This is a genomic window from Achromobacter animicus (assembly GCF_040775605.1).
Taxonomy (GTDB): Bacteria; Pseudomonadota; Gammaproteobacteria; order Burkholderiales; family Burkholderiaceae_B; genus Achromobacter; species Achromobacter animicus.
Genome location: NZ_JAYGJK010000001.1, coordinates 1871800 through 1928730 on the forward strand (window position 1 = coordinate 1871800; position 56931 = coordinate 1928730).

Consider the following 56931-nt stretch of genomic DNA (forward strand, 5'->3'; position numbering starts at 1 on the left):
CGGTCGACACGACCGATTTGTGCAGCGTGTCCGACAACTGACGGAACGTAAGGCGGCGGTAGATGAACTTGCCCACGAAGACGGCGTACATCACGGCCACGACCGACGCTTCGGTCGGCGTGAAGACGCCGCCGTAGATGCCGCCCAGGATGATGACGGGCATCAGCAGCGCCAGCCAGGCACGCTTGAACGCGGGCCACAGCGGCAGCCGGCCTTCGCCGTCGCGCTTGCCCAGGTTGTTGCGCTTGGCGTACAGCCAGACGTAGAACATCAGCGCGATGCCGATCAGGATGCCGGGCATGACGCCGGCGATGAAGAGTTCGCCCGTGGAGGTGTCGGTGGACACGGCAAACAGGATCATCGGGATGGACGGCGGGATGATGACCCCGAGTTCCGCCGCGCTGGCCTGCAATGACGCCGCAAAGGGGGCCGGATAGCCGTGCCGGATCATGGCGGGAATCAGGATGGCGCCCACCGCGAAGGTCGTGGCCACGCTGGAGCCGGCAACCGCCGCGAAGATCATGCAGGTCAGCACGCAGGTGCAGGCCAGGCCGCCCTGGATGCCGCCGACCACGCTCTTGGCGAATTCCACCATGCGTTCGGAGATGCCGCCGGCTTCCATCAGGTTGCCGGCCAGGATGAAGAAGGGGATGGCCACGAGCGGGTACTTGTCCAGCGCGGCAAACAACTGCTGCGCGACGACCAGCCAGGGCAGGCCCGAGGCGCCGACCCCCGCCAGGCTGGCCAGCCCGATCGACACGGCGACCGGCACGGACAGCCCGAAGAAAATCAGCATCGAGACAATCATTAATTGGGACATGGCGATTTTTGCTGCTCAGGTTCGATAGGGGGGCGGCTCAGCCTTGCGCGTCGTTGCGCACGGGCACGTCGTCTTCTTCGCCGGCGCACCAGCGGGCCAGCACGGCGATGGCCGCCAGCGTGGCGCCCACGGGGATGGCCAGATAAATCCAGGAAATCGAGATGTCCAGGCTCGGCACGTTCTGGAAACGCACGCGATAGGTCATGTTGCCGCCGATCCAGGCCAGAAAGCCGAGAAAGCCCGCGCAGATCAGGCCGATGATGGCCTCGAGCACGCGGCGGCGCGTGCCGCCCAGCAGATTGCGCAGCAGCTCGACGCTGATCATGGCGCCGTGGCGGAAGGCCAGGGCCACGCCCAGCAGCACGGTCCAGATCAGGAGGGCGCGGGTAAGGACTTCGCTCCAGTCGGCGGGCGAGTGCAGCACGAACCGGGCGATGACCTGGTAGAACGCGGCGGCCGCGGCGGCCACCAGCAAAAGTTGGGCGAGGGCCGAGACCAGCTTGAACAGGCCGCGGTCGAAGGCGCAGAGCAAACGCATGGTGAATTCCGTTGGCGATGGACGCGGAAAAGTGGGGCGGGCGCGCGGCGCAGGCCGGTCCCGCCGCCAGGCAAACGGCCCCGCGATGGGGGCCGTGCCGGCTTACTTGGTGTCGCGGATCGAGTCGATCAGCTTCTTGTCGAACTTCTTGTAGTACTCGGGGTAGGCGGGTTCCACGGCGGCGGCAAAGGCGGCGCGGTCCACTTCGGACACCTGCATGCCTTCCTTCTTGAGCTGCTCGACGCCCGTCTTTTCAATGTTGTCGACATAGGCGCGCATGGCCTGGGCCGATTCCTTGCCGGCCTTGTCGAAGTTGGCCTTGTCGGCGGCCGACAGGCCTTCATAGACGTTGGCGGACATCAGCACCAGGGCCGGGCCGTACACGTGCCCGGTCAGCGACAGATACTTCTGCATCTGCGACAGCTTGGCCGACGTGATCACGGACAGCGGATTTTCCTGGCCGTCGATGGTGCCCTGCTGCAGCGCGGTGGCCACTTCGGGCCAGGCCATCGGCGTGGGCAGGATGCCGATCTGGCGGAAGGCCGTGATGTGGATCGGGTTTTCGGTGGTGCGGATCTTCAGGCCCTTGGCGTCCGCCGGGGTCTTGACCGGGCGCACGTTGTTGGTCAGGTGGCGAAAGCCCTGTTCGCCCCACGCCAGCGCCACGATGCCGCGGCTGGGGAACTTGGCCAGCATGTCCTGGCCGATCTTGCTGTCCAGCACCGCGCGGGCGTGCGGCAGGTCGCGCAGCAGGAACGGGATGTCGAAAACGCCGGTCTCGGGAACAAAATTCAGGGTTGCACCGGTCGAAACGATCGCGAGATCGATGGTGCCGATCTGCAGGCCTTCGATCACTTCACGTTCGCCGCCCAGCGCGCTGTTGGCAAACTGCTGGACCTTGAACTTGCCGTTGGTCGAGCCTTCGATGGATTTGGCCATCGCGTCGGCGCCGGCGCCGTAGTGCGACGACGTCGACAGGGCGTAGGCCATCTTCAGGGTGGTCTGCGCTGCCGCGGGCAGCGAGGTGGCGGCCGCGCAGGCGGCCAGAATCGTGGCCGCAAGCCAGGTTTTACGCATTGTCTTCTCCGGAATTGGTTATCTTTATGGGCGGCTTTGCCTCCCGCCCCGGGATGATATCGGGATTCGGACGCCCTACAGGCGCTTAGTTAACATGGACGAATGATGGATTTCCCTGATATGTCACAGGCCAGGCGCCCTGGTTTCTGGTCAACCTTGCGCCTGGGCGCCCGGATGATGATGCGCGATGCGCGCGCCGGCGAGCTCCGTTTGCTGGTCCTGGCGCTGGTCGTGGCGGTGGCCGCCGTCACCAGCGTGGGCTTTCTGGCCGACCGCGTCGGCCGCGCGCTGGAACGCGACGCCGGCCAGATGCTGGGCGCCGATCTGGTGCTGGATGCCGACGAACCCGTACCCGCCGCCTTCAAGGATCAGGCGCGCGAGCGCGGCCTGACCGTTTCCGGCACGTGGCAGTTTCCCTCCATGGTGGGCGCCGGGGACGGCGCGCAGCTCGCGGCGTTGAAAGCGGTGGAGCCCGGCTATCCGCTGCGCGGGGCCTTGCGGGTGGCGGAGGCGCCGTTCGCGCCCGATGCGCCCACGCGCGACATCCCGCCCGAAGGCGCGGTGTGGGTAGACGCGCAGTTGCTGGCGCTCTTGAACCTGAAGGTGGGCGATACGCTGAACGTGGGCGACGCCCACATGCGCATCGACCGCGTCATCACCTATGAGCCGGACAAGGGCATGCAGTTCGTCAACGTCGCCCCGCGCGTGCTGCTGCGCGCCAGCGACCTGCCGGCCACGGGCCTCATCGCGCCGGGCAGCCGCATCGGCTATGCCATGCTGGTCGCCGGCCAGCCCGACGCCGTGGCTGGATATTCCGCCTGGCTGAACCAGAATCTGAAGCGCGGCCAGAAGATTGCCACCCTGGAATCGGGCCGCCCGGAAGTGCGCCGCACGCTGGACCGCGCGCAGCGTTTTCTGTCGCTGGTCGCGCTGCTGGCCGTGCTGATCTCGGCCGTGGCCGTGGCGCTGGCGGCGGGGCGTTACATGACGCGGCATCGTGATGGCATCGCGGTCATGCGCTGCCTGGGCGCCGTGCAGTCGCAGGTCGCGCGCATGCTGACGCTGGAATTCACACTGGTTGGGCTGTTCTCGTCCGCCGCCGGCTGCCTGCTGGGGTTTGGTGTGCATCAGGTGCTCGTCATGCTGCTGGGCTCGCTGATCGACACGACCTTGCCGGCCCCGTCTGCCATTCCGGCGTTGCAAGGCCTTCTGACCGGATTGCTGCTGCTTCTGGGGTTCGCACTGCCCGCGCTGGCGCAGTTGCGCCACGTGCCGCCCGCCCGCGTCCTGCGGCGTGATGCGGACACGATCAGCGCGCGCAGCGCGTTCGGCTACGTGCTGGGCGCGGCGGGTTTTGCGCTGCTGATCTGGTGGTTCGCGGGCGATGCCAAGCTGGGCGGCGTGGTGGCCGGGGGCTTTCTGGGCGCCTTTGGCGTGTTCGCGCTGGTCGCCTGGCTGTGCATCCTGGGCCTGGCGCGCGTGCGCCGGCTGGCTGCCGGCCTGCCCGCGTTGCGCTTTGCGCTGGCGGGCGTGGTGCGCCGCCGGGCCGCCACGATCACCCAGGTCTGCGCACTGGCGGTCGGCTTGATGGCGCTGCTGCTGTTGACGATGACGCGCACCGATCTTATCCAGGGCTGGCAACGCACCATGCCGCCGGACGCGCCCAACCGCTTCCTGATCAACGTGCAGCCGGACCAGCGCCAGGCCGTGACCGACGCGCTGACGCGCGAAGGCCTGGGCCGCATCACGCTGTCGCCGATGGTCCGCGGGCGGCTGATTGCCGTCAATGGCAAGCCGGTGGGACCGGACGATTATGAAGAGCCGCGCGCCAAGCGCCTGGTGGACCGCGAATTCAACCTGTCCTATGGCGACGAGATGCCGTCGTCCAATCGTATCGAGCAGGGCCGCTGGCTGACGCCGGGTTCCGCGGAGGTCTCGCTGGAGGCCGGGCTGGCGCAGTCGCTGCGCATCGGGCTGGGCGACAAGATGACGTTCGACGTGGCCGGCCAGCAGGTCGAGGTGGCGGTGTCGAGCATCCGCCGGGTGGATTGGGATACGATGCGCGTCAATTTTTTCGCCATCCTGACCCCCGCCGCACTGGCCGACATGCCCCAGAGCTGGATCACGTCCTTCTACCTGCCGCCCGAAAAGGCGGCGGTGTTGCCCGCCCTGGTGCGGGAATTTCCGAACCTGACGGTGTTCGACGTGGGCGCCATCCTGCAGCAGTTGCAGTCCGTGCTGAATGAAGTGGGCCGCGCCGTGCAGCTGCTGTTCCTGTTTACGCTTGCCGCCGGCGTGCTGGTGCTGTCCGCGGCGCTGACCGCCACGCGCGACGAGCGCATGCGCGAGGCGGCGGTGCTGCGCGCGCTGGGCGCCACGCGCCGTCAGCTTGCCCGTTCGCAGCGCATCGAGCTGTGGGCCGTGGGCGGGTTGGCAGGCCTTCTTGCGGCGGCCGGCGCGACCGCGATCGCTTGGGCTTTATCAACCCAGGTGTTCGACTTCACCATTACCCTCAGCCTCTGGCCGTGGCTGGCCGGCATCGGCACCGGCATGCTGGGCGCCTGGGCGGGCGGCGCGCTTGCCCTGCGCGGCGTCCTGCGTACGCCGCCGCTCGTCACCCTTCGAGAAACCTGATGACGTCCCGCGTCCACACCATTACAGAACCCGTGGAAAACTCCCGCACCATGTTTGACCTTCTTGGCGGCGAAGCCGGCGTGCGCGCCCTCGTCGACCGCTTCTATGACCTGATGGACATGGAGTCCGACCTCAAGGAACTGCGCGCCGCCCACGGCCCCAGCCTGGACGAGGCGCGCGACAAGCTCTTCTGGTTCCTCTGCGGCTATTTCGGCGGTCCGGACCACTACATCGAACGCTTCGGCCATCCCCGCCTGCGGGCGCGTCATCTGCCGTTCTCCATCGGCGAGGTCGAGCGCGACCAATGGGTGACCTGTATCGGCCGCGCAATGGAAGACGAGGGCATCGAGCCCGTCCTGGTCGAGCGTCTGCTCGAATCGTTCTACGGCGTGGCCGACTGGATGCGCAACCGTGAAGGCTGACGATCAATCCGGCGCGCGGCGCACCACCTGGGATGGCCCGCTGGCCGGCGCCATGCTCAGCGATGCCCGGCGCCTCGCCGACGCAGGCCCCGAAGTCTTCAACCCCGGTCACTATGGCGACCGGGCGCGGCCGGTGGACGCCGGCGGACGCCAGGCCGCGTGGTTCGTGGAGGGGCAGGGCTGGCAGGGTGTGCTGCGGCGCTACCGCCGCGGCGGCATGATCGCCCGCATCAGCCGCGACGCGTATCTGTGGAACGGCGAGTCGCGCACGCGCAGCTTTCGCGAATACCGGCTGCTGGCCGCCCTGCGCGCGCAAGGGCTGCCGGTGCCGGCGCCGCTGGCGGCCGCCTACTGGCGCCAGGGCCCCATCTACCGCGCCGCCATCGTGGTCGAGCGCATTCCCGGCGTGCGGCCCCTGGCGCAGGCGCTTTCCGAGCCCCTGTGGCAGCCGGTGGCCGATGCCATCGTGCGCATGCACCGGGCGGGCGTCTGGCATGCCGATCTGAACGCGTTCAACATCCTTATCGGCAACGATGGCCGGGTCTGGCTCATCGACTTTGACCGCGGCACGCAGGGCGGGCTGTCGGAGCGGCAGCGCCAGGCCAATCTCGACCGCCTGCGCCGGTCGCTGCGCAAGGTGGCCGGCGAGGCCGGCGACCGGTTCTGGATGCGCCTGCGCGACAGTTACTGGACGGCCTGGGGCATCGGAATCCAGCCCTGACCGCTGGCCCGCCCGCCGCGGCCCGCCAAGGCAGCAATTGCGCCAATTACCCCCCAAAGTTGGGCAGGTCATCGCAAAATGGCTTTATCATTTCGCCTTTTGGTACTCCTGTCATAAACGGCATAGAGCAAGGGGGCTGGACATAATGGAACTGAAGGCGGGAATGCGCTGGGCGCTCGGCGCGGTGCTGGTCGCGGCGGCCACGTCGGCTGCGATGGCGCAGAACAAGGTCGTCAACGTCTACAACTGGGCCGAATACACGGCCCCGGACACGATCCCGGGTTTTGAAAAGGAAACCGGCATCAAGGTCCGCTATGACGTCTACGACAGCAACGACGCATTGCAGGCCAAGCTGCTGGCCGGCAAGTCGGGTTACGACGTCGTTGTCCCGTCCACCCATTACGCCTCGCGCCAGATCGAAGCCGGCCTGTTCCAGAAGCTGGACAAATCCAAGATCCCCAACTGGAAGTACCTGGATCCCGAAGTCATGGCGCTGGTCGCCACGGTCGATCCCGGCAACGAACACGCCATCCCGTGGGGCTACGGCACCAATGGCCTGGGCTACAACGTCACCAAGGTCAAGCAGATCATGGGCGACGACGTGGACCTGGCCAGCTGGGACATGATCTTCAAGCCCGAGAACGCCGCCAAGCTGAAGGAATGCGGCATTTCCATGCTGGACGAAGCCGCGCAGGTGTTCCCGGCCGTGCTCAAGTACCTGGGCAAGGACCCCAACAGCACCAACAGCGCCGACTACCAGGCCGCGATGGAAGTGCTGAAGAAGATCCGTCCGTACATCCGCCAGTTCAGCTCGTCGGGCTACATCGACGAACTGGCCGTGGGCGACCTGTGCATGGTCTACGGTTTCTCCGGCGACGTCATGATTGCCCGCAAGCGCGCGCAGGACGCCAAGAAGCCTTATGAAGTGAACTACTTCATCCCGAAGGGCGGCGCGCCGGCGTGGTTCGACCTGATGGTCATCCCCAAGGATGCGCCGCATCCCGAAGAGGCCCACGCGTTCATCAACTACATCGAAACGCCGAAGGTCCACGCAGCCATCACCAACACCATGTTCTACCCGAACGCCAACAAGGAAGCGCGGCAGTTCGTGAACAAGGATGTGGCTGAAAATCCCATGATCTACCCGCCCGCCGAGGTCTCCAAGACCCTGTACGTGATCAAGGCGTTGCCCTTGAACATTTCACGGCTGCAGAACAAGTTGTGGTCCGAGCTGAAGTTGGGAAATTAGTCATCATGAACGATAGCCGTTACTCGGCGCAGCAGGCGGACCCGGACGAGTTCGTCCGGGTCTCCGATGTGGTAAAGATCTTTGGCGATGTGGTGGCCGTGCGTTCGGTCAACCTGTCCGTCAAGCGAAACGAAATCTTCGCGCTGCTGGGCAGCTCGGGCAGCGGCAAGTCCACCTTGCTGCGCATGCTGGCGGGCTTCGAGGAAGTGACTTCGGGCCAGATCCTGCTGGACGGCGAGGACATCACCAGCGTGCCGCCGTACCGCCGGCCCGTGAACATGATGTTCCAGTCGTACGCGCTGTTCCCGCACATGACGGTCGAGGCCAACGTGGCCTTCGGCCTGAAGCAGGAAGGCGTGGACCGCGCGGAAATCCATGACCGCGTGTTCGAGGCCCTGGACCTGGTGCAGATGGCGGGCTATTCGCGCCGCAAGCCCAACCAGCTTTCGGGCGGGCAGCAGCAGCGCGTGGCGCTGGCGCGCAGCCTGGTCAAGCGTCCCAAGCTGCTTTTGCTTGACGAACCCATGTCGGCGCTGGACAAGCAGATCCGCCAGAAGACGCAGATCGAACTCGTGAAGATCCTGGAACAGGTCGGCGTGACCTGCATCATGGTCACCCACGACCAGGAAGAAGCCATGACCATGGCGCACCGCCTGGCCGTCATGACCGAAGGCCAGATCGTCCAGTGCGGCACGCCGCAGGACGTGTATGCCTTCCCGAACTCGCGCTTTGTCGCCAGCTTCATCGGGTCGACCAACATGTTCACCGGCACCATCGTCGTCGACGAGCCCGATCATGTGGCCATTGAATGCGACGAACTGACCCGTCCGCTCTTCGTGAACCACGGGGTCAGCGAACCCCTGGGCATGGAAGTGCACGTCTCCATCCGGCCCGAGCGCCTGCTGGTCTCGCGTGAACAACCGGACGGCGAATACAACTGGGCCCACGGCATGGTCAGCCACATGGCCTGGATGGGCAGCTACGCCCTCTATCAGATCCGCCTGGACTCCGGCAAGACGGTCGAGGCCAGCGTGCCCAGCCGCCTGTTGGCCCAGATGGACGCGCCGGGCATCGACGAAGAAATCTTCGTGAGCTGGGACGCCGACAGCGCGACGGTGCTTGCGTCATGATCCGCTTTTCGCCCCGCGAGTGGCTCCCGTCGGGCAGGGCCCTGGCGGTGGTGCCGCCGTTCGCCTGGCTGGTGCTGTTTCTGCTGCTGCCGTTCCTCCTGGTGCTGAAGATCAGTTTTGCCGAAATGAAGTTCGGCATTCCGCCGTACACGTCGCTGGCGCAGTTTCAGGACGAGGCGATCCAGTTCAGCCTGCACCTGCGCGGCTACATCCTGCTGTTCACGGAAAACCAGTATTTCCGCACGTACCTCAGCTCGGTGAAGATCGCCGGCATCACCACGCTCGTCTGCGTGCTGATGGGTTACCCCATTGCGTACTACATCGCCCGGTCGTCGGCGCGCGTGCGCAACCTGCTGCTGCTGGCGGTGATCCTGCCGTTCTGGACGTCGCTGCTTTTGCGCGTGTATGCCTGGGTGGGCATCCTGCGTAACGACGGCCTGCTGAACAACCTGCTGCAGGGCCTGGGCCTGATCTCCAGTCCGCTCGAGATCTACCGCACCGACCTGGCCGTGTACATCGGCATGGTCTATGCCTACCTGCCGTTCTTCATCCTGCCGCTGTACGCGACGCTGGTGAAGATGGACCTGCGCCTGCTCGAAGCCGCCTATGACCTGGGCGCCCGGCCGTGGCAGGCGTTCTGGCAGATCACGGTGCCGATGTCGCGCCAGGGCGTGATCGCGGGCGCGATGCTCGTGTTCATTCCGGCAGTCGGTGAATACGTGATCCCCGAAATGCTGGGCGGCGCGAACACGCTGATGATAGGCCGCGTGATGTGGAATGAATTCTTCAACAACGCCGACTGGCCGATGGCGTCGGCCGTGACGTGCGTGATGGTGTTGCTGCTGCTCGTGCCGTTGGTGTACTTCCAGTACAGCCAGGTCAAGCAGCAGGGCGGAGACCGCAAATGAACGGTCCGAACAAGACGCTGCGCGCCGTGGTGCTGGGGCTGGGCTACTTCTTTCTGTACGTGCCCATCCTCAGCCTGATGGTGTTTTCGTTCAACGAGTCGCCCTCGGTCACGTCGTGGACCGGGTTTTCGTTCCGCTGGTATCACTCGCTGGTCAATGACGACGCGCTGTTGCGCGCCGCCTGGCTGTCCTTCCGCATTGCCGTGCTGACGGCCACCGCGGCCGTCGTCATCGGCACCTGGGCGGGTTACGTCCTGGGGCGCATGGGCCGGTTCCGCGGCTTTGCGCTGTACGTCGGCATGCTGAGCGCGCCGCTGGTGATTCCCGAAGTGGTGCTGGGCATCTCGCTGCTGCTGATGTTCGTCGAGGTGCGCGGTGCGCTGGGCTGGCCCGAGCAGAACGGCATGTTCACGATCTGGGTGGGGCACGTGACGCTGTGCATGGCGTTCGTGGCCGTCGTCATCCAGACCCGCATCCGCGACCTGGACCGCTCGCTGGAAGAAGCCGCGCTGGACCTGGGCGCCACGCCGATCACCGTGTTCTTCAAGATCACGCTGCCGCTGATTGCGCCCGCGCTGGCGTCGGCCTGGCTGCTGTCCTTCACGCTGTCGCTGGACGACGTCGTCATCGCGTCGTTCCTGTCCGGCCCCGGCTCCAGCACGCTGCCCATGGAGGTCTTCTCCCGGGTGCGGCTGGGCCTCAAGCCCGAGATCAACGCGCTGGCCACCCTGTTCATCCTGGCGGTGGGCACGTGCGTGATCCTCGCCAACCGCATGCAATGGCGCAAGGAGTCCGAATCCAAATGACGCAAACCACCCTGTATGGCCTGACCAAGTGCAGCACCTGCGTAAAGGCGCGTGACTGGCTGACCGAGCATGGCGTTGACCACGCCTTCGTCGATTACCGCGACGAGCCGGTGCCGGCCGCGACGCTCAAATCCTGGTCCGAGCAGGTCGGCGGTTGGGAAAAGCTGGTCAACCGCGCCTCCATGACGTGGCGCAACCTGCCCGAGGACCGCAAGACCGCCCATACCGACGCCCAGTGGACCAAGCTGATCGCCGAGTACCCGGCCCTGGTGCGCCGTCCGGTCACCGTCACGCCGGATGGCGAGGTGAGTGTTGGTTTCAGTGAAAAGCGCTACGGCGAACGTTTCGCCTGAGGCCCGCGGCGGGGCCGGACAGGCCTTGCCGGACGCCTTCTTTGACCGCGACGCGGCTCAGCTGGCGCGCGAGTTGCCCGGCAAGGTGATCCGCCACCGGGTCGGCGGCCTGTGGCTGTCGGCCCGCATCATCGAAACCGAGGCCTACTACCTGGAAGAGCGGGGCAGCCATGCCTCGCTGGGGTACACCCACAAGCGCCGCGCCCTGTTCATGGACGGCGGCACCATCTACATGTACTACGCCCGCGGGGGCGATTCGCTGAACTTCAGCGCGGGCGGCCCGGGCAATGCGGTGCTGATCAAATCGGCTTATCCGTGGACCGATGCGCTGTCCGGCCCCGAGTCGCTTGAACGGATGCGCGAACTGAACCCCGATGCGCAAGGCCGGCCCCGGGCGCTGGGCGCGCTTTGCGCCGGCCAGACACTGCTGTGCCGGTCGCTGGGATTAAAAGTGCCTGAATGGGACGCCCGCCGTTTCGATCCCGACGCCTTGTACGTGGAAGACGTGGGCGAGTCGCCGCCGTATCTCATCTGCACCACGCGGCTGGGCATTCCGGCGGGGCGCGACGAACACCTGAGCTACCGGTTCGTGGACCCGGCCTACGCCGCGTTCTGCACGCGTAACCCGCTGCGGCGCGGGCAGCGCGCGGGACAGGATTACGTGTGGGTGGACCGGCAGGGCATCGTGCTGCCCGAGGCGCCGGCCGGCGGCTAGACGCCGGCTTCGCGCATGCGCCGGGCCAGCGATTCGCGCAGTTCGGCGTACTTGCGCTGCAGGCGGCGGCGGTTCAGGCGCTTGCTCCATGCATACAACGGGATCAGCGGCAGCACGCCGAAGCCGTCGATCAGGTACAGCCCCTTCTTTCCGTCGGCGTTCAGGCCCACGGCGATGTTGCTGGTCGACATGTCGTGCACCACGACGTGCGCATCGGCCAGGTCATCGAAGAACGCATCGAGCTGCGCTTTCAGCGCATCGTCGAGCAGGCCTTTCATGGCCAGATCGGTCACGGTCGGCGCCATGTTGCCGGCTTCGTCGGTGATCTTTTCGACCACCAGCCCCAGGCCCAGCGAGGTCTGCGCCACCCCGACGATGCGCGCCATGGGCACCTGCCACACGCCGGACGGGCGCGTCGTGGTGGTGACGTATTCCGAGATCTCGTTCAAGTACACGCGGTAGGCGCTTTCGCGCTGATATTGCTTGTACCAGCGCTTGAACGGCCGTGCTTCCAGGTAGATCGCCCGCGCGCGCATGTCCATGACCTTGACGAGCAGGGCGGGCGAGTGCGGGTGCTGGAAAATGTGCCGGTCTCCGCCCGTGGCAAGCGGCGTTGCCGAATCCAGGTTCAGCGGTCCGAACACGGACTGGAATGAGACGGCAGGCGTGCAGGCGGAGCGGTCGGCGGAGTTCAAAGAAGCGAGGGTATCCATGCAGATGGCCGCCAGTTTAATCCTCTTGCTCCCGCCGCGCCTTCACGCTGGCGGAGCAGGCTGGAAAGGGGGGCGGAATGGGACCTACAATTCGCGCTTTGGAGACGCCTTTCTTGAACGATATTCTGCTTTGGGTCGCCGCCGGCGGCGCCGTGCTGGCCTTCGTGGCCGCCGTGCTGGCCTGGCTGCGCCCGTCCGCCACCGATCCCCGACTGGACGCCCTCCTGGAAGGACTGGAGCGCACCGAGCGCGCGCTGCGCGCCGACATCGCCGAAGGCCAGCGCGGCCTGCGCAGCGAGTTTTCCGAATCCACACGCGCGCTGCGGCAGGAACTGGCGCAGTCGCACGGGGATCTGCGTGCCGGCCTGTCGCGCGATGCGCAGGCCGCCCGGGCCGAATCCGCCGAATCGCTGTCGCGCTTTGCCGCCGGCTTCTCGGAACAATTGCAGGGCCTCATCCAGATCAACGAACGGCGCCTGATGGAAGTGCGCGCCACGGTGGATCAGCGCCTGCAATCGCTGCAGTCGGACAACAGCGCCAAGCTCGACGAAATGCGCCGCACCGTGGACGAGAAGCTGCATGCCACGCTGGAGCAGCGGCTGGGCGAGTCCTTCAAGCTGGTGTCCGACCGCCTGGAAGCCGTGCACAAGGGGCTGGGTGAAATGCAGGCGCTGGCCGCCGGGGTGGGCGACCTGAAGCGCGTGCTGACCAACGTGAAGTCCCGCGGCACGTGGGGCGAAGTGCAACTGGCGCGCCTGATCGAAGACAACATGACGCCCGATCAGTACGCCAGCAACGTCAAGCCGGTGCCGGGCAGCGACGCGGCCGTGGAATTTGCCATCCGGCTGCCGGGGCGTGGCGACGGCGGCGATCCGGTCTGGCTGCCGATCGACGCCAAGTTCCCCAAGGAAGAATACGAGCGCCTGATGGACGCGCAGGAAGCGGCCGACGCCGAGGGCGTCAAGGTGGCCGGGGCCGCACTGGGCCGCGCGGTCGAGGTCCAGGCGCGGCTGATTGCCGGCAAGTACATCGCGCCGCCCCACACGACCGACTTCGCCATCATGTTCCTGCCCACGGAAAGCCTGTATGCCGAGGTGCTGCGCCGCCCCGGCCTGCTGGACAAGCTGCACGACCTGCGCGTCAACGTGGCGGGCCCGAGCAATCTGGCCGCGCTGCTGAACAGCCTGCAGATGGGATTTCGCACGCTGGCGATCGAACAGCGTTCCTCCGAGGTGTGGCAGGTGCTGCGGGCCGTCAAGACCGAATTCGGCAAGTTCGGCGAATCGCTGGCCAGCGTCAAGAAGACGCTGGACACCGCCAGCAACAAGATCGGCCAGACCGAGGTGCGCACCCGCGCCATGCTGCGCAACCTGAAGGGCGTTGAAGCGCTGCCGGAAGCCGATGCGCTGCGCCTGCTGGGCGGGGCGTCGGCGGACGCAGCCGATCCCGAGGACGACGACGCCGAGGAACCCCGCGCGCCGTCGGCCGGCGCCGTCTGAACAGGCAAGCTGGGGCGCGCCCGTCGCCGCGCGCGCTTGTTGGCCGCCTTGACTGCCGATATCCTCATGCATGCGGCACTTCGCCGTCGATACCTGGAGCATCGTCAGCATGAGCATCGCCGAACGCCATGATTCCTCTTCTCTCGACGCGACGGCGCTGGGCGCCGACATCGCCCAAGGCGCCACCACCGCGCTGACTGCCATGCAGCAGGCGGTCGAGCGCGTCGCAGCGCGCAATCCGTCCATCAATGCCGCCTGCGGCGTGCAGGCCGAAGCCGGGCTGCGGCTGGCCCAGTCCCTGGACGAAGAACTGGCGTCGCTGACGTCCGAGCAGCGCCTCGCGCTGCTGCGCGACCGGCCGTTCCTCGGCGTGCCGACGCTGCTCAAGGACCTCGCCACGGCGGCCATCGGCCTGCCCAGCGCAATGGGGTCCGTGCTGTATGGCCAGGTCACGTGGAACCTCGATGCCGACATCGTCAAACGTTACCGGCGCGCCGGGCTGATTCCGTTCGGCCGCACCACCAGCGCCGAGCTGGGCCTGAGCCCCACGACGGAGTCGCCCGTCTATGGCCCCGCCACGCAGAATCCCTGGAAAAAGGGCCACAGCGCGGGCGGCTCCAGCGGCGGCGCCGGCGCGGCGCTCGCCAGCGGCATGGTGCGCATCGCGCATGGCAGCGATGGCGGCGGATCGATCCGCATCCCCGCGTCGTGCTGCGGCGTGCTGGGCCTGAAGCCCTCGCGCGGCCTCATGCCGCTCGGTCCGCTTAAAGGTGAAGGCTGGGGCGGCCTGGCCACCGAACACATGATGACCCTGTCCGTGCGCGACTGCGCGGCGGCGCTGGACATCAGCGCGGGCGCCGACGTGGGTGCGCCCTATGCCGCGCCCGTCCCGCCCGCGGCGTCCTATCGCGGGGTGGTGGCCCGGGTTGCCGCCGATCCGAGCGCGGCGCCGCGCCGGCGCATTGCCTTTATCAACACCACCTACGAAGGCGAGGCCATTCATCCGGATGTTGCCGCGACGCTGGACGAGGCGGCCCGGTTCTTTGCCTCGCTGGGGCATGAATTGGTGCAGGAGGCGCCGCCCGTCGGCTCCGAGGAAGTCCTGTCGCCGATGCTGCCGCTGATCGCCAGCGCGGCCGCCAACGCCATCGACAGCTTCGTGGCCGCGCGCGGCAGGCGCCTGGCCGCTGACGAACTGCAGCCCACCACGCTCGGCGCGCGTGAATATGCCCGCGCGATCTCCGGTGCGCAGTATGTGGCCTGCGTCGACACCTGCCACGAGATCACCCGCCGCATCGGGCGTTTCCTGCATCGGGATGGCGCCCAGGGCTATGACCTGTTCCTGAGTCCGGTGCTGGCGTTGCCGCCCGCGCCCATCGGCCGCTACGCCATGGACAACGCCGATTATCTGGCCTACCGTCTGGGCAAGAAGGGCGTCATCGGCTATTCGCCCTTCGCGCCGTTGGCGAACCTGACCGGCATGCCCGCCATCTCGATTCCGTTTGGCATGTCCGCGGACGGGCTGCCCATCGGCATCCAGGTGATGGGACCGCTGGGCGCCGAGGCGCAGCTGCTGGAACTGGCGGCGCAGGTCGAAGCGCTGCGGCCCTGGCCCTTGACCGCGCCCATGGCCGGGTAGCGGCTGCGGGCAACCCGCGCCGCCGCGGCCGTTCGAACCAGGGAGACTCCATGTCATCGTTCGCGACGCATACCGTGTTCAACCAGGTGCCGCCCCTGGAAGACTATTCCCTGTACGACACCGATCCGGCGCTGCGCGAGGCCGTGCGCCGCGAGGGCGCCGAAGCGTGGGCGGGCGACCTCGCCGCGCATGGCGCCTGGCTGGGCCGCGCGCAGACGCTGGCCGCGGGCGCCGAGGCCAACCGCTGTCCGCCACGCCTGGTCAGTTACGACCGCGCCGGCCATCGGGTGGACCGCATCGACTTTCACCCCGCCTGGAACGTGCTGATGAGCGGCATCATGGCGCGCGGCCTGCATAGCCGCGCGTGGATGCAGCCCGCGCCGGGCGCGCAGGTGGCGCGCGCCGCCGCCTACTTGATGCAAGGCCAGGTCGAGGCCGGCACGCTCTGTCCCACCACCATGACTTTTGCCGCTGTTCCGCTCTTGCAACGCGAGCCTGCCGGCGTCGTGGACTTTGCGGGCCAGTGGCTGCCTGCGCTCTACGCGCGGGATTTCGATGGCAGCGATGCGCCGCTCACCGCCAAGCGCAGCGCGCTGATCGGCATGGGCATGACCGAAAAGCAGGGCGGCTCCGACCTGCGCGCCGTTACCACCCGTGCCTCGCCGCTGGGCGCGCCGGGGCGCGGCAGCGCCTATCAGCTGGTCGGACACAAATGGTTCTTTTCGGTGCCGCAGGCCGACGCCCATCTGGTGCTGGCGCAGACCGATGAGGGGCTGAGCTGCTTTTTCGTTCCCCGCTGGATACCGGATGGCCCGCGCAATGCCGTGCGCGTGCGGCGTTTGAAGGACAAACTGGGCAACTGGAGCAACGCCAGTTCGGAAGTCGAATTCGAAGACGCCTGGGGCGTGATGGTCGGCGAACCCGGCCGCGGCCTGACCGTGCTGCTGGAAATGGCGGGCACCACGCGGCTCGATTGCGTGCTGGGCAGCGCGGCGCTGCTGCGCCAGGCGCTGGCGCAATCGGCGCATCATGCGCAGCATCGTCAGGCCTTTGGCAAACCGCTGATCGAACAGCCGCTGATGCGCAACGTGCTGGCCGACCTGGCGCTCGAAAGCGAAGCGGCCATGGTGCTGGCACTGCGTCTGGCGCGGGCTGTTGACGAACGCAGCGACGCGGCCGCGCGCGCGCTGGTGCGTGTCGGCACGCCGGCCGCCAAGCTGGGGGTCTGCAAGCGCGCGGTCGCCGCTGTGGCCGAGTGCATGGAGGTCTGGGGGGGCAACGGCTACGTCGAAGAAGGGCCGATGCCGCGCCTGTACCGGGAAACGCCCGTCAATTCCATCTGGGAAGGTTCGGGCAACGTCATGGCGCTGGACGTGCTGCGGGCGCTGCAGCGCGAGCCTGACGCGCTGCCGGCGCTGGACGCGGAATTCGCCCGCGCCGCCGGCCAGCACCGGGAGTTTGACGCGGCGCTGGCGCGTTGGCGCGCGCTGCTGGCCGATGGTGAGCAGGCGCCATTCCAGGCGCGTCGCATCGCCGCCGGCCTGGCGCGCCTGTGGCAGGCCGCCTTGCTCATCGAGCACGCGCCCGGCGCGGTGGCGCAGGCCTTCGTCGGCAGCCGCCTGCAGGAAGCGTCGGGCATCTTTGGCGAATTGGCCCCCGGCGTCGACACGCAGGCCATCCTGTCGCGCGCCTGGCCCGCCATCGCCGCGTGCTAAATTTCCCGGCTCAAGCAACTTTTCCGCACTTCTACCGCCATGCTCTCCCAGCAAGAACTCAAGCAGCAAGCCGCCGACGCGGCCCTGGAATTCGTCGAACAGGTCGCCGGCCCTGACGTCATCATCGGCGTGGGCACCGGTTCCACCGCCGACCTGTTCATCGATGGCCTGGCGCGATTCAAGGGCCGCATCGGCGGAACGGTCGCCAGCTCCGAGCGCAGCGCGGCGCGCCTGGCCGGCCACGGCCTGAAGGTGCTGGATCTGAACGACGTGTCCACGATGCCCATCTACGTGGACGGCGCCGACGAGATCAACGCCGATCTGCACATGATCAAGGGCGGCGGCGGCGCGCTCACGCGCGAGAAGATTGTGGCCTCGGTAGCCGAGCGCTTCATCTGCATCGCCGACGAATCCAAGCTGGTCCAGACGATGGGCAAGTTCCCGCTGCCGCTCGAAGTCATCCCCATGGCGCGAGAATCCGTGGCCCGCGCACTGACCGCGCTGGGCGGCCAGCCCCGCCTGCGCGAGGGCTTCGTCACCGACAACGGCAACATCATCCTGGACGTGTCGGGTCTTTCCATCACTGACGCGCCCGCGTTCGAGGCCATCGTCAACAACCTGCCGGGCGTCGTGACCTGCGGCCTGTTCGCGCTGTCCGGCGCCGACGTGGCGCTGCTGGCCACCCAGAACGGCATCCGCCGCCTGGACCGCCGCGCCTGAGTCCGGTTGTGATGCGGGTCCGCCGCTCCGTCTTGCGGGGCGCGAGGCCCGCATTCATAATCCTGTCACACTTGGGTCATAACCTTGCGGGTTGTGCAGGCCCATCTCGTAACCTCTCTACTTTCGGGGCAATGCAATGAGATCAACCACGCAGGGAGCCCGGATGACGGAGCATACAAACAAGCAGTTCGACGCCGATCTGGAAAGCGTCCGTTCGCAGTTCTTGCAAATGGGCGGCGTGGTGGAAGCCATGATCCAGGAAGCGATCGACGCGCTGGCCAGCGGCGACATGTCGCTGGTTGAAAAGGTTCGCGAGCGGGAAAAGGAAGTCAACCGCCACGAAGTCGAGATCGACGAAAGCATCAGCCGCATCCTGGCCCGGCACCAGCCCACCGCCATCGATCTGCGCATGCTGATGGCCGTGTCCAAGATGCTGACCGACATGGAACGTTCCGGCGACGAAGCCGAAAAGGTCGCCACCGTCGCCCGTCGCGTCCACGAAGGCGAACTGCGCCACATTCCGGTGATCGAACTGCGCCACATGGCCGCCAACGTGCGCAACATGCTGCACCAGGCGCTGGACGCGTTTGCCCGCCTCGACCCCATCCAGGCCGCCGCCGTCGTGCGCAGCGACAAGGAAGTCGACAAGGAATGGAAGGGCGCGCTGCGTCATCTGATCACGTACATGATCGAAGATCCGCGCACGATCTCACGCGCCATCGACATGATCTTCATCGCCCGCGCGCTTGAGCGCATCGGCGATCATGCCAAGAACATGTCCGAACGCGTGATCTACATGGTCAAGGGCGCCGACGTGCGCCACACCGGCGTGAAGAACACCGAGCGCCTGGCGCGCGGTGAAGAAGAAACCGAGGACACCTCGGAGCAGTAAACAGAAAGACCGGCTGCCGCTTCACAGCGGCAGCGCCGCTCCCTGGCACAGCCGGGGATCCGGCACCCCCGGCTTGCCCGCGTCGATGCGGCCCGCCAGCCGGCGTCCAAAGGCCGGCATCGCCGGCGCACCCACTTCCAGGTCGTACCAGCCCTCGCAGCCGGCGTATTTAAGCTCGACCGCGCCGCCCGCGGGCACGTGGGCCATCGCGCGCCAGCCATCGTTCATGCGCGACTCCACCCTGACCGGCTGCGGCATGTCGCCGTGGTTCACGAGCCGCAGGCGCAGGCCCGAGGTCACGGGCACCAACTGCGCTTCAAGCGTGCCCGCATCCTGCGCATCGCCGCGGAACGCCCGGTGAAAGCCATCCGGTCCCAACAGCCAGAGATCGTACGCGCCACCCGCGGCCAGCCTCCATCCGTCATCCAGACGCGCGCCCGCGCCCACCGTGTAGCGCCGGGGCGGATGCGCCAGCGCAAGGCGGTCGTAGACATGCAGCACGGCGCCCGCGCCGCCCGGGTTGCGCAGCGTCAGGCGGTAATGCTGGCCGTCGGCCGTGATCTTGCCCACGGCTTCCAGCACATAGGGCAGAGGACATGCGTGGCGGTGGCTGTCGGGGTGATGCGAACATCTGTCGCCGGCAAAATCGAAGGCCGTCGTCAGGTCGCCCGCCACTGCGCGGCGCCAGGGGCTGATGTTGGGTTCGGCCACGCCAAAGCGCGTTTCCAGGAATCGGATGACCGACGTGTGGTCGAACACCTGCGAATTGACCCAGCCGCCGCGGCTCCAGGGCGAGACCACCAGCATCGGCACGCGCGGGCCCAGGCCGAAGGCGCGTCCGTACAACCCGGCCGGATCGTCGGCCGTGGACGCGCTGGGACCACGGCGCGCGTCGTGGTATTCGCCGTCCAGTTCCACGGTGGACAGGCCGCCCGACTCGCCGTCCGGGTGGCGCGCCGGCGGGGCGGGCGGGGGCACGTGGTCGAAGAAGCAATCGTTTTCGTCGTAGGTGACGAACAGGACGCAACGGCTCCATGTGTCGGGATGCGCCGTCAGAATGTCCAGCACGCGCTCGGTGTAGGCGCCGCCCTGGCGAGGGGACGAGACCTCGGGATGTTCCGAATCCGCCGTGGGCGCAATGATCCACGACACGGCCGGCAGCGTGCCGTCCGCGACATCGCGCGCCAGATCGTCCAGCGTGCGCGTGGCCAGCGCGCGGTCGCGCAGCGGGGTGTTGCCCATGTTGCCCGCATGCTGTCGTCGGTACTGCTGAAAGCCCGCGAGCGGATTGTCGTTGTAGTTGTCCGCCATGTCCTGGTAGATGCACCAGGTCACGTCGGCGTCCTGCAGACGCTCGGGGTATGTGGTCCAGGAATAGCCTTCACCCGCCGGACCCAGCCGGTCGTAGGTGTTGACCAGCGCGGGGCCGCCGGCCGCGCCCTGCGGGTCGTTGGTGCCGGTCCACAGGAACAGCCGGTTGGGGTTGGTGCCGGCCTGGACCGAGCAGTGATAGGCATCGCACAACGTGAAGGCATTGGCCAGCGCGGTCTGAAACGGCACGTCGGCGCTGCGGTAGGCGCCCATGCCCAGCCGGCTCTTGGCGGACAGCCACTGATCCATGCGGCCGTCGTTCCAGGCGCGCTGCGAATCGTTCCAGGTGTGCGGCGTGATGTAGCCGACCGGCTTGTCGCTGGCGACCTCTGTCTGCAAATCGTAGGGGCGGCAATGCGCGTTGCCATCGGTCTGCGTCAGCACCGTGCCCGCGCGCGTGGGCACGGGATGCGGATCGGCGAATCCGCGCACGCCGGGCAGCGTGCCGAAGTAATGGTCGAAGGACCGGTTCTCCTGCATCAGGATCACGACATGCCGCACATCCTGCAGCGTGCCGGTCTTGCGGTCGGGTTCGATCGCCAACGCGCGCGCAATGACAGGGGACGGGTCCGGGTGGAGGGGCGGGCGCGATTCTTCTTTCATGACAGCTTTAATACGGTCTGCAACCTTGAATCTTAAGGCCTTCGCCTGCACGCTGGCGGCGCGTATCGGCGCGCCGCAAAAACAAAGCCCCTCGCGTGCGAGGGGCTTTGCCGTGCCGCATGCCCGAAGGCGCGGCGGGGGCGGATCAGGCCGAGGGCGGAACGTAGCCGTCGGCTTCGACGCTGCCGTCTTCGAACAGGAAACGCTCCATCTGCTGCTGCAGGTATTTGCGTGCGCGGGCGTCGGCCAGGTTCAGGCGGTTTTCGTTCACCAGGCGGGTCTGCACGCCTTTCCAGTCTTCCCAGGCTTCCTTCGAAATGCTCTGCCAGATGCGGGTGCCGACTTCGCCGGGGTAGGGCGGGTAGTCCAGCCCTTCGGCTTCACGTTTCAGTTTCACACAGTTGACGATACGGGCCATGGTTCGCTGCCGGAAAAATGAATAACGCCACATTTTAGCGGGCTTGGCGTGCGTCGGGCGCCAAGCCCCTCTTGCTTACCGCGGAATCGCGCCGCAGGCCGGTGTCAGAGCTTCTTGATGAACACCAGGCTGTTGCGGGAGCGGTTGTAGTTGTTCTGCTTTTCGCGGGGCAGGTCGGTGATGCCGCCCTGCACGAAACCGCGCTTCATGAACCAGTGCGAGGTACGCGTGGTCAGCACGAACAGCCGTTTGGCGCCCAGCGCGCGGGCGCGCGATTCCATGTGGCGCAGCAGGATCTCGCCTTCGCCGGAGCCTTGCCACTCGGGATGCACGATCAGGCAGGCCATTTCGGCCATCTGCTCGTCGTGGAAGTCATGCAGCGCCGCGCAGCCGTAGATGACGCCGTCGTGCTCCAGCACAGTGAAGTTTTCGACGTCGCGCTCGACCACGCTGCGCGGACGCGGCACCAGCGTGCCGTCGGCTTCCAGCGGCTCGATGAGGCTGAGGATGGCGCCCACGTCGTCGATGGTGGCGGGGCGCAGGTCATCCAGCGTGTCCTCGACCACCATGGTGCCCACGCCGTCGTGGGTGAAGATCTCGAGCAGCACGCTGCCGTCCAGCTCGAACGGCAGCAGGTGGGCGCGGGCCACGCCGCGCTTGACCGCGAGCGAGGCGTACTGCAGGAAGGAATGGGTCTCTTCGTCCAGCTCGCCGCCCGCCAGCAGCGCGTCAGCATCCACGCGCGCCAGTTCGGTGTCCAGCGTGCCATCGTCGTTCAGCACGCCCTGCGAGCTGGACAGGAAGATCAGCTTTTCGGCGCGCAGGCCCACGGCCACGCTGGTGGCCAGGTCTTCCATCGCCAGATTGAAGGCGTCGCCGGTGGGCGAGAACCCCAGCGGCGACAGCAGCACGACCGACGAGCCTTTCTCGATGGCGAACTTCAGCGCCTCGATGTCGATCTTGCGCACCTGGCCGGTGTGCTTGTAATCCACACCATCCAGCACGCCCGTGGGACGCGCGGTGACGAAATTGCCGGAGATCACGCGGATGTGCGCGTGCGACATGGGCGTGTTGGGCAGCCCCTGGCTGAAAGCGGCTTCGATGTCCAGGCGGATCTCGCCGGCGGCTTCCTTGGCGCACTCCAGCGCGGCGGCGTCGGTAGGGGACAGGCCCCGGTCAAACTGCTGCGTGTAGCCCTTCAGGCGCAGTTGCTCGTTGACCTGGGGCCGCGAGCCGTGCACCAGCACCAGCCGGATGCCCAGCGAGGACAGCAGGGACAGATCCTGGACCAGGGCGTTCAACGCGCCCGCCTGCACGAGTTCCCCGCCAAACGCCACCACGAAGGTCTTGCCTCGGAACGCGTGCACGTAGGGGGCCACGTCTCGGAACCATCGCACAAACTGCGCGGCGGCGAATTCAGGGGCTTCAAGGGCGGAGACGGTGTCTGGTTCCAGGTCGGGCATGGTGTGAGTTGCTTAACAATCCTATGGGTCGCGGGACGGCGCAGGCCGGCAGGCCGTGCGGAGAGCGCCGCCCTCAGGGGGCGGCGCTACGCGGAATTATAGGGCGCGCGCTGGCCCGGTCCGCGCGGTGCGCAGCACGCATTGTTGCGGGCGCCCCACAGGAAGTTCCAGGGGCGAGCCGGGCCGCCGCGCTGGCCGCCGCGCTGGCCGCCGCGCTCAAAGGGTCAATGCCGGGAAAGCTGCCGGTGTTCCAGCCGGCTTAGCAGCCGCACCACCGGCCACAGCAGCGCCAGGTAGAACAGCGCCGCCAGCACGATGGGCGACGGGTTGTAGACCAGCGACTGGGCGTCGCGCGCCACCCGCAGTAGTTCCGGCAGCGCCACGGCGCTGGCCAGTGTGGTCAGCTTGACCACTTCGAGCGTGTTGCTGATGAGATCCGGCATGACGTTGCGCGTGGCCTGCGGAATCTGCACGTGCCACATCGTCTGCCAGGCGGACAGGCCGGTTGAGCGCGCCGCCTCGATCTGCCCGCGCGGCACGCTTTCCAGCCCGGCACGGAAGACCTCGCCGTAATAGGACGAATTGTTCAACATGAAGCCCACGGCCACCGCCAGCAGCTTGGGCAGGTCCAGGCCCAGGAACGGCGCCCCGAAGTAAATGAAGATCAGCAGCACCAGCGGCGGCAATGCGCGGAAGAAGTCGATGTAGATGGCCAGCAGCACGCGCGACCAGCGGGCTTTCAGCGTGACGGACAGCACGCCGATGAGCAGTCCCGAGGCCAGTCCCACCGGGATCACCATGGCCGACAGCATCAGCGTGCGCCCCAGCCCCTGCAAGAGGTACGGCGCGACGCTGACATAGATGTTCAGATTGAAGAAATTCTGCAGGATTTCGTCCATGCGGTTCCCCTGGGGCCCGTTCGGGGCTCCCTTGTTGTGCCGGGCGGGTGTGATCGGCCTTGCTTCCCGCCCGATAGATATTCGTAAAGATGCGTCCGGGGTCAGTGTTTCCACTTGAAGCGCGTTTCGGTCCAGCGCCCCAGAATCACGACCGGCAAAAAGATCAGCAGGCACGCCACCGCAGCCAAGGTCAGCGGCGTGGCGTTGCCCGCGTTGCTGCTGGCCGATTGGGCGTTGTTGAGCACTTCGCTCAAACCCACGACCGAACCCAGCGCGGTGCTCTTCGTAATGGCGATGACCCGGTTGGTCAGCGGCGCGACCGTCAGCCGCATCGCCTGCGGCATCACGACATACACCATGCTCTGCAGCCAGTTCAGCCCGGTGGAGCGCGCCGCCTCGGCCTGGCCGCGCGGCACGGACAGAATGCCTGCCCAGAAGATTTCCTCGGCGAACGCGGCCAATACCAGCGACAGCGACAGCCAACACGCCATGAACGCCGACATCGACAGGTTGATGTACGGGAATGCGAAGAACAACACCATGATCACCACCAGCGGCGGCAGCGCGCGCAGGATGTCGGCAAAGCAGATGATCAGGAAGTTCACCGGCCGGATACGCAGCGCACGCACCACGGCTAGCACCAGGCCAAACGCCACGCCGGTCGCGGCAACCGCCACGCCCAATTGCAGCGTGACCCACATGCCGGCCAGGATGTCGGGCAGGTAGCGCCAGGCGACCTCAGCGTTGAAAAACGAGAACAGCAGGGCATTCAGATCCATGGAGCGCTCTTCAAACCGCCTTACGCGGCATGTTCCGCCATGCTGGCCAGAAAGGCCTGGGTGCGGGGTTGTCGGGGGGCGCCAAAGACGTCCTGCGGCGGGCCTTGCTCGACGATCACCCCGCCGTCCATGAACACCACCCGGTCGGCCGCCGCGCGGGCAAAGCCCATTTCGTGGCTGACCACCATCATCGTCATGCCGTCGCGCTTCAGTTCTCGCATCACGTTCAGCACGCTGCCCACCAGCTCCGGATCCAGCGCGCTGGTCGGCTCGTCGAACAGCACCACTTTGGGCCGCAGCGCCAGCGACCGCGCGATCCCCACTCGCTGCTGCTGGCCGCCGGACAACTGGTCGGGATAGGCGCTCGCCTTGTCGGCCAGTCCCACACGATCCAGCGCCTCCAAGCCGCGGAGGTCGGCTTCGGCGCGCGCCAGTTTCTGCACCTTGCGCAGCGCCAGCGTGATGTTCGACAGCACGGACATGTGGCGGTACAGGTTGAAGTGCTGGAACACCATGCCGATGTTCTGGCGGATGCGGTTCAACTCGGCCGACGGGGCGGTGATCTCCTCGCCGTCGACGTGGATGCTGCCGGCGGTCGGCTCCTCCAGCCGGTTGCAGCAGCGCAGGAGGCTGCTCTTGCCCGAGCCGGAAGGGCCGATCATGAAGACCAGCTCGCCGCGGCTCACGGCCAGGTCGATTCCCTTGAGGACCGCGTTGTCGCCGTAGGACTTGTGCAGCCCGGCGATTTTCAGGATCGGCGTTTCCATCGAAAGCTCCTCAATGCGCGGGCAGGGGCCGCGTGGCGGCTCCTTACCCAGTCGTTGGCGGTGCGTCGGAAAATCAGCTGCAGCGCAGCTCGACCGGCTGGGCGTCGTAGCCCGGCAGATCCGGGACGCCCTGACCCGGCGTCACGGTGGCCGCCGCCGAACCGGCTGCGGGCGTGAAGCCGAACCACTTCTGCGCCAGCTTGGAGACCGTGCCGTCCTGCTTCAGGCACTTGAGCGCCATGGACACGCGGTCGCGGCCCGCCTTGTCGTCCAGCCGGAACGCCAGCGCCCAGACCAGGCCCGTCTTGATCGTGTAGCTGGTGCGCACGGCCGGATTCTGCTTGGCGGCCCAGGCCGCCACGGTGTTGCCCGCCAGGTTGGCGTCCGCGCGGCCGGCCTGCACTGCCTGCACCGCGTCGGCGTTGGAGGCGTACACGTCATAGGTGAAGCCGTACTTGGCTGCGTTGTCGCGCGCCCAGTTCTCGTAGGCCGACCCCTTGTTGACCGCCAGCTTCCTGCCCTTAAGATCATCCAGGCCCTTGATGTCCTTGCCGTTCTTGCCGATCACGAAGGTGTAGTCGGTGTTGAGGTACCCCTCGGAAAACAGCAGGGCGCGGGCGCGTTCCTCGGTGGCCGTGGTGGGCGCCAGCACGAAGTCGTATTTCTTGGCGTTCAGGCCCGGGATCAGCGCGGCGTACTCGGTGCCTTCGATCTTGATGGTGGTGCCCAGCTGCTTGGCGATGGCTTGGCCCAGTTCGATGTTGAAGCCGTCCAACCCGCCGCCTAGCTTGGGCATGGCGTGGGGGGCAAACGTGGCGTCCACGCCGGTCGTCAGCGGCTGGGCGGCCGCGGCCAGGCTGGCGCCGGCCAGGCACAGCGTGAGGCCGCAACGGCCGGCAAAAGTCAGGGTGCGGAGAAGGCGGGTCATGACAGGTCCTTTAGGGAAGAGGCGTCTTGCCCAGGGCGGGACCGGCCCCCACGCGCTCGAGAATCAAGCCGTAGTGTTCCGGACGCCGGTGGGCGGCGAAGTTGAAGATGTGCTGCTTGAAGGTGTCTCCCAGCGCCAGATCGGCCTGGCAGAAAATCACCTCGTCCTCCTCCCCCTGCGCCTGCGCCACGATCTCGCCCGTGGGCGCGACGATGGCCGATCCGGCGATCAGGTGGCTGCCGTCCTCGTTGCCGGCCTTGCCTGCGGCGGCCACCCAGACCGCGTTCTGGTACGCGGCCGCCTGCAGGCTGAGCAGGTGGTGGAACATGCGCAAATGGACCGGTTCGTTCCAGTGGATGTTCAATGACGGCGTGTTGTATCCCAGCGCCACGATCTCGGCGCCCTGCAGCGCCAGCACGCGCCAGGTCTCCGTCCAGCGGCGGTCGTTGCACAGGCACATGCCGATGCGCGTGCCCAGCGTTTCCCAGACGTTGAAGCCGTCGTTGCCGACTTCAAAGAACTTCTTTTCCAGGTGCTGAAACGGCGCCTCGGGCTTGTGGTCGCTGTGGCCCGGAAGATGGATCTTGCGGTAGCGCCCGACGATGCGCGCGTTGCCGTCGACCAGGATGCTGGTGTTGAAGCGCCGGCCGTCCGAGGCGATCTCGGCGTAGCCCAGGTAAAAGCCGATGCCCAGCTCGCGCGCGGTGTCGAACAGCACGCGGGTCTCGGGGCCGGGCATTTCCTTTTCGAAGTAGCGCGCCATCGCTTCTTCTTCCGTCATCCAGTAACGGGGAAAGAAGGTGGTCAGCGCCAATTCCGGAAACACCACCAGGCGCGCGCCGCGTCCATGCGCCTCCCGCATCATCGCGAGCAGGCGCGCCACCGCCTGCCGGCGCGTCTCCTGCGGTTGCACCGGACCCATCTGCGCGACCGCCAGGCCGAAGGGACGTTTGCTCATGCTGTGATCCTTTCGCAATGACTCAGGCGGCGCTATCGGCCGAAAAATACTTGCGCACCAGCGCGTTGGGATTGCCGGTCAGGCGCTGGCGCAATACGGGCTCGGGCGTGCCGCGCTTGATGAAGCGGCCGCTGCCGCGTTCGACATGCAGCTGGCCGTTCTCAATAGCGATGCGGCCGCGGCTGATGACCACCTCGGGCCAGCCGCGCACCGTTCGGCCCTCGTAGGGCGTGTAGCCGACGTTGTCGTGCAGCATGGACGTGGAGATCGTGACCTCCCGTTCCGGATTCCAGATCGCGATGTCGGCGTCCGCGCCCACCGCGATAGTTCCCTTCTGCGGGTACAGGCCATACGTGCGGGCATGATTGGCGGCGGTCAGCGCGACGAAGCGTTCAATCGAAATGCGTCCGCCCAGCACGCCTTCGGAGAAGAGCAGCGGCATGCGCACTTCCAGTCCCGGCACGCCGTTGGCCACGTCCTTGAACGTGGTGGCGTCGCCCTTGGGCAGCTTGCCGCTGGCGTCGAAGCGGTAGGGCGCGTGGTCGGAGGAGTAGATCTGCAGGGTGCCGTCGATCAGGCCCTGCCAGACGGCTTCCTGCGAGGCCGCATCGCGCGGGGGCGGGCTGCAGCAGAACTTGGCGCCTTCCAGGCCGGGCGCGTCGATGTCATCGGCCGTCAGGAATAGGTACTGCGGACAGCTTTCAGCGTGAATCGGCAGCCCCAGCGCTTGCGACGAATGCACTACGCGCACTGCTTCCAGCCCCGCGACGTGAACGATCAGGATGGGCACGTCCATCATGCGGGCCAGCGTCACGGCACGATTCGTTGCCTCGCTTTCGGCCAGCGGCGTGTGCGCCACGGCGTGGTACTTCGGCGCCGTCATGCCGCGTTCGGCCAGGCGGCGGGCCACCCAGCGGATCATGTCGTTGTTTTCGGCATGCACCATCACCAGCGCGCCTTCACGGTCGGCGACCTCCAGCACGTCCAGCAACTGGTAATCGTCCAACTTCAGGCGGTCGTACGTCATGAACACCTTGAAGGACGTGATGCCGTTCTTGATGAGTTCGGGCAGGTCGTGCTTGAGCGCCTGTTCCGTGGGATCGGACAGGATCAGATGAAAGCCGTAGTCGATGACCGCCTTCTCTTCGGCGCGGCGGGCGTAGTCGGCCACCACTTCCGGCAACGCGTTGCCGCGGTGCTGGGCGGCGAGCGGAATGATGGTGGTGGTGCCGCCGAATGCGGCCGAGACGGTCGCGCTGTAGAAGTCATCGGCGCACATGATGCCCATGCCCGACAGCTGCTCGACGTGGCAGTGGCTGTCGATGCCGCCCGGCAGCACCCACCGCCCCGCGGCGTCGATGTCCCGGGCGCCCGGCGGCAGGCCCTGTCCCAGTGCGACGATCACGCCGTCGCGCACGCCGATGTCGGCGTGGAAAGTGTCGGTGGCGGTGCTGATGCGGCCGTTGCGGATCGTCAGGTCAAATGCTGCGGTATCGGTCATGGGTAAGGGGTTCCGCGCAAGTAATGGGTCAGAGCGTCCCGGGATAGATGCCGCCGTCCAGCACCAGGTTTTGGCCTGTCATGTAGCCGGCGCGCGCGCCGCACAGGAAGGCGCAGGCGTCGCCGAATTCGGCGGGGTCGCCATAGCGTCCGGCAGGAATGCCCGCCAGCCGGGCGGCCAGCACGTCGTCCACCGTCTTGCCGCTGTCGCGCGCACCGCGTTCGGCGGTCTGGCGCAGGCGATCCGTCAGGAACGGGCCGGGCAGCAGGTTGTTGATCGTGACGCCATGTCGTACCGTCTGACGCGCCAGTCCCGCCACAAAGCCGGTCAGCCCGGCCCGCGCGCCGTTGGACAGGCCCAGGATGTCGATCGGCATCTTCACGGCGGCGGACGTGATGTTGACGATGCGGCCAAAGCGGCGCGCGATCATGCCGTCCACCGTGGCGCGGATCAACGCGATGGGCGTCAGCATGTTGGCGTCCAGCGCGGCAATCCAGTCTTCGCGCGACCACTCGCGAAAGTCCCCGGGCTTGGGCCCGCCCGCATTGGTGACCAGGATGTCGGGTTCGGGGCAGGCCGCCAGCAGCGCCTGCCTGCCGGCCTCGGTGGTGACGTCTGCGGCCACGGTGACGACCGATGCGCCGGTCTCGCGGCGGATCGCGTCCGCCGCAGCGTCCAGCGTGGTTGCCGTCCGCGCGGCCATCACCAGATTCACGCCTTCGCGCGCCAGGGATAGCGCAGAGGCGTAGCCCAGGCCCTTGCTCGACGCGCACACCAGCGCGTGCTTGCCCTTGATGCCGAGATCCATGCGTTTGCTCCTTTCAATCCTGCACGGGTTGGCGGCCGGCGGCGGTGAGCGACAGCCCGACGCGCGCAACGGTGGCTTCCAGCTCGGCGGCGGTCACCGGATCGATCCGCATCCCGGGCGCGCGCAGTGCGTGGCTCTTGATGGCGCCGCGGCGCTGATAGACGTACTTGCGCAACGCCAGCCCGATCTTGGGCTGGAACTCGTAGCGGATCAGCGGGCAGTAGCGATCGAAGATCGCGGCAGCCCCGGCGTGGTCGCCGCTGGCGTAGCGTTCGTAGATGGCGACCAGGATCTCCGGGAACGCAAAGCCGGTCATCGTGCCGACCGCGCCGCGCTGCAGCTCTTCCAGGAAGTACACGCCGCCCAAGCCGCCGAAGATGGCCATGTCGGCGTCGGGCACAAGTTCGCGGATGCGGCTGATCTTCTGCCCCACCGGCGGCTCTTCCATCTTGATCATGTGCACGCCGCCTTCGCGGCCCAGTCGCGCCACCACCTCGGGGCGGATCTCGGTGCCGAAGGAATCCGGAAAGTCGTGGATCACGACCGGAATCTTCACGGCGTCGGCCACGGCCTTGTAGTAGTCGAACAGCAGGGCATCGCCGGCGTTGTCCAGGGGCGCCGCGAACACGGCCGATGCGCCCAGCTCCTGCGCTTCGCGGGCCTGCTCGATGGCGCCGGCGATGCCATGGGCTCGCACGCCAACCCACACCGGCACGCGGCCGTTCGTGTGCTTGACGAAGGTGTCCAGCACCAGCCGGCGCTCGTCGTTGGACAGCTTGTGCAACTCGCCCAGAAAGCCCAGGATGGCCAGCCCGGTCACGCCGGTTTCAAGCAGGAAGTCGACCAGCGTGCGGATGCTGTCGGCATCGACCCGCAGGGCGTCGTCAAAGGGCGTGGGGCAAATGGTGAAGACGCCTTTGGCGTCGATGGAGGCTGCCATCTTTTCTCCGTCAGGATGCGTGAAAACCGAAATCGGAAGCGACGTTTCGATGTCATCCTAAAGCGGAAGTTTTAGAACTCCACTTGCTTTTTTATTGCCTTGGTATAACAGCCAGTTAAGTCAAGGTTTACCCTTGGCAGGGTTTGCCTGGACGTTTGCGGACAGCTCGAAACCCTGTTCGCAGAGCGTGTGGCGCAGCACGTCGACAAAGGCCTGCGCAAGCTGCGACAGCGGTTCGAAGCGCGACTGCACCAGGCTTGCCGTCAGGATTTTTGCTTGGTCGATCGGGCGCACCACAAAGTCGCCTTGCGTGCGGCTCTTGACGGAGAATTCATCGACGATGGCGATGCCCGCACCGGCCTGCACCAGCGAGCACGCGTTCTGCGGCGAACTCACTTCCACCGCCAGCCGGCGGGCCTGTCCGGCCTCGTGGTACATCTGCTCGACCAGCATGCCGAACGGCGTGTCGCCGCCGTACGAAATCAGCGGGTAGGGCAACAGGTCGCCGATGGATAGCAGCGAGCGATGGGCAAGCGGATGGTTGTACGGGCAGATGCAGACCAGCCGTGCCTGGCCGATCGGCTGGGTCAGCAGATTCGGGTGCTGCACGGGCAGGATCACCACGCCCAGTTCGGCGCGGTTGTCGAGCAGCATCTGCGTCAGGGGCTGCTGCGTCAGCGGCTGAAAGGTGACCTTGACGTCGGGGTGCGTTTCGCGAAAGCGGGAGATGGTCAGGGGCACGAGCATGTGGCCGATGCTGGGGCTGGACACCAGATGCAGGATGCCGCTGCGGCGCTCGGACAATTCCGAAGCCAGTTCTTCCACGCGCCGCACGCCGGCATAGACCGTTTCCACTTCGCGAAAGAGCTGCCGGGATTCGGGCGTGGGATACAGCCGGCCCTTGATGCGCTCGAACAGCGCGAAGCCCAGCCGCTGTTCCGTGTGCGACAGCAACCGGCTGACCGCAGGTTGCGACACGAACAGCAGCTTGGCCGCCCCGCTGATCGAACCCGTGGTCATCACCGCCCGGAAAACTTCGATTTGCCGCAGATTCAGTTGCATGGCGCACCCGCTCCGAATTGACGCGACGAGCATAACAAAGGGTTAAGGGCAGCGCACAAATTGACAATACATGCTCAGGCCGCCCGCAGATAGACTGGCGCCGTACCTTGCCCCCGCCCGCGCCAGCGTGGCCCGGGCCCCGCCACCACCAGGACGGACGACCAGGACGGACGAATGGAACAGACCCTGTTTGTGATCAATCCCAATTCCACGCAAGCCGTGACGAACGCATTCGACGCGGCGCTGGAGCCGCTGCGCATGGCCGGCGGTCCGCGCATCCAATGCCTGACGCTGGCCGAAGGACCTGCGGGCGTCCAGACGCAGCTCGACGTCGAAAGCGTGACGTTGCCGCTCGCCGCGCTGGTGCGCAAGCTCGATGCGGAGCACGGCGCGGCCGCCGCAGGCTACGTCATCGCCTGCTTCAGCGATCCTGGCCTGCACGCGGTGCGCGAAACCACGCGCAAGCCCGTGCTGGGCATCAGCGAATGCGGCATGCTGACCGCGCTGACGCTGGGCCAGCGCGTCGGTGTGATTGCGATCCTGCGCCAATCGCTGCCGCGCCACGGACGCATGTTCGGCGCGATCGGCCTGTCGGGCCGCGTGGCGGCCGAGCTGCCGCTGGATCTGGGCGTGGTCGAACTGTCGGACGAGGCGCGTACCCGCGAGCGCCTTTTGCACGTGGGCGCGCGGTTGCGCGACGAGCATCAGGCCGACGTGCTGGTGCTGGGCTGCGCCGGCATGGCCGCGTATCGCGGCTGGCTGCAGGCCGAGCTGGGCCTGCCCGTCGTCGAGCCGACACAGGCTGCCGCGGCGATGGCGATCGGCCGCATCCGGCTGAACTGGCACGGCGCCTGAGGCCACCATGCGCAACCACGAACTGATCGAACGGCTGTCGCATCTGGTCGGCGACAACGGGCTGGTGCTGGACGCCGAGGGGCAGGGGCCCTACGTGCGCGACTGGCTGGGCAAGTGGCAGGGCAGCACGCCAGTGGTGGTGCGGCCACGCAACGCCACCGAGGTGTCGGCCGTCATGCGTCTATGCCATCAGACGCGCACGCCGGTGGTGCCGCAGGGCGGCAATACCGGAATGAGCGGGGGCGCCACGCCCGACGGCAGCGGCGCGCAGGTGATCCTGAGCTTGAACCGTATGAAACGCATCCGCGAGGTCGATCCGGTCAACAACACGCTGTGTGCGGACGCAGGCGTGCTGCTGGCCGACGTGCAGGCTGCCGCGCGCGAGGTCGGGCGGTTTTTCCCGCTGAGTCTGGGCGCGGAGGGCAGCTGCACCATCGGCGGCAATCTGGCCACCAATGCCGGCGGCACCGCGGTGCTGCGCTACGGCAACACGCGCGACCTGGCGCTGGGGCTGGAGGTGGTGCTGCCCGACGGCCGCGTCTGGAATGGCCTGCGCGGCCTGCGCAAGGACAACACCGGCTACGACCTCAAGAGTCTCTTCATCGGCTCGGAGGGCACGCTGGGCATCATCACCGGCGCGGTGCTCAAGCTGTACCCTGCGCCGGCGGGCCGCGTGGCGGCGTGGGTGGGGGCGGATACGCCCGCGCAAATCGTGGCGTTATTGAGCCGCATGCAGGGCGTCTGCGGCGAACGGCTGACCGCGTTCGAAATGATGTCGGCGCATTGCCTGGATCTGGTGGTGGCGCACGTCAGCGGCGCGGCCAGTCCGCTGGCCGCCCGCCATGCCTATCACGCGCTCCTGGAACTGTCGGACACCGAGCCCGCCGGCCTGCCCTCCTTGCTGGAAGCGGCGCTCGGCGCGGCGCTCGAGGACGGCGTCATCCAGGACTGCGTCGTCGCAATGAACGACACGCAGGTCCAGACGCTGTGGCGGCTGCGAGAAGGCATCTCGCAGGCGCAGGTGCGCGCGGGCAAGGCGGTCAAGCACGACATCGCGCTGCCCATCTCGCGCCTGGCCGCATTCGTCGAGGAAGCGGATCTGGCGCTGGTGTCGGATTTTCCGGGACTGCCCATCATCAACTTTGGCCACATCGGCGACGGCAACCTGCACTACAACGTGCTGCTGCCGCCGGACGTGGCGCCCGCCGAGTACGCTAGGCTGACCGCGGCGCTGAACCGCCGCGTGCACGACCTGGTGGCGCAGCGCGGCGGCAGCATCAGCGCCGAACACGGCGTGGGGCAATTGCGGCGCGACGAGCTGCGCCGCTACAAGTCGCCGGTTGAAATGGACCTGATGCTGATGATCAAGCGGGCGCTAGATCCCAATCAGCTCATGAATCCCGGCAAGCTGCTGTAGGAGCCCCGCGCGCGGGCAGCCAGGGGCCGCGCGCGCGAAGTCCGCCAGAAATTTATAATGGCGGGCTAATCGGATAAATCCTACATGCCTGAATCCTCCAGCCCGCGGGCGCCGAAGAAGCCGGCGCCGCGCGCCACTGACCGGGAGCAGACCCCGGAAGACGCCCGGCAAAGTGCTCAGCCGGACCCTCGGCAAGCCGCCCGGCAAGCCCCCCGGGCCCGTCCCGAAGGTCGTCCCGCCGCGCCCCGTCCCGAACGGCCCATCCCGGCCGTCACCTACCCCGAAGACCTGCCGGTCAGCGCACGGCGGCAGGAGATCGCGCGCGCCATCGCCGGCCATCAGGTTGTGATCGTCAGCGGCGAAACCGGCTCGGGCAAGACCACGCAGCTTCCGAAGATCTGCCTGGAACTGGGCCGTGGCCGCCAGAAGATGATCGGCCATACGCAGCCGCGCCGCCTGGCGGCGACCTCGGTGGCCAAGCGCATCGCCGAGGAACTGAACACGCCCATGGGCGAAGTCGTCGGCTACCAGGTGCGGTTCAACGACCGCACCGGTCCCAATGCGTCCATCAAGCTGATGACCGACGGCATCCTGCTGGCCGAGTCGCAGCGCGATCCGCTGCTGCGCCGCTACGACACGATCATCATCGACGAAGCGCACGAACGCAGCCTGAACATCGACTTCCTGCTGGGCTACCTCAAACAGCTCTTGCCGCGGCGTCCGGACCTCAAGCTCATCATCACGTCGGCCACCATCGACGCCGAGCGCTTCGCCAGGCACTTTGCCGCGTCGGAAGACAAGCCCGCGCCGGTCATCGAAGTCTCGGGGCGGCTGTATCCCGTGGAAGTGCGCTACCGGCCCGTGCGCGAAGAACCCGCCGCCGACGACAACGCGCCGGCGCCCAACAAGGCCGGGCGCGATCGCGAGCGCATGTCGGGCGACGAAGAGCGCGACCTGATCGACGCCATCGTCGACGCCGTCGATGAATGCGCGCGGCATGGTCCGGGCGACGTGCTGGTGTTCCTGCCTGGCGAACGCGAAATCCGCGAATCGGCCGAAGCGCTGCGCAAGCGGCACCCGGCCGGCACCGAAGTCCTGCCGCTGTTTGCGCGCCTGTCGCAGGCCGAGCAGGAACAGATCTTCCGCCCGCGCGGCAACGCGCGCCGCATCGTGCTGGCCACCAACGTGGCGGAAACCTCGCTGACGGTGCCCGGCATCCGCTTCGTGGTCGACAGCGGCCTGGCCCGCATCAAGCGCTATTCGTGGCGCAACAAGGTCGAGCAGCTGCGCATCGAGCCCATCAGCCGCGCCTCGGCCAACCAGCGCGCCGGCCGTTGCGGCCGGGTGGGGCCGGGCGTCTGCATCCGGCTCTACGACGAGCTGGATTTCAACAACCGCGCGGCCTTCACCGATCCCGAAGTGCTGCGCTCGTCGCTGGCGTCGGTCATCCTGCGGATGAAGTCGCTCAAGCTCGACGACATCGAACAATTCCCCTTCGTCGAGGCGCCGCCGGGACGCGCGGTGGCCGACGGCTACCACCTGCTGCAGGAACTGGGCGCCATTGAACTGGCGTCGGCGTCGGCGTCCGACGACGACACGGACGACGGGCGCACGGGCGCGTCTTTTGTCCTGACCCGCACCGGCGATGAACTGGCCAAGCTGCCCGTGGACCCGCGCATCGGCCGGATGATCCTGGCCGCGCGAGAACACCAGTGCCTGGCCGAAATGCTGATCATCGCCTCGGCGCTGTCCGTGCAGGATCCGCGCGACCGCCCCATGCAGGAGCGCGAGGCCGCCGAGGCCGCGCACGCCAAGTTCGGCGACGACAAGTCCGAGTTCATTTCTTTCCTGAAACTGTGGCGCTGGTATGGCGAACAGGTGCAGCACAAGGCATCGCAGCGCAAGCTGGTGGGCCTGTTGCGGCAGAACTTCCTGTCGCCCATCCGCCTGCGCGAGTGGCACGACGTGCACACGCAGCTGTCGGCGCTGGTGGGCGAGCAGGGCTGGCGCGTCAATCAGTCCGAAGCCACGTACGAACAGCTGCACATGGCGCTGTTGTCGGGCCTTTTGGGCAACATCGGTTTCAAGAGCGACGAAGGCGGCAGCTACCAGGGCGCGCGCGAAATCCGCTTCCACATCCATCCGGGCTCGCGCCTGGTGAAAAAGGCCGGCCGCTGGATCATGGCGGCCGAACTGGTCGAGACCACGCGCCTGTACGCGCGCTGCGTGGCGCGCATCGACCCGGTGTGGCTGGAAAAGGTCGGCGCGCACCTGATCCGCAAGAACTGGTCGGACCCGCGCTGGGAAAAGAAGGCCGGGCAGGTCGTGGCCAACGAGCGGGCCACGCTTTACGGCCTGGCCATCTACACCGGCCGTCGCATTCATTACGGCCGCGTGAATCCCACCCATGCGCGCGAACTCTTCATCCGCCAGGCGCTGGTGCCCGGCGAGATCGACACGCGCCTGCCGTTCGTCGCGCACAACCGCAAGCTCATCGCGGGTATCGAAAAGCTTGAGCACCAGACGCGGCGGCCGGACATCCTGGTCGATGACGAGCTGATCTACGCGTTCTACGACCGGCAGCTTCCCGCCGACATTTCGCAGACCGCATCGCTGGAAAAGTGGGTGAGCGGCCTGGACAAGGCGGCCGCCGCCAAGCTGATGCTGACGCGCGACGAGCTGATGCGGCACGAGGCGGCCGGCGTCACGACCGATGTCTTTCCCAAGAAGGTGGAATGGCAGGGCGTGTCGATGGCGCTGGACTATCACTTCGAACCCGGCTCGCCGCGCGACGGCGTCACGCTGTCGGTGCCGCTGTTCGCGCTGAACCAGATCGATCCCGCGCGCTGCGAGTGGCTGGTGCCCGGCATGCTGAAGGAAAAGGTGCATCTGCTGCTCAAGTCGCTGCCGCAGAAGCTGCGCCGCCACTGCGTGCCGCTGCCCGACTACGCCGCGGGCTTCTACGACCGCTGGTTCGAGCGCCTGGCCGACCCGCAGACGGGGCTGGTGGATGCCATCATCGCCGACATGTGGGACCAGGTGCAGATCCGCCCGGCGGTGGGGGACTTCAAGCTGGAAACCCTGCCGGCGCATCTGTTCATGAACTTCCGCGTCGTGGACGAGCACGGCCGCATGCTGGCCGCCGGCCGCAATCTGGCGCAACTGCGCGCCGAATTCGGCAAGCAGGCTCAAGCCACCTTCCAGCAACTGGCGGCCAGCGACACGCAGGTCGCGCAGGCGCTGGCGCACGAAAACCTGACCTCCTGGTCGTTCGGGCCCTTGCCCGAGATCATGGAGATCAAGCGGCGCGGCCAGTCCGTCATCGGCTATCCGGCCCTGGTGGACCGAGGGGCGCATTGCGACCTGGACGTGTTCGACGATCCCGACGAGGCGCGCAAGCACCATCGCGCGGGCCTCTTGAAACTCTTCCGGCTGGGCCTGCGCGAGCAGGTCAAGTTCCTCGAAAAGAACCTTACCGACCTCACCAAGATCAGCATGCTGTACATGACGCTGGGTACGCAGGAAGAGCTGCGCGACCAGATCATCGACTGCGCGCTGGGGCAGGCGTGTCTTGCCGAGCCCTGGCCGGTGAACGAGCAGCAGTTCGAAGCCCGCCGCGCCGAGGGCAAGGGCCGCTTGGGTCTGCTGGCCCAGGAAGTCGCGCGGCTGGCCGGCGCGGTGCTGACGGAATATGCGGCGCTTCAACGCAAGCTGCCGCAGGCCAAGCCCCACGCGGCCGCATACGCGGATCTGCAGCAGCAACTGGGTGCGCTGATGCCCAAGTGGTTCATCCGCGATACGCCGTACGCGCAGTTGTCGCACTTTCCGCGCTACCTGAAGGCGGCGGTCGCGCGCATCGACAAGCTGCGCGCCGACCCGGCGCGGGACGCAAAGCTGGTGTCGGAAATGGCGCCGCTGGTCACGCAATACCAGCGTGCCCGCGCGGCGCTGAAAGGCGCGGCCGATCCCCGCCTGGACGAATTCCGGTGGCTGCTCGAGGAATTGCGCGTCGCGCTCTTCGCCCAGGAGCTGCGCACGCCGATGCCGGTGTCGGTCAAGCGGCTGATGAAAAGCTGGGAATCGTTGCAACGCTGAGCGCTAGCTGACGCCGCATGCAAAACGGGCCGCAAATCGCTTTGCGGCCCGTTCTTTTTTGCGGCGTCTTTACAGCGCCAGGAACCCGACGATCACCAACGCGATCAGCCCGTACTTCGTGGCCTTGTACGCCGTGCGGTTCCACTTCTTGAACGCCTTGCGCTTCTGGTCGATCACCCAGTGCGCGTGCGTCAGCTTGTTGATGGCCCCCGTCTGGTCGCCGCCGTCGTTGGGCGAGCTGGCCGCCGACATGACTTTGCGGCCGAACCAGCGGTTGAAGGCCTCGGCCCAGCGCCACTTCAGCGGACGCTCGACGTCGCAGAACAGAATGATCCGGTTCTCGCCCGTCTTGTTGTAGGCCTCGTGGACGTAGGTCTCGTCGAACACCACGCTTTCGCCATCGCGCCAGCTGTAGTGCTCGCCATCAACGATGATGTGGCAGCCGTCGTCGTTGGGCGTGACCAGTCCCAGGTGATAGCGCAGCGACCCGGCAAACGGGTCACGGTGCGGATTGAGCTGGCCGCCCGGCGGCAGCTCGGCAAACATGGCGGCCTTGACCTTGGGCAGGCCCTTCAGGATGGCGACCGTTTTGGGGCAGAGTTCCTCGGCCGAGGGGTGGCGGGCGTCGTACCACTTCAGGTAGAACCGCTTCCAGCCATACTTGAAGAACGAGTTGAAACCGATGTCGTTATGGGTGTCGGCCGCCTTGATCCGGCGAAGCTCGGCCATCTGCATGGCCTCTTCGCGGATCGTCTCCCAGTTGTCGTCCAGCACTTTCAGTTCGGCGATTTCGCTGGTCGTCAGGTACGGCGTGGTGGGCACGCGGGACGTCAGCACCATGAACGCGTTGATCGGCGCCAGCAGCACCGAATGGTCCAGGAATTGCCGTCCCAGTGGCAGTTTGACGCGGCCTCGGAAGTGCGCGAACAGGATGGCGGCCAGCCAGATCCCAGGTATTAACCATTTCATAGGTATGTCTCGTCGTGCGACGGGGTAGTGCGGTATGGGCGGTATTGTCCCACAAGCCTTCCGGGCGGTTGCCGTGAGGACGGGATGCAACAGGCGGATTCTGATGCAAGGATTGTTCTAGGGCGGTCGGCCGCTGGGTACAATTCCGCCATGTCCGAAGCCGTAACGACCCCGACCCCATTTGTTCACCTGCGCGTCCACTCCGAGTTCTCGGTCGTGGACGGTACGGTGCGTATCCCCGACCTCATCAAGCGCGTGGCCAAGCTGGGCCAGCCCGCCGTCGCCCTGACCGATCTATCCAACCTGTTCGGACTGATCAAATTCTATAAGGGTGCACGCGGCGCGGGGGTCAAGCCCATCGCAGGCTGCGACGTCTGGATTTCCAACGACGAAGATCCGACGAAGCCCTTCCGCCTGCTGTTGCTCGTGCGCAACCACCAGGGTTACCTGAATCTGTGCGAACTGCTGTCCAAGGCATTCCTAACGAACCAGGGCAAAGGCCGGGCCGAAATCCGCCGCGAATGGCTCCAAGGACAGGCTGGTCTCATCGCCCTGTCTGGCGGGCGCGCCGGCGACGTCGGGCAGGCGCTCGAGGCCGGCAACGCGGTGTCGGCGCTGGCCCTGGCGCGCCAGTGGGCGCTGATGTTCCCGGGCAGCTACTACGTCGAATTGCAGCGCGCCGGCATGGACGGCGACGAAGGCTACTGCCAGGCCGCCATGCGGCTGGCCTCGGAAGCCGGGCTGCCGGTGGTCGCCACCCATCCCGTGCAGTTCCTCGACGAATTCGAATTCCAGGCGCACGAGGCGCGCGTCTGCATCGCCGAAGGTGAAATCCTGGCCAACCCGCGCCGCGTGCGTCGGTTCTCGAAAGAGCAGTATCTGCTCAGCTCCGAGGAAATGGCGCGCCGCTTCGCCGACGTGCCGTCGGCGCTGGCCAACACGGTCGAAATCGCCAAGCGTTGCAACCTGAGCCTGGTGCTGGGCAAGCCGCGCCTGCCCAATTTCCCCACGCCCGACGGCGTGACGCTGGACGATTATCTGGTCCAGCTCTCCGAAGAGGGCCTCGAAAAGCGCATGGAGTTCCTGTTCCCGGACGTCGCCGAGCGCGAGTCCAAGCGCGAGCAGTACTACGAGCGGCTGCGCTGGGAGTGCAAGACCATCATCCAGATGGGCTTTCCCGGCTACTTCCTGATCGTTCAGGACTTCATCAACTGGGGCAAGAACAACGGCGTGCCGGTCGGCCCGGGCCGGGGCTCGGGCGCCGGTTCGCTGGTGGCCTACGCGCTGGGCATCACGGACCTCGACCCCATCCGCTATGACCTGCTGTTCGAGCGCTTCCTGAATCCCGAGCGGGTATCCATGCCCGACTTCGATATCGACTTCTGCCAGGACAACCGCGAACGGGTCATCGACTACGTCAAGGAAAAATACGGCCGCGCCGCCGTCAGCCAGATCGCCACGTTCGGCACGCTGGGCGCCAAGGCCGTGGTGCGCGACGCCGGCCGTGTGCTGGACATGCCCTACATGTTCTGCGACGGCCTGTCCAAGCTGATCCCGTTCAATCCGATGGATCCGTGGACGCTGGAGCGCACGCTCAAGGACGAGCCCGCCTTCAAGGACCGCTACGAGCAGGAAGAAGAAGTCCGCGCGCTGGTCGACCTGGCCAAGCCGCTCGAAGGCCTGACCCGCAACATCGGCATGCACGCGGGCGGGGTGCTGATCGCGCCCGGCAAGCTCACCGACTTCTGCCCGCTGTATTGCCAGCCCGGCCAGGAAAACAGCGCGGTCTCGCAGTTCGACAAGGACGACGTCGAGGCGGCCGGCCTGGTGAAGTTCGACTTCCTGGGCTTGCGCAACCTGACCATCCTGGACTGGGCCGTGCGCTACGTGCGCCAGTTCAACGCCGAAAAGCGCGACTTCGACGTCATGGCGCTGTCGCTGGACGATCCGGCGGCCTACAAGATCCTGTGCGACGCGAACACCACCGCGGTGTTCCAGCTTGAATCGCGCGGCATGAAAGAGCTGCTCAAGAAGCTGCGGCCCAATACGTTCGAAGACATCATCGCCATGCTGGCCCTGTATCGTCCGGGGCCGCTGGAATCGGGCATGGTGGACGACTTCGTGAACCGCAAGCACGGGCGCGCGGCGGTCGATTATTTCCACCCGGACCTGGAAGCCACCCTCAAGAGCACCTACGGGGTCATCGTCTACCAGGAACAGGTGATGCTGATCTCCCAGATCATCGGGGGCTATTCGCTGGGCGGCGCCGACCTGCTGCGCCGGGCCATGGGCAAGAAAAAGCCCGAGGAAATGGCCAAGCACCGCGAACTGTTCGAACAGGGCGCCAAGGAAAAGGGCCACGATCCGGATCTGGCGGTCAAGCTCTTCGACCTGATGGAGAAGTTCGCGGGCTACGGCTTCAACAAGTCGCACTCGGCCGCGTACGCGCTAATTTCGTACCAGACCGCCTGGCTGAAGGCCTACCACCCGACCGAGTTCCTGGCCGCCACCATGTCTTCGGACATGGACGACACCGACAAGGTCCAGATCTTCTGCCGCGACGCCCAGGACAACGGCGTCGAGGTGTTGCCGCCCGACGTCAACCATTCTGGCTACCGGTTCGAACCCGTCGCTGACAAGCACACCGAAAAAGGCAAGCCGCCGCGCACCATGCGTTACGGGCTGGGCGCCGTCAAGGGCACCGGGCAGGGCGCCGTCGAGGACATCCTGCGTGCGCGCAAGGAAGGCGGCCCGTTCCTGAACCTGTTCGACTTCTGCCGCCGTGTCAGCAAGCAGGCCGTCAACCGCCGCACCATCGAGGCCCTGATCAAGGCCGGCGCGTTCGACACCATCGAGCCGAACCGCGCCGCGATGCTGGCCTCCGTGCCCACCGCCATGGAAGCGGCCGAGCAGGCCGCGCGCAGCGCCAACCAGGCCTCGCTTTTTGGCGACGACAGCGGCGACGTGGTCGCGGGCGAACTGGCCAAGGTCGCGCCGTGGGATCTGCACAAGAAACTGACCGAAGAGAAATCCGCGCTGGGCTATTACTACAGCGGCCACCTGTTCGACGCATGGCGCGACGAAGTGCGCCGCATCGTGCCGATGCAGCTTGCCCGTGTGGAGCCGCAGCGCGACCTGCAATGGATGTGCGGCGTGCTGGCCAGCGTGCGCGTGATGATGACCCGCCGCGGCAAGATGGTCTTTGCCGTGCTGGACGACGGCACGGCGCAGGTGGAAATCTCGGTCTTCAACGAACTCTTTGAAAAGCACCGCAACCGGCTGCGCGAAGACCAGCTCGTCATCGTGCAGGGCAAGGTCAGCAACGACGACTATTCCGGCGGCATGCGCATCGTCGCCGAGCAGCTCTATGACCTGCAGCTTGCGCGCGAAGCCCGCGCCAAGTCGCTGCGCGTCAAGCTCAACGGCAGCGCCGATGCGGCCCGTCTGCGCCAGATGCTCAACCCGTTCCGCGCCGAACCCGAGAACGGCATTCCAGGCGTGCCGGTCGACATCGTCTACACCAAGAACAATTTCCTGTGCACGGTCAGGCTAGGCGAAGAATGGCGCGTGCGCATGGCCGACACGCTGCTCGCCAACCTGAACGCCTGGACCAAACCGGACGGCGTGGAGGTTACGTACTGATGTCTTCAAGTCTACGTATCGTGCATTCGGAAGCCGCCACCGCCTTTGGTGGACAGGAAGGACGAATTTTCAAGGAAATGCATGCCATGCGGGCGCGCGGGCATCATGTCGAAGCGATCTGCCAGCCGCGCGCGCAACTGACCGAGCGTCTGCGGGATGCCGGTTTCACCGTGCATGCCGTCGATATGAAGGGGACCGTGGCCTATTTGAAGGGCGTCCCCGCCGTCCGCCAGATCCTGAAGGCGGGGCGCTTTGACGTGCTCAATACCCACAGCCGGCGCGACACGGTCATCGCCGCCCTGGCCGGGCGCATGGCAGGTACGCCCCTCATCGTGCGCACCCGCCACCTGTCCAACGTGGTCGGCTCGATGTGGTCTTACACCATCCTGCCGCACCGCGTCACCGCCGTCAGCGACCATGTGCGCGAATACCTGATCAGCCGCGGCGTCCCGGCCGAGAAGATCGCGACCGTGTATTCGCCCATCGTGCTGCCCGCGCCCGTCGAGCACTCCACCTTGCGTGACGAACTCGGCCTGGCCGACGACGACATCGTCGTGGGCTGTGTGGCCGTCATGCGCGCCACCAAGGGCCACAAGGACCTGATCGACGCCATGGCGCCGCTGATGGCTGTGCGTCCGAAGCTGCATCTGGTGTTCGTGGGCGCCGGCTCGCCGGTCTTCGAGCAGACGCAGGCGTACATTGCTCAGCGCGGCCTGCAAGACCGGATCCACCTGATGGGCACGCGGCGCGACGTCCCCAATCTGCTGGCGGGATTCGACCTCTTCGCGCTGGCCACCCAACAGGAAGCCTCCGGTACGGTCTATGTCGAGGCGCAGGCGAGCGGCCTGCCGGTCGTCGGCACGAACGTCGGCGGCGTATCCGAGATGTTCCGGGACGGCGTGACGGGCTTTCTGGTCCCGCCCAAGAACTCGCTCGCCTTGACCACCGCACTCGAGCGCCTGATCGACGACCCGGCCCTACGCCGCACCATGGGCGAGGCCGGCCGCAAGATGGTCTGGGAAGAGGGCGTGTTTTCTCCCGCGCGCCTTGCGGAAACCACGGAGGCGATCTATACGCGCTGGCTGGCGGAGCGCCGCAAATGAACGCGCCCAACGTTCCGGTGCTGATGTACCACCACATCACGCCGGCGGGTGGCATGATCGCCGCGACGCCCGACGTCTTCGAAACGCAGATCGCGCGCCTGGCGCGCGCCGGCTACCAGTCGCTCACCACCGCGCAGTTCGCCGCCTACCTGGCCGGCGGCAGCGTGCCCGAACGCTCTGTGCTCATCACCTTTGACGATGGCTACCTGAACAATTGGGTGCACGCGCATCCCGTCCTGGCCCGCCACGGCATGCGCGCGGTGCTGTTCACCATCACGGGCTGGATCGGCGATGGCCCCGTGCGGCCGCATGCGGGGCAGGGCGGCGCGCTGCCCCCAACTCCCGATCACCACGCCTGCAAGGAACTCGTGGCGTCAGGCCGCGCCGACGAGGCGATGCTGCGCTGGAGCGAAATCGAGGCCATGCAGGCCGCCGGCACCTTCGAGTTCCATTCCCATACCAACACCCACACCCGCTGGGACAAGGTCTGTGGCGCGGATGTGACCGCCAAGCGCGAACGCATCGCGCAGGATCTGCACGATTCGCGCGACACCCTGATCCGCCGGCTTGGCGGCGTGAGCGATCACCTGTGCTGGCCGCAGGGTTATTTCGACGCCGACTACGTGGCTGCCGCGCGGCAGGCCGGTTTCCGGCACTTGTACACTACCGACCCTTTCGGCCAGAACCTGCCCGGCACGGATCCCGGCCATATCTATCGCTTCGCGGTGCGCAATCTGGGCGGGTCCTGGCTGAACCGCCGGATCTGGCTGTCGCGCGACCCGTTCTGGGGACCGCGCTATCACGCCTGGAAGGCCTGGAAAAAGCGTCTTAGGAATCGCGGATGAAGCTATCAGTCATCATCATCACCAAGAACGAAGCGGCAAATATTGCCGCCTGCCTGAAGTCCGTGTCGTTCGCCGACGAGTTCATCGTCGTGGATTCGGGCAGCACTGACGGCACCGTGGAACTGGCGCAGGCGCTTGGGGCCCGCGTTGAAGTCACCGCCGACTGGCCCGGTTTCGGTCCGCAAAAGAACCGCGCGCTGGATCTGGCGACGGGCGACTGGGTGCTGTCGATCGACGCGGACGAGCGCGTCACCCCCGAGTTGGCGCAGGAAATCCAGGACGTGCTGCGCGCGCCCCGCGCCGACGCCTACGAGATCGCGCGCCTGTCCAATTTCTGCGGGCGCGACATCCGCCACAGCGGCTGGTGGCCCGACTACGTGCTGCGCCTCTTCAAGCGCGGCACGGCGCGCTTCACCGACGCCGCCGTCCACGAGCGGGTGGTGCCGGCCAACGGCCGGCCCCTGCAGATGCGCGGCTACTTCAACCACTATCCGTACGACAACCTGGACGCGCTGATCAACAAGGTCAACCGTTACTCGTCCGACGCCGCGGCCATGATGTATGCCAAGGGCAAGCGCACCTCGGTCTTCGGGGCGCTGGGCCACGGCTTCTGGACCTTCGTGCGCATCTACCTGATCCGGCGCGGTTTCCTGGATGGCCGCCACGGACTCGTGCTGGCCGTTACCGCGGCGGCGGGCAGCTTCTTCCGCTACTCGAAGCTGATGTTCCTGGCAGAAAACAAAAAGTGAAGATCCTCTACACGAACTTCCACGCCGGCAACGGCGGGGGGCACGTCACCTACATCATCAACCTGGCCAAGGCGCTGGCCCGCGATCACGACATCACCGTGGCGGTGCCCGGCACCAGCCGGCTGTACCGCTACGCCAAGGCCATCCCCGGGGTGACGGTGGTGGACATGCGCTACACGACCCGCCCGTCGTCCTGGTTCAAGGACCGCGCCCGGCTGCAGCGCCTGATCGCCGAGGGCCGGTTCGACATCATCCACGCCAACGGCTCGGCCGACCACAAGCAGGTCATGCTGGCCACGCTGGGCATGCGGCGCCGTCCGCGCATCGTGTTCACCAAGCACAACGATCACCCGCTTTCCAGTTTTGGACACAAGCTGCGGGTGGCGCTGGCGACGGATCACGGCATCGCCGTCAGCGATTACATCCGCGGCATGATGGAGCAGTCGCCGTACCGCAAGCGCCCCATCACCACCATCGGGCACGGCATTGATACCAATTTCTTCGCGCCGCCGCCGCCCGAAAGCCTGGACAAGCTGCGCGAGCTCTTCTTCGGTCCGGATTGGCAAGGCAAGCTGCTGCTGGGCAGCGCCGGGGGCACCGACTACGACAAGGGCTGGCTGGACCTGGTGGCCGCCGCAGCTGCGCTGCCGCCGGCCGACAAGGCACGCATCTTGCTGATGGTGGCGGGCGATCCGCCCACCGAGGCCAAGCTTGCGCGGGTGCGCGAACTCGGCATGATCGATCAGGTCAAGTTTCCCGGGCTGCTCGACGACGTGCGCGCGGCGCTGGCGTCCTGCCATGCGGGCTTCGTCCTTTCTTACCGCGAGGCGCTGTCGTTTGCCTGCCGCGAGATCATGGGGCTGGGCCTGCCCGCGCTCGTCAGCGATGCCGGCGGCCTGCCGGAGAACGTAACGGACGGCGTGGACGGCTGGATCGTGCGGGCGCGCGACGTGCCCGCCATGACCGCCAAGCTGCGCTTCATGCTGGACAATCCGGAGGTCGTCCGACAGATGGGCAGCAAGGCGCGTGAAACAAGTTTGCGCGACTTCAACCTGGAGCGTTTCGCGCAGGCTACGGTGGATGTGTATCAGCGTACGCTTGGCGGACACTGACCCATATAATGTCGAGCTATGTCTATTCCAATCCTTATGTATCACCAGATCGGCGAGCCCAACCCCAAGGGCACGCCGTTTCGCGGATTGACGGTACATCCTGATAGCTTTGCTCGGCAGATGCGCTGGATGCGCCGGCTCGGTTACCGCGGGCTGTCCATGCGCGACGTCATGCCGTACGTCCGTGGCGAGCGCCAGGGCAAGGTATTCGGCATCACATTCGACGACGGCTTTCGCAACGTGCATCACAACGCGATGCCGGTATTGAGCGAATTGGGGTTCACCGCCACCAACTATTTCGTGGCTCGGCAGTTTGACGGCGGCAACGTGTGGGACCTCCAGAAGGGCATCCCGTTTTCGCCGCTGATGACCGTGCAGGAAATGCGGGAATGGGCGCAGGCGGGCAACGAAGTCGGTTCGCATACGCTTGACCACGTCCATCTTCCCGAGCTCTCGCCCGAAGAAGCGCGGCGCCAGATCGTCGAGTCCAAGGACGAGCTCGAACAGGCGCTCGGTGCGCCGGTCACCGCGTTCTGTTATCCGTACGGCGACCACGGCCCGGAGCACCAGGCCATGGCGCGCGAGGCTGGATACGACAATGCCACGCTCACCAAGCGCGGCCTGGCGGCAGCGTCTGACGATCCCTTCGGTCTACCGCGGGTGACGGTGGCGCGCTCCACCAACATCATCCGTTTTCTCCAGAAGTGCCTCACCCGGTATGAAGACAGCCGCCGGCGCCCATAATCGGCGGCTTCGCATTGCGCTGTTGGTGGACCGCTTCGGCAATCGTTTCGGAGGCGCAGAGGCGTATGGCGTCGAGCTGATGCGTGTGCTGGGCCAGCGGCACGACGTCACCGTGGTCGCCCGGGATTTCGACAGCGATCTGCCATTCGATTTCTTGCCCGTGCGGTTTCCCGCCTGGCTCCCAAGCTGGACCCGGGTGCTGTATTTTGCCTGGCGCGCTAACCGTCTCACGCGCGGCCGCTTCGACATCGTGCATTCGCACATGAACGGCTGGGCGGGCGAGATCCAGGTCATGCACGTGACGCCGGTCCGCTACAACCACGTCACCCGGGTCAAGCCGCTGCAGCGGCTGACCGCCTGGCTCAGTCCGCGCCTCGCCACCTATCTGACGCTGGAATGGCTGCGCGTGCGCAAGACCCCCCGGCGCCGCGTGGTCGCGGTGTCCGGCCTCATCATGGACCAGCTCCACCGCAGCTACGGCGAGCAGCTTCCCGTGGACATCATCGCTCCGGGCGTCAAACTGCCGGCCCCGGATGGCAACGGCGCCCGCGCCGCCCTGCGGGCGCGGCTGGGCTGGGATGCCGACACGATCGGCTGTCTGCTGGTGGCGCGCAATCCGCTGCGCAAAGGCCTGCCGGCGCTGCTGGATGCGCTGGCGCTGCTGCCACCCCAATACAAGCTGCTGGTCGTAGGCGCCGACGGACCCACGCGCGATCGAGTCCGCGCCGCGGGCGACGTCGCCTCCCGTGTCACCTTGATCGATCCTACGTCGGACGTCGGCCAGTATTTCAACGCAGCCGACATATACGCCCATCCGACGCTGAACGACAGCTACGGCATGGCGCCGCTGGAAGCCATGTCGCATGGCCTGCCGGTCATTGTCAGCTCCCCGGTCTATTGCGGATTCGCGCAGTATCTGACGGCGGGCACTGACGCGCTCATCCTGTCGGACCCGCGTGATGGCGCCCAGCTGGCGCAGGCGCTGGAAAGCCTGGGGGCGAACCCCGAGCTGCGCGCAGCGCTCACGACGCGCGGCCTGGAAATCGCCCGGGACCAAAGCTGGGAGACCGTAGCGTCGCGCTTCGAGGCGCTGTACGAACAGGTGCTGCTTGAGCGCAACTGAAAAAAAAACGGGGCTGCGAGCCCCGTTTTCAGTGGTGCGGCGCTGTCGCCCGTTCCAGGTCGGCCAGCCAGTGGATGGCGTGTTCGCGGTCCGAGCCGCACATCTCGTGTTCCGGCTGCAGTCCGCCGCAGAAGTCCGGGCGGGAAGGGTGCCCAAAGATGGCGCACCGCATGTCCGGCAGCAACTGAATACAGGGCACGCCCGCGGGCTTGCCGTGCGGCATGCCCGGAATGGGCCGCGTGATCGACGGCGCGATGCAGCAGGCGCCGCATCCCGCGCGGCATTCCAGCGCGGCGGCGGCCAAGCTCATACCCATCCGCGCAACCAATAGACAAAGAGCCCGGCGTATTCCTTCACGATCGAGCGGCTGGCATCGAACGTACGTTCGTCGGGCAGCCACAACGGCAGCGAGCCGTCAGCCGGCGCCACGATCTGCGGCGGCGCGGGGGCGGCAATCACTTCCACGCCCTGCTTGGAAAAGGCCGCCATCGCGCGGGGCATGTGCAACGCGGACGTGACCAGGAGCACCTTGCCGATGCCGCGGGACTTGAGCTGGTCCTCGGTCAGCGTGGCGTTTTCGTAAGTGGTGCGGCTGGCGTTTTCCAGGATCAGCGCCGACTCCGGCACCCCTTGCTGGCGGATCGCGTGCGCCATCCCGCGGGCTTCGCTGACGTCGCCTTCCAGGGCGCCGCCCGACAGCAGGACCTTGGGCGCGCGGCCCGCCAGATACAGCTGGGCGGCCGCGTCCACGCGTACGATGGCCGTGTCCTTGTCATAGGGCAGGAACCAGTTGGCGCGGCCGTTTGCCGTGTTGCCGCCCAGCACCACGATCGCGTCTGCCGTTGGCATTTCGGTGGGCGGTTTGTGCGGATACCGGTTCTCCAGGGCGCCGCCGGCCCATAGCGACGTGGCGGGCAAGGACCAGGCCAAGGCCCAGAGCAGACCCGCGGCAACGAGGGTCAAGCCGATCTTGCGAAGCCGGAACAGTCCCAGCACCAGGCCAAGGACCACCAGAGTGATGCACAAGTTGAAGGGAATGATCAGATTCGTGAGATAGCTGGAAAAGGTCATTTCGAGACTGTCCTGATTACTACGTACCATCCAGCAGGCGCTCGGCCTGCCGTGTCACTTCTTCCTGCGACGGCCACGCCTGGTCGGAGCCGACGCACACCGCGCGCGGGGACCAGGGGCCGGTGCGCTGCGGTTGCGTCACGCCGAACAGCGTGAGCTGCCGGGCCGATGCCGCAGCCGCCACGTGCGACACGCCGGAATCGTTACAGATCACCAGCGTGGCCCGCGCGGTCAATGCCGCAAAGGCGCCCAGTCCCAACGGGGGCAGCAACTGGGCCGTGGGCGCATTGCGCCGGGCTTCGTCGGTTTCGGCCGGAGGGGGGCACATTACCACGGTATGGCCGCGGGCCTGCAGGGCGCGCGTCAGTGTATCGAATCCCGGCCAGACCTTGATCCGGCCCTTGTGCAGGCCGGTGGCGGTCGGCGCGATCAGGACGAAGGGCCGGCCGTCCAGCCCGGCCTGGACCAGCGCCTCGCCAGCCGCGCGTTCGTGCGCCGGTGTCAGCGGCAGGTCCAGCGTCGGCCCCGGCTTGGCCGGACCGCTCGGCAGATTCCACCGGGTCAGCGCTTCGCAGGTGAGGTGATGCCAGGACTCGACGGCGTGCATCGGCTGGGCGGGCTTGGCGAACGGCCAGCGCAGCAGGAAGCTGCGCCCATCGTCGCGATAGCCCGCCGACGGCACGCCGGCCAGGCGGAACACCAGCGCGCTGGACAGGGAATCCGGCAGCAGCAGGCCGCGGGCGCGGCGGCCTTGCGCACCCACCCCCCGGCGGTGCGCGCTGACGGCCGCCCGGTCCGGGCCCACCTTGCCTCGCATGGGAATGAAATCCAGCTTGTCCACGCCATCGAGCAGATCGCGGGCCCAGGGACGGGCGCAGAGGACCAGGGGGAGACCGCTTGCGGCCAGGGCGCGCAGGCTGGGCAGGCTCATGCAGACATCGCCCACCCAGTTGGGCAGGCGGACATACAGGCAACTGATATCGGACATGGAAGGGCGCACGGGCGCGGATAGGGCTAAGGGGGCGGGGACGGCGCGCACGCGCGCAGCCGGTACAATCCTGGGCACAATTGTATAAAAGCGAGTGATCCCTTTGAATTCTGCCGCACGGAATGCGCCAGCGGGCTCCCAACCCGTCAAATCCGAACTCTGGTCCCGGATCTATAGCCGCGTGGGTTCCTATTGGAAGGGTTTGTTGGCGGCTGTCCTGCTGATGGCGGGCGCCGCAGCCACGCAGCCCGTGCTGGCGGTCATCATGAAGCCCCTGCTCGATGGCGGTTTCTCGGGCGCCAAACCGTATTACGTCTGGGCGCTGCCGCTGGCGGTCGTCGGCCTGATCCTGCTGCGCGGCATCTGCAACTTCTTCAGCGACTACCTGCTGGCCTGGGTGGCCAACAACGTGCTGCTCGGCATGCGGCGCGACATGTTCGAGCGCCTGCTGGGCCTGCCCGACGCGGACTTCAAGCGCGGCGACACCGGCCGCCTCCTGAACCGCTTCACCATCGACGCCGGCAATGTTACTGGTTACGCCACCGACGTCATCACGGTGCTGGTGCGCGAAACCCTGGTGGTCATCGCCCTGATCTGCGTCCTGCTCTATATGTCGTGGGTGCTGACGCTGATCATCCTGGTCATGCTGCCGGTCTCGGTCATGATCTCGCGCTTTTTCATCAAGCGGCTGCGCCGCATCAACCGTGAAACCGTCAACATGAATGCCGAGCTGACCCGCGTGGTCGGCGAAGGCATCGACGGCCAGCGCGTCATCAAGCTGTTCGACGGCTACGACGTCGAACGCGGCCGCTTTGATTTCGTCAGCCGACGCCTGCGCCGCTTCGCCATGCGCACGGCCACCGCCGACGCGGCCCTGACCCCGCTTACCCAGGTCTGCATCTCCATCTCGGTGGGCGCGGTCATCGCCGTGGCGCTCAGTCAGGCCAACAGCGGTTCGCTCACCGTGGGCAGCTTCGCCTCGTTCATGGCCGCGCTGGCCCAGATCTTCGACCCCATCAAGCGCCTCACCAACGTGGCCGCCCGCATGCAGAAGATGCTGGTGTCGGCCGAAAGCGTGTTCACGCTGATCGACCAGGTGCCGGAAAACGACACCGGCACCAAGGAACTGCCCGAGCCCGTGCGCGGCAAGGTCGAATTCCGCAACGTGTCGCATCGCTTTCCCGATGCCGACCGCGACACGGTCAACGACATTTCCTTCGTGGTCGAACCCGGCCAGACCGTCGCCCTTGTGGGCCGGTCCGGTAGCGGCAAGACCACGCTGGTCAACATGCTGCCTCGCTTCGTGCTGGCCGATAGTGGCCAGATCCTCGTGGACGACGTGCCCGTCGACGACCTGACGCTGCGCAGCCTGCGCTCGCACCTGTCGCTGGTCAGCCAGGACGTCGTGCTGTTCGACGACACCATCGCGGCTAACGTCGGCTACGGCGCGCTGGGCAAGTCCAGCGAGCAGAAGGTGCGCGACGCGCTCGCCGCCGCCAACCTGCTCGAGTTCGTTGAAGGCCTGCCGCAGGGCATCAACACGCCGGTGGGCGAAAACGCCGCGCGCCTGTCCGGGGGCCAGCGCCAGCGCCTGGCGATCGCGCGCGCGCTCATCAAGAACGCACCCATCCTGATCCTGGACGAAGCCACGTCCGCGCTCGACAACGAATCCGAACGCCAGGTGCAGGCCTCGCTGGAGCGCCTGATGAAGGGCCGCACCACGCTGGTCATCGCGCACCGCCTGTCCACCGTGCAGAACGCCGACCGCATCATCGTGCTGGACGCCGGACGGATCGTCGAACAGGGGCCGCACGCCGAACTCCTGGCAGCCGACGGCCTGTACGCCTCGCTGTACAAGATGCAGTTCCGGGAAGACTGAGCCGTCGCGCGTCGTTCCCCAGCCGCCGCCCTTCGGGGCGGTTTTTAATTGCCGAAGTTCCTGTTTGCCAATCCCGTGGTTTGCCGGAAAATGGCCCCAGCCCGTGCGTAGCGGGCTGGGCGGCGTCCCAGGCGCTTCGGCCCGCCATGCAACCAGGAGCGCTCCATGGCCCTGCCTTCCGAAGGCAATCAAGTCCTTAACGTCGTCGTTCTGCTCGGCGCAGCGGTGATTGCCGTCCCCTTGTTCAAGCGCCTCGGGCTGGGCTCGGTCCTGGGCTATCTGGCCGCCGGTCTGGCGATCGGCCCCTTCGGCATCGGCTTTTTCTCCGATCCCAAATCCATCCTGCACGTCGCGGAACTTGGCGTGGTGATGTTTCTGTTCATCATTGGCCTGGAAATGCAGCCGTCGCGCCTGTGGAAGTTGCGCGGCGAGATCTTCGGGCTGGGCGTCGCGCAGGTCCTGGTCTGCGGCGCGCTGCTCACGGGCGTGGGCTTGCTGGCCGGCCTGTCGGGCGCCGCCGCGTTCATGGCGGCAATGGGCTTTGTGCTGTCGTCCACGGCCATCGTGATGCAGATCCTGGCCGAGCGCGACGAGACCACCAGCGCGCAGGGCCAGCGCATCGTCTCCATCCTGCTGCTCGAAGATCTGGCGATCGTCCCGCTGCTGGCGCTGGCTGCCTTGCTGGCGCCCGCGGGCAGCGGCAGCGATGGCGATCCCTGGTTGCAGGCGGCCATCGCGGTCGGCTGCATTCTGGCGCTGCTGGCCGCCGGCCGGTGGCTGCTCAATCCGCTGTTCCGCCTGCTGGCCGCGGCGCACGCGCGCGAAGTCATGACCGCGGCGGCATTACTCGTCGTGCTGGGCGCGGCGCTGCTGATGGAACTGGGCGGACTTTCCATGGCCATGGGCGCATTCCTGGCGGGCGTCCTGCTGTCCGAGTCCACGTTCCGCCATCAGCTCGAGGCAGAGATCGAACCCTTTCGCGGCATCCTCCTGGGCCTTTTCTTCCTGGGTGTGGGCATGTCGCTGGACCTGTTGGCCGTGGCGCGCGAATGGCCGCTCATCCTGGCGGGCGTCGTCGTCTTTATGGCCGTCAAGTCCGTGGGCGTGTATGTCGTGGCGCGGCTGCTTCGCGCAACGCATGCCGAAGCGATCACCCGGTGCGCGTTGCTGGCGCAAGGCGGCGAATTCGCCTTCGTGCTCTACAGCGCGGCGGCGGAAAAAGGCATCTTCGATGCGCACACCGGCGCGGTGCTGACCGCGGTCGTCATCATTTCCATGGCGCTCACGCCGCTCTGCGTCCTGGCGTTGCGTTGGCTGTTGCCCAAGCCCGTGCCCTCCATGGACGGCGTGGACGTGGCCCGGGACTTGGACGGTTGCGCGCTGATCGTGGGTTTTGGCCGTTTCGGCCAGATCGTGACCCAGGCGATGCTGGCCCGCGGGGTCAAGGTATCCATCCTCGACACCGATACCGACGCGATTCGCGCTGCCGCGAAATGGGGCGTCAAGGTGTATTACGGGGACGGTACGCGTGCCGACATGCTGCGTTCGGCGGGCGCCGAGAATGCGTGCGCGATCCTCGTGTGCATCAACGACCCGCGAGCCGCCACGCATATGGTGCAACTCATCAAGTCCGAATTTCCGCTGGTGCGCCTGGTGGTGCGGGCCTACGACCGCATTCATTCGCTGGCGCTTGCCCGCGAGGGCGTGGATTTCCAGGTCCGCGAAACGCTGGAATCGGCGCTGGTGTTCGGCGAAGCGGCGTTGCGCGCCATCGGCGTGCCCCCGGACGAGGCCGAGGAGGTCATCCAGGACGTCCGGCAACGCGACACCGAACGCTTCGACCTCGAGGTGGCGGGCGGGCTGTTCGCCGGCCGCTCATTGCTCTACGGAAATATGACTGGTCAACCGGATGGCATAAACGACCGGCCGGACCGCGAAACTGGCGACGCCGCCGCAAGTCCATCCGCCTGACGGTTGTTTTTCGGCGCGCATTTCGGCTTCTTTGCATTACTTTACGCATCATTTCACGCGCAAAATCAAACGGCTAGGGTAGATTAATCCGCATGACGCTTCACTCAGGAAGCGCTTTTTGCCAGGGGGCTGCCATGCTGCAAACGGACCGTAATTCGACCACGTCGCACGTCATCGGAATCGAGCTTGCCCGGCGTCAGGCCATGACGCTTCGCTGCGGGTTCTCGGGGGTGCTGACGCGCCAGTTGATGGCGCAGGCCGGCGCGGTGGGACCCGCATGGGCCATCAACGCCCACCGCGAAACCGACAAGGCGCGCGGCGCCAAGGCCTTCCCCTTCCGCATCGCCGCCGCGGTCTCCTGAAATCCGGCTCGGGCGCGCCGCGCCCGTCACCAGCTTCGCGCCGCGCCCGTCACCAGGTTCGCGCCGCGCCCGTCGCCAGCTTTGCGCCGCGTCACCTGCGGCCCCATCCCGCCATCAATACCGCCACCCGCGCTGATCGCCGCCCACGGTTCCGTGCCCCGGGCGGCGATGCCTTGCGCCCGGCATCGGACACCGGCATCATCATGCAGAACTTGCAGATGAACTACGCCACCCCGAACGCTATCGCGAAGGAGCGCCGTATTGAAATCCCGCGGGATCGTGCACCGCACGCTGTACGCGCTGGCCGGCCTCGTCGCCATCGGTATCTGTGCAGCGGCCATTTCCCTGTTATGGATGGATCGCCGCGTCACGTGGGAAGCCGCCTACGTATCGGCCCGCAACCTGGCCAGCGTGCTCGCCGCGGATATCGGCCGCACGTTGCACGTCTACGACCTTTCGCTGCAAGGCGTGGTGGAGCGCCTACAAGACCCCGGCATTGCCGACCTCGACCCGCAATCGCTGCACCGGTTCCTCTTCGACCGTTCAGCCACGGCCGCGTATCTGGGCGCCATCGTCGTGCTCGACGCCCAAGGCAACATACGCTACGACTCGCTGGCCTTGACGCCGCCCAAGCTCAATTTCGCTGACCGCGATTACTTCCAGGTCCACCGGGACGCCGACGACACGGGACTCTTCGTCAGCCGGCCGTACAACAGCCGCTTGCGCGGCGGCGATGAAAGCATCGCCATCAGCCGGCGCATCACCAACCCCGATGGCAGTTTCGGCGGCGTGGTGGCCGGGTCCCTGCGTACGGCATATTTCCGCGACCGCTTTGCCGAAGTGTCCATCGGTCCGCACGACGCCATCACGGTCTTTCGCAACGACGGCGCCGTTCTCTTGCGCAATCCGTACTCCAGCGCCGACGCCGGCAGCGGCATCGACGTGCCGCTCGACTTTCAGCAATACCTGATCGGCCGCGAGGGCGCATTTGTCGGCGTGCTGTCGCACGACGGCGTCAATCGGCTCTACGCGTTCGACGCCATCGAGCGCACGCCGCTCGTGATCGACGTTGCGCTGGCCGTCGACGACCTGCTTGAACCGTGGGTGCGGCGCGCCGCGCTGATCGTGCCGATCACGCTGGCGCTCTTTGCTTCGGTCATGGCGCAGATCGTTCTATTCAGGCGCGAGATGCGCTGGCGGCAGGCATTCGAAGCACAGTTGGCGCGTCAGGCGCAGACAGACGGGCTGACCGGTATCGCCAACCGGCGCACCTTCGACGACACGCTGCAAGTGGAATGGGCGGCCGCGCGGCGCGATCGCACGCCGTTGTCGCTGCTGTTTCTGGATGCCGACCACTTCAAGCGCTACAACGATCGGTATGGTCACCAGGAAGGCGACGTGCTGCTCCGGACGCTGGCCCTCACATTTCAGAAAAGGGCCCGCCGACCGCGCGATCTGGCGGCCCGTTACGGGGGCGAGGAGTTCGTGGTGCTGCTGCCCGAGACCGGCCTCGAACAAGCACAGGACATTGCCGAAGGCATCCGGCGCGCGGTCGCGGAGCTGGCCGTTGCGCATGAGGACAACGAAGGCGGCATCGTCACCGTCAGCATCGGCGTGGCCACGGCCTTGCCACACGGAGACGACGGTTCGGCGGCGCTTGTGGAAGCCGCCGACGCCGCGGTGTACCAGGCGAAGGCATCCGGCCGCAACTGCGTGGCTGCGGCGTCCGGCGTGATAACCGCGCCGGCATGAAAAAGCCCCGCCGCACCTTCAGGTGGCGGCGGGGCGATGCGCAGTGTCGGGTATTGAAGCGGCGCTTAGCGGCCCATCACCACGGCCTGCAAACGGGTCTGGGCCTGCTGCACATTCTTGGCCTGTGCATTCATCTCTTGCAGCAGCTTGTTCAGCTCGGCCTGCACGGCAGGGTCCGTCACGGACACGCTGTTGCCGGAGATCTCGATCTTCGACTTGTTCGCTTCGACGTAATCGGCAACCTTCAGGGCGACGTCGTAGGTGGCGTTGATCTGCGGCAGCACATCGGCAAACGTATCAGCCGGCAGGGTGATGGTCTTCTCGTAAGCCTTGTCGTACACGACCTTCAGGTCTTCAGGTTGCTTGAGCTGGGCGCGCGCCGCGTCGGCCTTGGCACGGTGTTCCTTCAGCGCCGCATTCATGTCGTTCAGACCGGCACGAACCGTCTTCAGGTCCTCGCGACGCGACACGATATCGTTCACCGAGCGCACCTGACCCTTCTGCAGGATCCCCGACAACGGCTTGACCGAAGCGTCCATGCCCGCGTTGAAGTCGGTGATCACCGCGTATTGGGCCGCGTAATCGCCAAACGACTTCTTTTCTTCATCCGTCAGTTTCGGGACGCGCACGCCCGGCTTGTCCACGATGCGCGTTTGCAGGAACTGCGTGAACGCGGCGCGCTGTTCGGGCTCCTTGTCGCCGCAGGCGGCCAGCACCAGCGGCAGGGCCGCGATCAGCACCAGGAACGGACGGAATAGGGACTTCATTGCAATGACCTCCGATTGACTAGGGAAAAGCGCCGAGGCGGTTACCCACCCGGCAAAGCGCCCGCAGCTTATCGATAACCCTTAGTCGCCGCCATCGGTTTCAGAATTCATTGCAAACGAAGCGTTAAGTCACAAAATCCATACATATCGAGTTGAAGCGTATGGGCGAATCAGGTAGGCCTCGTCACATTCGCCATCGCATTGCACGGGCAGCGCGGTGAAGAACGGCTCGCCGTGCGGTTCACAGCCCGGCTCGCCGGCCAGGATGTGGTCTTCAACGGCGTCACGTTTGCGCCGCGTGACCTCTTGGATCTCGTGAAGCAAGAAATAAAAAAGCCGCGCAAACGTGCGCGGCTCTTCATTTGGTCCGATGACTAGGCATTCATCTGATGCCGTCATACCAGGATGATGTCGTACTTCTCCTGAGAGTACGTCGCTT

General features: G+C 66.6%; 51 protein-coding genes (2 of these 51 cut by a window edge). 28 read left to right on the forward strand and 23 right to left on the reverse strand.

Annotated elements, in window-relative coordinates:
- The 3 genes from AB3147_RS08470 to AB3147_RS08480 form a co-directional block, all read right to left on the reverse strand.
- Window positions 1-820, reverse strand: partial view of a TRAP transporter large permease gene (locus AB3147_RS08470; protein ID WP_175125758.1) — the 5' portion only. Its footprint begins 458 nt before the window's first position; only the first 820 of its 1278 coding nucleotides appear in the window; it begins with the start codon at window positions 818-820; its stop codon lies off the left edge, out of view.
- Window positions 821-857: 37 nt separating this feature from the next.
- Window positions 858-1358: a TRAP transporter small permease gene (locus AB3147_RS08475; protein WP_056567167.1), complete on the reverse strand. Its 501-nt coding sequence runs from the start codon at window positions 1356-1358 to the stop codon at window positions 858-860.
- A gap of 102 nt (window positions 1359-1460) precedes the next feature.
- Window positions 1461-2435 (reverse strand): TRAP transporter substrate-binding protein, encoded by a 975-nt coding sequence (locus AB3147_RS08480; protein WP_239212086.1) that lies wholly within the window; start codon window positions 2433-2435, stop codon window positions 1461-1463.
- Window positions 2436-2537: 102 nt separating this feature from the next.
- Between AB3147_RS08480 and AB3147_RS08485 the strand changes: the two genes are divergently transcribed.
- The 9 genes from AB3147_RS08485 (at window position 2538) to AB3147_RS08525 (ending at window position 11373) form a co-directional block, all read left to right on the forward strand.
- Complete coding sequence (locus AB3147_RS08485; protein WP_343736986.1) at window positions 2538-5069, forward strand: ABC transporter permease; 2532 nt, start codon at window positions 2538-2540, stop codon at window positions 5067-5069.
- Complete coding sequence (locus tag AB3147_RS08490) at window positions 5069-5491, forward strand: group II truncated hemoglobin (protein WP_367351714.1); 423 nt, start codon at window positions 5069-5071, stop codon at window positions 5489-5491. The genes AB3147_RS08485 and AB3147_RS08490 overlap by 1 nt, the downstream gene beginning before the upstream one ends.
- Entirely contained in the window at window positions 5481-6212 is a 732-nt protein-coding gene (locus tag AB3147_RS08495; protein ID WP_175138746.1) for a 3-deoxy-D-manno-octulosonic acid kinase, read from the forward strand. The genes AB3147_RS08490 and AB3147_RS08495 overlap by 11 nt, the downstream gene beginning before the upstream one ends.
- Window positions 6213-6357: 145 nt before the next feature.
- Window positions 6358-7461 (forward strand): polyamine ABC transporter substrate-binding protein, encoded by a 1104-nt coding sequence (locus AB3147_RS08500; protein WP_175184402.1) that lies wholly within the window; start codon window positions 6358-6360, stop codon window positions 7459-7461.
- Window positions 7462-7466: 5 nt separating this feature from the next.
- On the forward strand, window positions 7467-8591 hold the full coding sequence (locus AB3147_RS08505; RefSeq protein WP_175125748.1) for an ABC transporter ATP-binding protein: 1125 nt from the start codon (window positions 7467-7469) through the stop codon (window positions 8589-8591).
- Window positions 8588-9499, forward strand: a complete 912-nt coding sequence (locus AB3147_RS08510; protein ID WP_175125746.1) for an ABC transporter permease subunit — start codon at window positions 8588-8590, stop codon at window positions 9497-9499. The genes AB3147_RS08505 and AB3147_RS08510 overlap by 4 nt, the downstream gene beginning before the upstream one ends.
- The gene (locus AB3147_RS08515; protein WP_056567137.1) at window positions 9496-10305 is read left to right on the forward strand and encodes an ABC transporter permease subunit; all 810 of its coding nucleotides are present in this window, start codon (window positions 9496-9498) and stop codon (window positions 10303-10305) included. The genes AB3147_RS08510 and AB3147_RS08515 overlap by 4 nt, the downstream gene beginning before the upstream one ends.
- The gene (locus AB3147_RS08520) at window positions 10302-10658 is read left to right on the forward strand and encodes an arsenate reductase (RefSeq protein ID WP_175125744.1); all 357 of its coding nucleotides are present in this window, start codon (window positions 10302-10304) and stop codon (window positions 10656-10658) included. Before AB3147_RS08515 ends, AB3147_RS08520 begins: the two co-directional genes overlap by 4 nt.
- A 25-nt stretch (window positions 10659-10683) precedes the next feature.
- On the forward strand, window positions 10684-11373 hold the full coding sequence (locus tag AB3147_RS08525) for a DNA-3-methyladenine glycosylase (RefSeq protein ID WP_291383750.1): 690 nt from the start codon (window positions 10684-10686) through the stop codon (window positions 11371-11373).
- Here the strand turns inward: AB3147_RS08525 and AB3147_RS08530 are convergent.
- Entirely contained in the window at window positions 11370-12086 is a 717-nt protein-coding gene (locus AB3147_RS08530; RefSeq protein WP_218345065.1) for a PhoP regulatory network YrbL family protein, read from the reverse strand. The two genes, AB3147_RS08525 and AB3147_RS08530, sit on opposite strands and share 4 nt — an antisense overlap.
- Window positions 12087-12199: 113 nt before the next feature.
- Between AB3147_RS08530 and rmuC the strand changes: the two genes are divergently transcribed.
- The 5 genes from rmuC (at window position 12200) to phoU (ending at window position 18551) form a co-directional block, all read left to right on the forward strand.
- Complete coding sequence (rmuC, locus tag AB3147_RS08535) at window positions 12200-13585, forward strand: DNA recombination protein RmuC (protein WP_175125740.1); 1386 nt, start codon at window positions 12200-12202, stop codon at window positions 13583-13585.
- A 70-nt stretch (window positions 13586-13655) separates the two neighbouring features.
- Window positions 13656-15224, forward strand: a complete 1569-nt coding sequence (locus AB3147_RS08540) for an amidase (protein ID WP_239212066.1) — start codon at window positions 13656-13658, stop codon at window positions 15222-15224.
- A gap of 50 nt (window positions 15225-15274) precedes the next feature.
- Window positions 15275-16939: an isovaleryl-CoA dehydrogenase gene (locus AB3147_RS08545; protein WP_367351715.1), complete on the forward strand. Its 1665-nt coding sequence runs from the start codon at window positions 15275-15277 to the stop codon at window positions 16937-16939.
- Window positions 16940-16978: 39 nt separating this feature from the next.
- Window positions 16979-17659: a ribose-5-phosphate isomerase RpiA gene (rpiA, locus tag AB3147_RS08550; RefSeq protein ID WP_175138742.1), complete on the forward strand. Its 681-nt coding sequence runs from the start codon at window positions 16979-16981 to the stop codon at window positions 17657-17659.
- 163 nt (window positions 17660-17822) lie between these two features.
- The gene (gene phoU / locus AB3147_RS08555) at window positions 17823-18551 is read left to right on the forward strand and encodes a phosphate signaling complex protein PhoU (protein WP_175138741.1); all 729 of its coding nucleotides are present in this window, start codon (window positions 17823-17825) and stop codon (window positions 18549-18551) included.
- A 21-nt stretch (window positions 18552-18572) separates the two neighbouring features.
- On the opposite strand, the gene AB3147_RS08560 is transcribed toward phoU, so the two are convergent.
- From AB3147_RS08560 to AB3147_RS08615, 12 genes are all read right to left on the reverse strand, one after another.
- Window positions 18573-20525 (reverse strand): phosphocholine-specific phospholipase C, encoded by a 1953-nt coding sequence (locus AB3147_RS08560; protein WP_367351716.1) that lies wholly within the window; start codon window positions 20523-20525, stop codon window positions 18573-18575.
- A 145-nt stretch (window positions 20526-20670) separates the two neighbouring features.
- Complete coding sequence (locus AB3147_RS08565) at window positions 20671-20943, reverse strand: oxidative damage protection protein (protein WP_105238082.1); 273 nt, start codon at window positions 20941-20943, stop codon at window positions 20671-20673.
- A gap of 104 nt (window positions 20944-21047) precedes the next feature.
- Window positions 21048-22406: an amino-acid N-acetyltransferase gene (gene argA, locus AB3147_RS08570; RefSeq protein ID WP_175125729.1), complete on the reverse strand. Its 1359-nt coding sequence runs from the start codon at window positions 22404-22406 to the stop codon at window positions 21048-21050.
- Between the two features lie 224 nt (window positions 22407-22630).
- On the reverse strand, window positions 22631-23305 hold the full coding sequence (locus AB3147_RS08575) for an amino acid ABC transporter permease (protein WP_062838418.1): 675 nt from the start codon (window positions 23303-23305) through the stop codon (window positions 22631-22633).
- Between the two features lie 101 nt (window positions 23306-23406).
- On the reverse strand, window positions 23407-24084 hold the full coding sequence (locus AB3147_RS08580) for an amino acid ABC transporter permease (RefSeq protein WP_367351717.1): 678 nt from the start codon (window positions 24082-24084) through the stop codon (window positions 23407-23409).
- 20 nt (window positions 24085-24104) lie between these two features.
- The gene (locus tag AB3147_RS08585) at window positions 24105-24851 is read right to left on the reverse strand and encodes an amino acid ABC transporter ATP-binding protein (protein WP_367351718.1); all 747 of its coding nucleotides are present in this window, start codon (window positions 24849-24851) and stop codon (window positions 24105-24107) included.
- A 73-nt stretch (window positions 24852-24924) separates the two neighbouring features.
- Complete coding sequence (locus AB3147_RS08590; RefSeq protein WP_279975642.1) at window positions 24925-25779, reverse strand: transporter substrate-binding domain-containing protein; 855 nt, start codon at window positions 25777-25779, stop codon at window positions 24925-24927.
- 10 nt (window positions 25780-25789) lie between these two features.
- Window positions 25790-26737 carry an N-carbamoyl-D-amino-acid hydrolase gene (locus tag AB3147_RS08595; RefSeq protein ID WP_367351719.1) on the reverse strand — a complete coding sequence of 316 codons (948 nt, stop codon included), beginning with the start codon at window positions 26735-26737 and terminating at the stop codon, window positions 25790-25792.
- Window positions 26738-26759: 22 nt separating this feature from the next.
- Window positions 26760-28238, reverse strand: a complete 1479-nt coding sequence (hydA, locus tag AB3147_RS08600) for a dihydropyrimidinase (RefSeq protein ID WP_367351720.1) — start codon at window positions 28236-28238, stop codon at window positions 26760-26762.
- Window positions 28239-28266: 28 nt separating this feature from the next.
- Entirely contained in the window at window positions 28267-29046 is a 780-nt protein-coding gene (locus AB3147_RS08605) for an SDR family oxidoreductase (RefSeq protein WP_367351721.1), read from the reverse strand.
- 13 nt (window positions 29047-29059) lie between these two features.
- Complete coding sequence (locus AB3147_RS08610) at window positions 29060-29986, reverse strand: dihydrodipicolinate synthase family protein (protein WP_367351722.1); 927 nt, start codon at window positions 29984-29986, stop codon at window positions 29060-29062.
- Between the two features lie 120 nt (window positions 29987-30106).
- The gene (locus AB3147_RS08615; RefSeq protein WP_175125722.1) at window positions 30107-31048 is read right to left on the reverse strand and encodes a LysR substrate-binding domain-containing protein; all 942 of its coding nucleotides are present in this window, start codon (window positions 31046-31048) and stop codon (window positions 30107-30109) included.
- Between the two features lie 174 nt (window positions 31049-31222).
- Between AB3147_RS08615 and AB3147_RS08620 the strand changes: the two genes are divergently transcribed.
- The 3 genes from AB3147_RS08620 to hrpA all read left to right on the forward strand — a co-directional run bounded on the left by AB3147_RS08620 (window position 31223) and on the right by hrpA (window position 37415).
- Window positions 31223-31903: an aspartate/glutamate racemase family protein gene (locus AB3147_RS08620; RefSeq protein WP_367351723.1), complete on the forward strand. Its 681-nt coding sequence runs from the start codon at window positions 31223-31225 to the stop codon at window positions 31901-31903.
- A 7-nt stretch (window positions 31904-31910) separates the two neighbouring features.
- Entirely contained in the window at window positions 31911-33320 is a 1410-nt protein-coding gene (locus AB3147_RS08625; RefSeq protein ID WP_367351724.1) for an FAD-binding oxidoreductase, read from the forward strand.
- A gap of 84 nt (window positions 33321-33404) precedes the next feature.
- The gene (hrpA, locus tag AB3147_RS08630; RefSeq protein WP_367351725.1) at window positions 33405-37415 is read left to right on the forward strand and encodes an ATP-dependent RNA helicase HrpA; all 4011 of its coding nucleotides are present in this window, start codon (window positions 33405-33407) and stop codon (window positions 37413-37415) included.
- Window positions 37416-37484: 69 nt separating this feature from the next.
- On the opposite strand, the gene lpxO is transcribed toward hrpA, so the two are convergent.
- Window positions 37485-38384, reverse strand: coding sequence for a lipid A hydroxylase LpxO (lpxO, locus tag AB3147_RS08635; RefSeq protein ID WP_175125717.1), 900 nt, complete (start codon window positions 38382-38384; stop codon window positions 37485-37487).
- A gap of 150 nt (window positions 38385-38534) precedes the next feature.
- On the opposite strand from lpxO, the gene dnaE reads away from it, so the two are divergent.
- From dnaE to AB3147_RS08670, 7 genes are read left to right on the forward strand one after another with little or no spacing between them, the layout of a single operon-like run.
- Window positions 38535-42026 carry a DNA polymerase III subunit alpha gene (gene dnaE / locus AB3147_RS08640; protein WP_218345057.1) on the forward strand — a complete coding sequence of 1164 codons (3492 nt, stop codon included), beginning with the start codon at window positions 38535-38537 and terminating at the stop codon, window positions 42024-42026.
- Complete coding sequence (locus AB3147_RS08645) at window positions 42026-43129, forward strand: glycosyltransferase family 4 protein (RefSeq protein WP_175138732.1); 1104 nt, start codon at window positions 42026-42028, stop codon at window positions 43127-43129. Before dnaE ends, AB3147_RS08645 begins: the two co-directional genes overlap by 1 nt.
- On the forward strand, window positions 43126-43974 hold the full coding sequence (locus AB3147_RS08650) for a polysaccharide deacetylase family protein (protein ID WP_367351726.1): 849 nt from the start codon (window positions 43126-43128) through the stop codon (window positions 43972-43974). Before AB3147_RS08645 ends, AB3147_RS08650 begins: the two co-directional genes overlap by 4 nt.
- Window positions 43971-44723 (forward strand): glycosyltransferase family 2 protein, encoded by a 753-nt coding sequence (locus AB3147_RS08655; RefSeq protein ID WP_105238097.1) that lies wholly within the window; start codon window positions 43971-43973, stop codon window positions 44721-44723. Before AB3147_RS08650 ends, AB3147_RS08655 begins: the two co-directional genes overlap by 4 nt.
- Entirely contained in the window at window positions 44720-45835 is a 1116-nt protein-coding gene (locus AB3147_RS08660) for a glycosyltransferase (protein ID WP_367351727.1), read from the forward strand. Before AB3147_RS08655 ends, AB3147_RS08660 begins: the two co-directional genes overlap by 4 nt.
- 18 nt (window positions 45836-45853) lie before the next feature.
- The gene (locus AB3147_RS08665; protein ID WP_218345055.1) at window positions 45854-46579 is read left to right on the forward strand and encodes a polysaccharide deacetylase family protein; all 726 of its coding nucleotides are present in this window, start codon (window positions 45854-45856) and stop codon (window positions 46577-46579) included.
- Window positions 46554-47702, forward strand: coding sequence for a glycosyltransferase family 4 protein (locus AB3147_RS08670; protein ID WP_367351728.1), 1149 nt, complete (start codon window positions 46554-46556; stop codon window positions 47700-47702). The genes AB3147_RS08665 and AB3147_RS08670 overlap by 26 nt, the downstream gene beginning before the upstream one ends.
- Before the next feature lie 28 nt (window positions 47703-47730).
- Here AB3147_RS08670 and AB3147_RS08675 read toward each other — a convergent pair whose 3' ends face one another.
- The 3 genes from AB3147_RS08675 to AB3147_RS08685 are packed head-to-tail and all read right to left on the reverse strand — an operon-like array spanning window position 47731 to window position 49761.
- Window positions 47731-48012: a YkgJ family cysteine cluster protein gene (locus AB3147_RS08675; protein WP_376784614.1), complete on the reverse strand. Its 282-nt coding sequence runs from the start codon at window positions 48010-48012 to the stop codon at window positions 47731-47733.
- Window positions 48009-48773, reverse strand: a complete 765-nt coding sequence (locus AB3147_RS08680) for a YdcF family protein (RefSeq protein WP_175125700.1) — start codon at window positions 48771-48773, stop codon at window positions 48009-48011. Before AB3147_RS08680 ends, AB3147_RS08675 begins: the two co-directional genes overlap by 4 nt.
- 19 nt (window positions 48774-48792) lie before the next feature.
- Window positions 48793-49761, reverse strand: coding sequence for a glycosyltransferase family 9 protein (locus AB3147_RS08685; protein WP_367351729.1), 969 nt, complete (start codon window positions 49759-49761; stop codon window positions 48793-48795).
- A 103-nt stretch (window positions 49762-49864) separates the two neighbouring features.
- Here AB3147_RS08685 and msbA point away from each other — a divergent pair, with 103 nt between their 5' ends.
- From msbA to AB3147_RS08705, 4 genes are all read left to right on the forward strand, one after another.
- The gene (gene msbA, locus AB3147_RS08690) at window positions 49865-51640 is read left to right on the forward strand and encodes a lipid A export permease/ATP-binding protein MsbA (protein ID WP_175138724.1); all 1776 of its coding nucleotides are present in this window, start codon (window positions 49865-49867) and stop codon (window positions 51638-51640) included.
- Window positions 51641-51805: 165 nt separating this feature from the next.
- A complete protein-coding gene (locus AB3147_RS08695; protein ID WP_218345051.1) occupies window positions 51806-53611 on the forward strand; it encodes a monovalent cation:proton antiporter-2 (CPA2) family protein in 1806 nt (601 codons plus the stop codon).
- A gap of 134 nt (window positions 53612-53745) precedes the next feature.
- Entirely contained in the window at window positions 53746-53973 is a 228-nt protein-coding gene (locus AB3147_RS08700; RefSeq protein ID WP_175125694.1) for a hypothetical protein, read from the forward strand.
- Between the two features lie 261 nt (window positions 53974-54234).
- The gene (locus AB3147_RS08705) at window positions 54235-55725 is read left to right on the forward strand and encodes a sensor domain-containing diguanylate cyclase (protein ID WP_367351730.1); all 1491 of its coding nucleotides are present in this window, start codon (window positions 54235-54237) and stop codon (window positions 55723-55725) included.
- 65 nt (window positions 55726-55790) lie between these two features.
- Here the strand turns inward: AB3147_RS08705 and AB3147_RS08710 are convergent, their stop codons facing one another.
- The 3 genes from AB3147_RS08710 to rng form a co-directional block, all read right to left on the reverse strand.
- Complete coding sequence (locus AB3147_RS08710) at window positions 55791-56492, reverse strand: DUF3053 domain-containing protein (RefSeq protein ID WP_175125690.1); 702 nt, start codon at window positions 56490-56492, stop codon at window positions 55791-55793.
- Between the two features lie 129 nt (window positions 56493-56621).
- Window positions 56622-56891, reverse strand: coding sequence for a hypothetical protein (locus tag AB3147_RS08715; RefSeq protein WP_218345049.1), 270 nt, complete (start codon window positions 56889-56891; stop codon window positions 56622-56624).
- Window positions 56888-56931, reverse strand: partial view of a ribonuclease G gene (gene rng / locus AB3147_RS08720; RefSeq protein ID WP_218345251.1) — the end only. 1420 nt of this gene lie beyond the right edge of the window; only the last 44 of its 1464 coding nucleotides appear in the window; the start codon falls outside the window, past its right edge; its stop codon occupies window positions 56888-56890. Before rng ends, AB3147_RS08715 begins: the two co-directional genes overlap by 4 nt.

What these genes read in the sequence shown, in the direction of transcription:
- AB3147_RS08475 (WP_056567167.1), bottom strand. Translation starts at nt 1,358, where the DNA reads ATGCGTTTGCTCTGCGCCTTCGACCGCGGCCTGTTCAAGCTGGTCTCG.
- AB3147_RS08480 (WP_239212086.1), bottom strand. Translation starts at nt 2,435, where the DNA reads ATGCGTAAAACCTGGCTTGCGGCCACGATTCTGGCCGCCTGCGCGGCC.
- AB3147_RS08485 (WP_343736986.1), top strand. Translation starts at nt 2,538, where the DNA reads ATGATGGATTTCCCTGATATGTCACAGGCCAGGCGCCCTGGTTTCTGG.
- AB3147_RS08490 (WP_367351714.1), top strand. Translation starts at nt 5,069, where the DNA reads ATGACGTCCCGCGTCCACACCATTACAGAACCCGTGGAAAACTCCCGC.
- AB3147_RS08500 (WP_175184402.1), top strand. Translation starts at nt 6,358, where the DNA reads ATGGAACTGAAGGCGGGAATGCGCTGGGCGCTCGGCGCGGTGCTGGTC.
- AB3147_RS08505 (WP_175125748.1), top strand. Translation starts at nt 7,467, where the DNA reads ATGAACGATAGCCGTTACTCGGCGCAGCAGGCGGACCCGGACGAGTTC.
- AB3147_RS08510 (WP_175125746.1), top strand. Translation starts at nt 8,588, where the DNA reads ATGATCCGCTTTTCGCCCCGCGAGTGGCTCCCGTCGGGCAGGGCCCTG.
- AB3147_RS08515 (WP_056567137.1), top strand. Translation starts at nt 9,496, where the DNA reads ATGAACGGTCCGAACAAGACGCTGCGCGCCGTGGTGCTGGGGCTGGGC.
- AB3147_RS08520 (WP_175125744.1), top strand. Translation starts at nt 10,302, where the DNA reads ATGACGCAAACCACCCTGTATGGCCTGACCAAGTGCAGCACCTGCGTA.
- AB3147_RS08530 (WP_218345065.1), bottom strand. Translation starts at nt 12,086, where the DNA reads ATGGATACCCTCGCTTCTTTGAACTCCGCCGACCGCTCCGCCTGCACG.
- AB3147_RS08540 (WP_239212066.1), top strand. Translation starts at nt 13,656, where the DNA reads ATGCGGCACTTCGCCGTCGATACCTGGAGCATCGTCAGCATGAGCATC.
- AB3147_RS08545 (WP_367351715.1), top strand. Translation starts at nt 15,275, where the DNA reads ATGTCATCGTTCGCGACGCATACCGTGTTCAACCAGGTGCCGCCCCTG.
- rpiA (WP_175138742.1), top strand. Translation starts at nt 16,979, where the DNA reads ATGCTCTCCCAGCAAGAACTCAAGCAGCAAGCCGCCGACGCGGCCCTG.
- phoU (WP_175138741.1), top strand. Translation starts at nt 17,823, where the DNA reads ATGACGGAGCATACAAACAAGCAGTTCGACGCCGATCTGGAAAGCGTC.
- AB3147_RS08560 (WP_367351716.1), bottom strand. Translation starts at nt 20,525, where the DNA reads ATGAAAGAAGAATCGCGCCCGCCCCTCCACCCGGACCCGTCCCCTGTC.
- AB3147_RS08565 (WP_105238082.1), bottom strand. Translation starts at nt 20,943, where the DNA reads ATGGCCCGTATCGTCAACTGTGTGAAACTGAAACGTGAAGCCGAAGGG.
- argA (WP_175125729.1), bottom strand. Translation starts at nt 22,406, where the DNA reads ATGCCCGACCTGGAACCAGACACCGTCTCCGCCCTTGAAGCCCCTGAA.
- AB3147_RS08575 (WP_062838418.1), bottom strand. Translation starts at nt 23,305, where the DNA reads ATGGACGAAATCCTGCAGAATTTCTTCAATCTGAACATCTATGTCAGC.
- AB3147_RS08580 (WP_367351717.1), bottom strand. Translation starts at nt 24,084, where the DNA reads ATGGATCTGAATGCCCTGCTGTTCTCGTTTTTCAACGCTGAGGTCGCC.
- AB3147_RS08585 (WP_367351718.1), bottom strand. Translation starts at nt 24,851, where the DNA reads ATGGAAACGCCGATCCTGAAAATCGCCGGGCTGCACAAGTCCTACGGC.
- AB3147_RS08590 (WP_279975642.1), bottom strand. Translation starts at nt 25,779, where the DNA reads ATGACCCGCCTTCTCCGCACCCTGACTTTTGCCGGCCGTTGCGGCCTC.
- AB3147_RS08595 (WP_367351719.1), bottom strand. Translation starts at nt 26,737, where the DNA reads ATGAGCAAACGTCCCTTCGGCCTGGCGGTCGCGCAGATGGGTCCGGTG.
- hydA (WP_367351720.1), bottom strand. Translation starts at nt 28,238, where the DNA reads ATGACCGATACCGCAGCATTTGACCTGACGATCCGCAACGGCCGCATC.
- AB3147_RS08605 (WP_367351721.1), bottom strand. Translation starts at nt 29,046, where the DNA reads ATGGATCTCGGCATCAAGGGCAAGCACGCGCTGGTGTGCGCGTCGAGC.
- AB3147_RS08610 (WP_367351722.1), bottom strand. Translation starts at nt 29,986, where the DNA reads ATGGCAGCCTCCATCGACGCCAAAGGCGTCTTCACCATTTGCCCCACG.
- AB3147_RS08615 (WP_175125722.1), bottom strand. Translation starts at nt 31,048, where the DNA reads ATGCAACTGAATCTGCGGCAAATCGAAGTTTTCCGGGCGGTGATGACC.
- AB3147_RS08620 (WP_367351723.1), top strand. Translation starts at nt 31,223, where the DNA reads ATGGAACAGACCCTGTTTGTGATCAATCCCAATTCCACGCAAGCCGTG.
- AB3147_RS08625 (WP_367351724.1), top strand. Translation starts at nt 31,911, where the DNA reads ATGCGCAACCACGAACTGATCGAACGGCTGTCGCATCTGGTCGGCGAC.
- hrpA (WP_367351725.1), top strand. Translation starts at nt 33,405, where the DNA reads ATGCCTGAATCCTCCAGCCCGCGGGCGCCGAAGAAGCCGGCGCCGCGC.
- lpxO (WP_175125717.1), bottom strand. Translation starts at nt 38,384, where the DNA reads ATGAAATGGTTAATACCTGGGATCTGGCTGGCCGCCATCCTGTTCGCG.
- dnaE (WP_218345057.1), top strand. Translation starts at nt 38,535, where the DNA reads ATGTCCGAAGCCGTAACGACCCCGACCCCATTTGTTCACCTGCGCGTC.
- AB3147_RS08645 (WP_175138732.1), top strand. Translation starts at nt 42,026, where the DNA reads ATGTCTTCAAGTCTACGTATCGTGCATTCGGAAGCCGCCACCGCCTTT.
- AB3147_RS08650 (WP_367351726.1), top strand. Translation starts at nt 43,126, where the DNA reads ATGAACGCGCCCAACGTTCCGGTGCTGATGTACCACCACATCACGCCG.
- AB3147_RS08655 (WP_105238097.1), top strand. Translation starts at nt 43,971, where the DNA reads ATGAAGCTATCAGTCATCATCATCACCAAGAACGAAGCGGCAAATATT.
- AB3147_RS08665 (WP_218345055.1), top strand. Translation starts at nt 45,854, where the DNA reads ATGTCTATTCCAATCCTTATGTATCACCAGATCGGCGAGCCCAACCCC.
- AB3147_RS08670 (WP_367351728.1), top strand. Translation starts at nt 46,554, where the DNA reads ATGAAGACAGCCGCCGGCGCCCATAATCGGCGGCTTCGCATTGCGCTG.
- AB3147_RS08675 (WP_376784614.1), bottom strand. Translation starts at nt 48,012, where the DNA reads ATGAGCTTGGCCGCCGCCGCGCTGGAATGCCGCGCGGGATGCGGCGCC.
- AB3147_RS08680 (WP_175125700.1), bottom strand. Translation starts at nt 48,773, where the DNA reads ATGACCTTTTCCAGCTATCTCACGAATCTGATCATTCCCTTCAACTTG.
- AB3147_RS08685 (WP_367351729.1), bottom strand. Translation starts at nt 49,761, where the DNA reads ATGTCCGATATCAGTTGCCTGTATGTCCGCCTGCCCAACTGGGTGGGC.
- AB3147_RS08695 (WP_218345051.1), top strand. Translation starts at nt 51,806, where the DNA reads ATGGCCCTGCCTTCCGAAGGCAATCAAGTCCTTAACGTCGTCGTTCTG.
- AB3147_RS08700 (WP_175125694.1), top strand. Translation starts at nt 53,746, where the DNA reads ATGCTGCAAACGGACCGTAATTCGACCACGTCGCACGTCATCGGAATC.
- AB3147_RS08710 (WP_175125690.1), bottom strand. Translation starts at nt 56,492, where the DNA reads ATGAAGTCCCTATTCCGTCCGTTCCTGGTGCTGATCGCGGCCCTGCCG.
- AB3147_RS08715 (WP_218345049.1), bottom strand. Translation starts at nt 56,891, where the DNA reads ATGACGGCATCAGATGAATGCCTAGTCATCGGACCAAATGAAGAGCCG.